The organism is Nonomuraea sp. NPDC050404 (assembly GCF_040655495.1).
Taxonomy (GTDB): Bacteria; Actinomycetota; Actinomycetes; order Streptosporangiales; family Streptosporangiaceae; genus Nonomuraea.
Window position 1 is genome coordinate 399,250 of record NZ_JBFAKB010000001.1, and the last position, 56,786, is coordinate 456,035.

The 56,786-nt window shown below is 70.8% G+C and carries 53 protein-coding genes (2 of these 53 only partly in view); 21 read left to right on the forward strand and 32 right to left on the reverse strand.

Annotated features, from left to right (window positions below; all coding sequences use genetic code 11):
- Positions 1 to 597, reverse strand: partial view of a helix-turn-helix domain-containing protein gene (locus tag AB0I81_RS01760; protein ID WP_360648173.1) — the start only. The gene continues 3,504 nt to the left of window position 1, outside the view; 597 of the gene's 4,101 nt are visible here — the first part of the coding sequence; it begins with the start codon at positions 595 to 597; the stop codon falls past the left edge of the window.
- A 144-nt stretch (positions 598 to 741) separates the two neighbouring features.
- Here AB0I81_RS01760 and AB0I81_RS01765 point away from each other — a divergent pair, with 144 nt between their 5' ends.
- From AB0I81_RS01765 to AB0I81_RS01780, 4 genes are all read left to right on the forward strand, one after another.
- A complete protein-coding gene (locus tag AB0I81_RS01765; protein ID WP_360648176.1) occupies positions 742 to 1,416 on the forward strand; it encodes a tetratricopeptide repeat protein in 675 nt (224 codons plus the stop codon).
- A 50-nt stretch (positions 1,417 to 1,466) separates the two neighbouring features.
- Positions 1,467 to 2,453, forward strand: a complete 987-nt coding sequence (locus AB0I81_RS01770) for an alpha/beta hydrolase family protein (RefSeq protein ID WP_360648179.1) — start codon at positions 1,467 to 1,469, stop codon at positions 2,451 to 2,453.
- Between the two features lie 225 nt (positions 2,454 to 2,678).
- Entirely contained in the window at positions 2,679 to 3,614 is a 936-nt protein-coding gene (locus AB0I81_RS01775; RefSeq protein ID WP_360648182.1) for a LysR family transcriptional regulator, read from the forward strand.
- Between the two features lie 145 nt (positions 3,615 to 3,759).
- On the forward strand, positions 3,760 to 4,965 hold the full coding sequence (locus tag AB0I81_RS01780; RefSeq protein ID WP_360648184.1) for a hypothetical protein: 1,206 nt from the start codon (positions 3,760 to 3,762) through the stop codon (positions 4,963 to 4,965).
- 40 nt (positions 4,966 to 5,005) lie between these two features.
- Here the strand turns inward: AB0I81_RS01780 and AB0I81_RS01785 are convergent, their stop codons facing one another.
- Positions 5,006 to 5,803, reverse strand: a complete 798-nt coding sequence (locus AB0I81_RS01785) for a class I SAM-dependent methyltransferase (RefSeq protein WP_360648187.1) — start codon at positions 5,801 to 5,803, stop codon at positions 5,006 to 5,008.
- A 113-nt stretch (positions 5,804 to 5,916) separates the two neighbouring features.
- Complete coding sequence (locus tag AB0I81_RS01790; protein ID WP_360648190.1) at positions 5,917 to 6,645, reverse strand: carbonic anhydrase; 729 nt, start codon at positions 6,643 to 6,645, stop codon at positions 5,917 to 5,919.
- 248 nt (positions 6,646 to 6,893) lie between these two features.
- On the opposite strand from AB0I81_RS01790, the gene AB0I81_RS01795 reads away from it, so the two are divergent.
- Complete coding sequence (locus AB0I81_RS01795) at positions 6,894 to 8,339, forward strand: basic amino acid/polyamine antiporter (RefSeq protein ID WP_360648193.1); 1,446 nt, start codon at positions 6,894 to 6,896, stop codon at positions 8,337 to 8,339.
- 24 nt (positions 8,340 to 8,363) lie between these two features.
- Complete coding sequence (locus AB0I81_RS01800) at positions 8,364 to 9,623, forward strand: arginine deiminase (RefSeq protein ID WP_360648196.1); 1,260 nt, start codon at positions 8,364 to 8,366, stop codon at positions 9,621 to 9,623.
- Positions 9,624 to 9,687: 64 nt separating this feature from the next.
- On the opposite strand, the gene AB0I81_RS01805 is transcribed toward AB0I81_RS01800, so the two are convergent.
- The 7 genes from AB0I81_RS01805 to AB0I81_RS01835 form a co-directional block, all read right to left on the reverse strand.
- Complete coding sequence (locus tag AB0I81_RS01805) at positions 9,688 to 10,251, reverse strand: GNAT family N-acetyltransferase (protein ID WP_360648199.1); 564 nt, start codon at positions 10,249 to 10,251, stop codon at positions 9,688 to 9,690.
- A gap of 106 nt (positions 10,252 to 10,357) precedes the next feature.
- Entirely contained in the window at positions 10,358 to 11,623 is a 1,266-nt protein-coding gene (locus AB0I81_RS01810; RefSeq protein ID WP_360648202.1) for an amidohydrolase family protein, read from the reverse strand.
- A gap of 188 nt (positions 11,624 to 11,811) precedes the next feature.
- On the reverse strand, positions 11,812 to 12,912 hold the full coding sequence (locus AB0I81_RS01815) for a thiopeptide maturation pyridine synthase (protein WP_360648205.1): 1,101 nt from the start codon (positions 12,910 to 12,912) through the stop codon (positions 11,812 to 11,814).
- A 13-nt stretch (positions 12,913 to 12,925) separates the two neighbouring features.
- Positions 12,926 to 13,885 carry a lantibiotic dehydratase C-terminal domain-containing protein gene (locus AB0I81_RS01820; protein ID WP_360648208.1) on the reverse strand — a complete coding sequence of 320 codons (960 nt, stop codon included), beginning with the start codon at positions 13,883 to 13,885 and terminating at the stop codon, positions 12,926 to 12,928.
- Positions 13,878 to 16,466: a hypothetical protein gene (locus tag AB0I81_RS01825; RefSeq protein WP_360648211.1), complete on the reverse strand. Its 2,589-nt coding sequence runs from the start codon at positions 16,464 to 16,466 to the stop codon at positions 13,878 to 13,880. Before AB0I81_RS01825 ends, AB0I81_RS01820 begins: the two co-directional genes overlap by 8 nt.
- An 84-nt stretch (positions 16,467 to 16,550) precedes the next feature.
- On the reverse strand, positions 16,551 to 16,715 hold the full coding sequence (locus AB0I81_RS01830) for a hypothetical protein (protein ID WP_360648214.1): 165 nt from the start codon (positions 16,713 to 16,715) through the stop codon (positions 16,551 to 16,553).
- Positions 16,716 to 17,009: 294 nt separating this feature from the next.
- Complete coding sequence (locus tag AB0I81_RS01835; protein WP_360648217.1) at positions 17,010 to 17,972, reverse strand: hypothetical protein; 963 nt, start codon at positions 17,970 to 17,972, stop codon at positions 17,010 to 17,012.
- 185 nt (positions 17,973 to 18,157) lie between these two features.
- Between AB0I81_RS01835 and AB0I81_RS01840 the strand changes: the two genes are divergently transcribed.
- Genes AB0I81_RS01840 through AB0I81_RS01860 form a run of 5 tightly spaced genes read left to right on the forward strand, consistent with a single transcriptional unit; the run spans position 18,158 to position 23,883 of the window.
- Positions 18,158 to 19,177, forward strand: coding sequence for a LacI family DNA-binding transcriptional regulator (locus AB0I81_RS01840; RefSeq protein ID WP_360648219.1), 1,020 nt, complete (start codon positions 18,158 to 18,160; stop codon positions 19,175 to 19,177).
- Between the two features lie 15 nt (positions 19,178 to 19,192).
- Positions 19,193 to 20,800: an FAD-dependent oxidoreductase gene (locus tag AB0I81_RS01845; RefSeq protein WP_360648222.1), complete on the forward strand. Its 1,608-nt coding sequence runs from the start codon at positions 19,193 to 19,195 to the stop codon at positions 20,798 to 20,800.
- Between the two features lie 53 nt (positions 20,801 to 20,853).
- Positions 20,854 to 22,131: a sugar ABC transporter substrate-binding protein gene (locus tag AB0I81_RS01850; protein ID WP_360648225.1), complete on the forward strand. Its 1,278-nt coding sequence runs from the start codon at positions 20,854 to 20,856 to the stop codon at positions 22,129 to 22,131.
- On the forward strand, positions 22,128 to 23,063 hold the full coding sequence (locus AB0I81_RS01855; protein WP_360648228.1) for a sugar ABC transporter permease: 936 nt from the start codon (positions 22,128 to 22,130) through the stop codon (positions 23,061 to 23,063). Before AB0I81_RS01850 ends, AB0I81_RS01855 begins: the two co-directional genes overlap by 4 nt.
- Positions 23,053 to 23,883, forward strand: coding sequence for a carbohydrate ABC transporter permease (locus tag AB0I81_RS01860; RefSeq protein ID WP_360648231.1), 831 nt, complete (start codon positions 23,053 to 23,055; stop codon positions 23,881 to 23,883). The genes AB0I81_RS01855 and AB0I81_RS01860 overlap by 11 nt, the downstream gene beginning before the upstream one ends.
- Before the next feature lie 41 nt (positions 23,884 to 23,924).
- Here AB0I81_RS01860 and AB0I81_RS01865 read toward each other — a convergent pair whose 3' ends face one another.
- Genes AB0I81_RS01865 through AB0I81_RS01880 form a run of 4 tightly spaced genes read right to left on the reverse strand, consistent with a single transcriptional unit; the run spans position 23,925 to position 25,776 of the window.
- Entirely contained in the window at positions 23,925 to 24,953 is a 1,029-nt protein-coding gene (locus AB0I81_RS01865; protein WP_360648234.1) for a GNAT family N-acetyltransferase, read from the reverse strand.
- A complete protein-coding gene (locus AB0I81_RS01870) occupies positions 24,866 to 25,273 on the reverse strand; it encodes an LLM class flavin-dependent oxidoreductase (RefSeq protein ID WP_360650155.1) in 408 nt (135 codons plus the stop codon). Before AB0I81_RS01870 ends, AB0I81_RS01865 begins: the two co-directional genes overlap by 88 nt.
- A 45-nt stretch (positions 25,274 to 25,318) precedes the next feature.
- Positions 25,319 to 25,600 (reverse strand): DsbA family protein, encoded by a 282-nt coding sequence (locus tag AB0I81_RS01875; protein ID WP_360648237.1) that lies wholly within the window; start codon positions 25,598 to 25,600, stop codon positions 25,319 to 25,321.
- Positions 25,597 to 25,776 carry a hypothetical protein gene (locus AB0I81_RS01880; RefSeq protein ID WP_360648240.1) on the reverse strand — a complete coding sequence of 60 codons (180 nt, stop codon included), beginning with the start codon at positions 25,774 to 25,776 and terminating at the stop codon, positions 25,597 to 25,599. Before AB0I81_RS01880 ends, AB0I81_RS01875 begins: the two co-directional genes overlap by 4 nt.
- 41 nt (positions 25,777 to 25,817) lie before the next feature.
- On the opposite strand from AB0I81_RS01880, the gene AB0I81_RS01885 reads away from it, so the two are divergent.
- Positions 25,818 to 26,981, forward strand: coding sequence for an ROK family transcriptional regulator (locus tag AB0I81_RS01885; protein ID WP_360648243.1), 1,164 nt, complete (start codon positions 25,818 to 25,820; stop codon positions 26,979 to 26,981).
- The gene (locus AB0I81_RS01890; RefSeq protein WP_360648246.1) at positions 26,982 to 28,724 is read left to right on the forward strand and encodes a glycoside hydrolase family 36 protein; all 1,743 of its coding nucleotides are present in this window, start codon (positions 26,982 to 26,984) and stop codon (positions 28,722 to 28,724) included.
- A gap of 2 nt (positions 28,725 to 28,726) precedes the next feature.
- Here the strand turns inward: AB0I81_RS01890 and AB0I81_RS01895 are convergent, their stop codons facing one another.
- The 3 genes from AB0I81_RS01895 to AB0I81_RS01905 are packed head-to-tail and all read right to left on the reverse strand — an operon-like array spanning position 28,727 to position 32,417.
- Complete coding sequence (locus tag AB0I81_RS01895) at positions 28,727 to 29,914, reverse strand: hypothetical protein (RefSeq protein ID WP_360648248.1); 1,188 nt, start codon at positions 29,912 to 29,914, stop codon at positions 28,727 to 28,729.
- Positions 29,911 to 30,678, reverse strand: coding sequence for a hypothetical protein (locus AB0I81_RS01900; RefSeq protein ID WP_360648251.1), 768 nt, complete (start codon positions 30,676 to 30,678; stop codon positions 29,911 to 29,913). The genes AB0I81_RS01895 and AB0I81_RS01900 overlap by 4 nt, the downstream gene beginning before the upstream one ends.
- Positions 30,675 to 32,417, reverse strand: a complete 1,743-nt coding sequence (locus tag AB0I81_RS01905) for a glycoside hydrolase family 97 catalytic domain-containing protein (RefSeq protein ID WP_360648255.1) — start codon at positions 32,415 to 32,417, stop codon at positions 30,675 to 30,677. Before AB0I81_RS01905 ends, AB0I81_RS01900 begins: the two co-directional genes overlap by 4 nt.
- A gap of 264 nt (positions 32,418 to 32,681) precedes the next feature.
- Between AB0I81_RS01905 and AB0I81_RS01910 the strand changes: the two genes are divergently transcribed.
- From AB0I81_RS01910 to AB0I81_RS01920, 3 genes are read left to right on the forward strand one after another with little or no spacing between them, the layout of a single operon-like run.
- Entirely contained in the window at positions 32,682 to 34,109 is a 1,428-nt protein-coding gene (locus tag AB0I81_RS01910; RefSeq protein ID WP_360648258.1) for a sugar ABC transporter substrate-binding protein, read from the forward strand.
- Positions 34,106 to 34,996 (forward strand): sugar ABC transporter permease, encoded by an 891-nt coding sequence (locus AB0I81_RS01915; RefSeq protein WP_360648261.1) that lies wholly within the window; start codon positions 34,106 to 34,108, stop codon positions 34,994 to 34,996. The genes AB0I81_RS01910 and AB0I81_RS01915 overlap by 4 nt, the downstream gene beginning before the upstream one ends.
- 8 nt (positions 34,997 to 35,004) lie before the next feature.
- Complete coding sequence (locus AB0I81_RS01920; protein ID WP_360648264.1) at positions 35,005 to 35,907, forward strand: carbohydrate ABC transporter permease; 903 nt, start codon at positions 35,005 to 35,007, stop codon at positions 35,905 to 35,907.
- Between the two features lie 39 nt (positions 35,908 to 35,946).
- Here AB0I81_RS01920 and AB0I81_RS01925 read toward each other — a convergent pair whose 3' ends face one another.
- From AB0I81_RS01925 to mmsA, 3 genes are all read right to left on the reverse strand, one after another.
- The gene (locus AB0I81_RS01925) at positions 35,947 to 37,068 is read right to left on the reverse strand and encodes a sugar-binding protein (protein WP_360648267.1); all 1,122 of its coding nucleotides are present in this window, start codon (positions 37,066 to 37,068) and stop codon (positions 35,947 to 35,949) included.
- A gap of 72 nt (positions 37,069 to 37,140) precedes the next feature.
- The gene (mmsB, locus tag AB0I81_RS01930) at positions 37,141 to 38,439 is read right to left on the reverse strand and encodes a multiple monosaccharide ABC transporter permease (RefSeq protein ID WP_360648270.1); all 1,299 of its coding nucleotides are present in this window, start codon (positions 38,437 to 38,439) and stop codon (positions 37,141 to 37,143) included.
- A complete protein-coding gene (gene mmsA / locus AB0I81_RS01935) occupies positions 38,436 to 39,956 on the reverse strand; it encodes a multiple monosaccharide ABC transporter ATP-binding protein (protein WP_360648272.1) in 1,521 nt (506 codons plus the stop codon). Before mmsA ends, mmsB begins: the two co-directional genes overlap by 4 nt.
- Positions 39,957 to 40,295: 339 nt before the next feature.
- On the opposite strand from mmsA, the gene AB0I81_RS01940 reads away from it, so the two are divergent.
- From AB0I81_RS01940 to AB0I81_RS01950, 3 genes are all read left to right on the forward strand, one after another.
- Positions 40,296 to 41,495: an ROK family transcriptional regulator gene (locus AB0I81_RS01940; RefSeq protein WP_360648275.1), complete on the forward strand. Its 1,200-nt coding sequence runs from the start codon at positions 40,296 to 40,298 to the stop codon at positions 41,493 to 41,495.
- 18 nt (positions 41,496 to 41,513) lie between these two features.
- Positions 41,514 to 42,413 (forward strand): ROK family protein, encoded by a 900-nt coding sequence (locus AB0I81_RS01945; RefSeq protein ID WP_360648278.1) that lies wholly within the window; start codon positions 41,514 to 41,516, stop codon positions 42,411 to 42,413.
- Between the two features lie 100 nt (positions 42,414 to 42,513).
- A complete protein-coding gene (locus AB0I81_RS01950; RefSeq protein ID WP_360648282.1) occupies positions 42,514 to 43,485 on the forward strand; it encodes an SDR family NAD(P)-dependent oxidoreductase in 972 nt (323 codons plus the stop codon).
- 96 nt (positions 43,486 to 43,581) lie between these two features.
- Here AB0I81_RS01950 and AB0I81_RS01955 read toward each other — a convergent pair whose 3' ends face one another.
- The 12 genes from AB0I81_RS01955 to AB0I81_RS02010 form a co-directional block, all read right to left on the reverse strand.
- Positions 43,582 to 44,943: a glycoside hydrolase family 43 protein gene (locus AB0I81_RS01955; protein ID WP_360648285.1), complete on the reverse strand. Its 1,362-nt coding sequence runs from the start codon at positions 44,941 to 44,943 to the stop codon at positions 43,582 to 43,584.
- 170 nt (positions 44,944 to 45,113) lie between these two features.
- Entirely contained in the window at positions 45,114 to 45,932 is an 819-nt protein-coding gene (locus AB0I81_RS01960; protein ID WP_360648288.1) for a metalloregulator ArsR/SmtB family transcription factor, read from the reverse strand.
- Between the two features lie 80 nt (positions 45,933 to 46,012).
- Entirely contained in the window at positions 46,013 to 46,366 is a 354-nt protein-coding gene (locus tag AB0I81_RS01965) for a hypothetical protein (protein ID WP_360648291.1), read from the reverse strand.
- Between the two features lie 2 nt (positions 46,367 to 46,368).
- Entirely contained in the window at positions 46,369 to 46,629 is a 261-nt protein-coding gene (locus tag AB0I81_RS01970) for a hypothetical protein (RefSeq protein WP_360648294.1), read from the reverse strand.
- Positions 46,626 to 46,889, reverse strand: a complete 264-nt coding sequence (locus AB0I81_RS01975) for a hypothetical protein (protein ID WP_360648297.1) — start codon at positions 46,887 to 46,889, stop codon at positions 46,626 to 46,628. Before AB0I81_RS01975 ends, AB0I81_RS01970 begins: the two co-directional genes overlap by 4 nt.
- A gap of 16 nt (positions 46,890 to 46,905) precedes the next feature.
- A complete protein-coding gene (legP, locus tag AB0I81_RS01980; protein WP_360648300.1) occupies positions 46,906 to 47,988 on the reverse strand; it encodes a Dot/Icm T4SS effector Zinc-dependent metalloprotease LegP in 1,083 nt (360 codons plus the stop codon).
- Positions 47,989 to 48,207: 219 nt separating this feature from the next.
- The gene (locus AB0I81_RS01985; protein WP_360648303.1) at positions 48,208 to 49,008 is read right to left on the reverse strand and encodes a carbohydrate ABC transporter permease; all 801 of its coding nucleotides are present in this window, start codon (positions 49,006 to 49,008) and stop codon (positions 48,208 to 48,210) included.
- A 10-nt stretch (positions 49,009 to 49,018) separates the two neighbouring features.
- The gene (locus AB0I81_RS01990) at positions 49,019 to 49,969 is read right to left on the reverse strand and encodes a sugar ABC transporter permease (protein ID WP_360648306.1); all 951 of its coding nucleotides are present in this window, start codon (positions 49,967 to 49,969) and stop codon (positions 49,019 to 49,021) included.
- Positions 49,966 to 50,826: a metallophosphoesterase gene (locus AB0I81_RS01995; protein WP_360648309.1), complete on the reverse strand. Its 861-nt coding sequence runs from the start codon at positions 50,824 to 50,826 to the stop codon at positions 49,966 to 49,968. The genes AB0I81_RS01990 and AB0I81_RS01995 overlap by 4 nt, the downstream gene beginning before the upstream one ends.
- Entirely contained in the window at positions 50,826 to 52,202 is a 1,377-nt protein-coding gene (locus AB0I81_RS02000) for an extracellular solute-binding protein (RefSeq protein ID WP_360648311.1), read from the reverse strand. The genes AB0I81_RS01995 and AB0I81_RS02000 overlap by 1 nt, the downstream gene beginning before the upstream one ends.
- A 57-nt stretch (positions 52,203 to 52,259) precedes the next feature.
- A complete protein-coding gene (locus AB0I81_RS02005; RefSeq protein ID WP_360648314.1) occupies positions 52,260 to 53,366 on the reverse strand; it encodes an ABC transporter ATP-binding protein in 1,107 nt (368 codons plus the stop codon).
- A gap of 211 nt (positions 53,367 to 53,577) precedes the next feature.
- Positions 53,578 to 54,366 carry an IclR family transcriptional regulator gene (locus tag AB0I81_RS02010; protein ID WP_360648317.1) on the reverse strand — a complete coding sequence of 263 codons (789 nt, stop codon included), beginning with the start codon at positions 54,364 to 54,366 and terminating at the stop codon, positions 53,578 to 53,580.
- Between the two features lie 247 nt (positions 54,367 to 54,613).
- Between AB0I81_RS02010 and AB0I81_RS02015 the strand changes: the two genes are divergently transcribed.
- Positions 54,614 to 56,239, forward strand: coding sequence for a nitrilase-related carbon-nitrogen hydrolase (locus AB0I81_RS02015; protein WP_360648320.1), 1,626 nt, complete (start codon positions 54,614 to 54,616; stop codon positions 56,237 to 56,239).
- Positions 56,236 to 56,786 carry the 5' portion of an oxidoreductase gene (locus AB0I81_RS02020; RefSeq protein ID WP_360648322.1) on the forward strand. The gene runs 250 nt beyond the window's last position, so only the first 551 of its 801 coding nucleotides appear in the window; the start codon lies at positions 56,236 to 56,238; its stop codon lies beyond the right edge, outside the window. Before AB0I81_RS02015 ends, AB0I81_RS02020 begins: the two co-directional genes overlap by 4 nt.

Consider the following 56,786-nt stretch of genomic DNA (forward strand, 5'->3'; position numbering starts at 1 on the left):
CGGGTCCCCGCAGAGCGTGAACACCTCCTCGAACTGGTCGACCACGATCAGCGTGCCGTCGGGGAGCAGGCCGCCGGCGTGCCTCATCGGGTGCTCGCCCGGAGTGATGACCCGGGCCCGTCCTTCCGCGGGTACGAGCCCCGCCCGCAACAACGACGACTTGCCGCTGCCGGAAGGGCCGAACACCGCGGCGAAACGATGACGTTCAAGCAACTCTCGCAGTTCGCCGACGAGCCGGTCCCGTCCGAAGAAACGCCCGTGGTCGTGCGTGTCGTAGGAGGCCAGGCCGGGGTACGGCTCGGTGGCGGCGTCCTGCTCCGCCATCTCGCGGGCCAGTTCCTGAGCGGCCCGCCGCCAGCGGCGCTCCCATTCCGAGACGTCCGCGCCGCACGCCTCCGCGAAGGCGCGGACGACGGGCAGTGAAGCCAGCCGCTCCCCCGCCGCCGCCTGCGACAGCGTGGTCACCGAATAACCGGCGCGCCCGGCCATCGCCCGGTAGGTGAGGCCGCCCGCCTCCTGGCGCAGTTTGCGTAACTCGAAGGCGAAACGTTGTACGGGTCCCGCTGCCGGGTCCACCGGGCTTTCACGACGGCCCACCACCGTTGCAGGACTCCGTTCGGTGAAGAAACATTGTTCGCCCCCTGGCCGGGGATGCCGAACAATCCTGTCTTCGCCAACCTGGTGCCGACAAGGGCGGCCGGGCACACCCGCCGCCACCTGGCGCCGATGGGGGGGTGAGCCGTGGCGAAGGTTCCACATGACAGCGAGCGGGCCCGATCTCTCATGGAACGGGTGCATCTCGGGGAGTGGGACCGCGCGCTCGACGCCCTGAGCGCCGAACGGGAGGCGATCGCCATCTACCGGCGGCTGACCGCGGCCACCCCCGGCCTCTACCTGGCCGAGTTAGCCACCTGCCTGACCAGTCTCGGCGTGACGCTCTCCGAGCTCGGCCGGCCCGGCGAGGCGTTGCACGCCGAGCAGGAAGCCGTCGCCATCCACCGCTCCCTGGCCGCCGCCTCACCCGAGCCCCACCTGCCCGACCTCGCCGACGCTCTCATCAACCTCGGGACGACCCTGGCGGCGCTGGACCGGCCGGACGAAGCCCTGAGCGCCGAACGGGAGGCGATCGCCATCTACCGGCGGCTGGCGGCGGCCATGCCCGACCCCTACCTGGCCGATTTCGCCGAGGTGCTCGCCGATCTCGGCGTGACCCTGACCGAACGCGGGCTGCCCGCCGAAGCGCTGCCCCTGGTGGTGGAGGCGGTCACCATCCGCCGCGACCTGGCCGCGGCCTCCCCCGAGCGGCACCGCGCCGGTCTGGCCCGCTCGCTGGGCGGCCTCGACGCCGTCCTGTCGGCACTCGGCCGCGACGAGACTGCCCGCCACCCCCGACCCGCTGCCGGCGAGGGCCCGTGAGCAGGCACGCGGGCTCTTGAACCGTAATCCGTACGGAGCGAGGATAGATCATGTCGATCCCTGTTACCCGCCTGCTGGCGGCGCTGACCCTGCTGCTGGCCTTCGCCACCCCGGCCCAGGCCGGCTCGTCCGCACCACGGACCGCCTCATCGGTCACCGAGACGGTGATCGAGACAGTGATCGAGACAGTGATCGAGGAGCGGATCCTCGACCTCACGATCACCTCGGACCTGATCAACGTCCCCGGCAAGGTGCGATTACTCCTGCCGGATGGTTACCGCAAGACCTCGACGCGCCGTTGGCCGGTGCTCTGGCTGCTGCACGGCGGCGGGGGCGCCTACACCGACTGGGCCGTGCGCGGCCGCGTTCGCGAGATCGTCGGCGACCGCGAAGTCCTGGTGGTCATGCCCGACAGCGGCCCCTGCTCGGGCTACATGGACTGGAAGGACCCGGGCATCGCGCCGCGCAAGTGGGAGTCCTTCCACATGGGCGTGCTCTACGACCTGCTGAAGAACGCGTACCGCGCCGACGACCTGCAGGCCATCGCGGGCCTGTCGATGGGCGGCGGCGGAGCCATCGGGTACGCCGCGCGCTTCCCCGGCAGGTTCAGGGCCGCCGCCTCCTTCAGCGGAGCGCTCGACAACGACTATCCGGGACGGCCCGGCCTGCCCTCGATGACCGCGATCCAGAGCGGCGCGCTGGCGTGCGGCGTCACCGTCGAGCAGATCTACGGCCCGGTCGGCGGCGAGCACTGGAACCGGTACAACCCCAAACACTCCATCCAGGCGCTGCGCGGGACCCGGCTCTACATCGCCACCGGCGACGGCCAGGCGGGCACGGACCCGTCAGGGACGGGCAACCCACTGCTGGTGGACGTGGTGGAGCAGTCCGTGTACGGCATGGCCGCGCAGTTCACCAGCAAGCTGGGCGAGCTGGGCATCCCGGTCCGGGTGAACTTCAAGCCCTTCCACCGTCACGACTGGCCCAACTGGCAGGGTGAGCTCGAACGCTCGATCGACTTCCTGCTCGCCCCCTGACCTCCCGCCGTTGTACGCATGGAAACCGCGAATCCCGCTTGTCCGCGTGACAGGCGGGACCGCTTGTTTCCGGCACTCTGAATGAGCGCGCCGTGGGTGGACTTCACGACGCCGAAGAACAACCGTCCGTTGATTGGAGAAATCAGAGCGTGCGGCGTGAAGCCGGTCGGACAACCGGCGGGCCGGATCCGTACAACCGATGGTTGTGCCCTAGGGTCGGCCGGTATGGATCTCGCTGCTGTACGCACGTTCGTCGCCGTCGTGGACACCGGCCAGTTCCAGGACGCCGCCGCGGAGCTGTCGATCACCCAGCAGGCCGTCTCCAAGCGCATCGCCGGGCTGGAGAAGCACCTCGCCGTGCGGCTGTTCACCCGTACGGCGCGCGGCACCCGGCTCACCATCGACGGGCAGGCGTTCCTGCCGCACGCGCGCGAGTTGCTGCGCGTCGCCGAGCGCGCGGTCGCGTCCGTGGTCCCCGGCAGACGTCCGCTGCGCGTCGACATGATCGCCTCCCGCAGCGCGGCCTCGGGCCTGATGCGCGGCTTCCACCGCGCGCACCCCGAGATCGAGCTGGACGTGGTGATGCTGTTCGACATCGAGACGGCCGTCGCCGCCGTCCGGTCCGGTGCGATCGACGCCACCTTCCGCGCCGTCGCCGTGCCCGGCCGGCCGCTGCCCGAGGACATCGAGTCCGTCCGGGTGCTCGACGAGCCGCTCCAGCTCCTCACCGGGCCCGCCCACGCGCTGGCCGCCGCCCGGTCGGTGACCGTGGCGCAGCTCGCCGGGCACCGGATCTGGATGCCGGGCATCGTCCCCGGCACCGAGTGGGCCGCCTACTACGACGACCTCGTCGCCGAGTTCGGCCTCACCATCGAGGCGACCGGCCCCAACTTCGGCTCCGACGCGCTGCTCGACACCATCGCCGACACCCCGGCGCTGGCCACCTTCATGAGCGAGCACACCCGCCTGGTCTGGCCCGCCGGCCACGGCTTGCGCCGCATCCCGGTGACCGACCCGACGCCCGTCTACCCACACTCGCTCCTGTGGCACCGCGACAACCCCCACCCGGCGCTGGCCACCCTCCGCGCGTACCTCTCCGCCACCGCGACCAGCCCGGACGCCACCGTGACCTGGGCGCCGAGCTGGGTGGTCGCACGCTGAACGCGGCCGCGCCCGCGATGACCGGCGTCGTGGTCCCGCCCGCGGGTCAACGGCGGGCGGCGGTGGTCAACGCCACCGTCTGGCTGGTCATCGAACGACGTCTTAACCAGGGAGCACGGACTTTCCGATGCGATAGGAGAGCATCGTGCGATCACCTTCGAAACTGCGCCGGGTGGTGGCCTGCCTGGCAACCGGCGCGGTCGTCGCGGGCGCGCTCACCACGGGTACGGCCGCCGCGGCGGCCTCCGGCCCGTTCGGCCCCTTCGACCCGGGTTCCGGGTTCCTGCCGGGCGGCGGCGGCTCGGGCGGCTTCCCCATTCCCAACCCCATTCCCCTGCCCAATCCCATCCCCCTTCCGATCCCCTTGCCCAACCCCGGCAGGGACCTTCCGGGCATTCCGCCGGGTCTGCCGGACTTGGGCAATTCTCAGAATGGCGGGAGCAGGGTTCCTCAGCAGAACCCGGGCGGCACCAACCCGCAGCCCCGTCCGCCGAACCCGGCCCCGCCGGCCAACATGACCCTCCAGGACTGGCTCGAACAGGAGTTGAAGCGGGCCGGGGGCATCGTGACGACGGCCGCGGCGGAACGCCTGGCCGGCCTGATCAGAGGAGGCGGGAACGGCCAGGCCCGGCCCCGCGCCGGGCAACCCCAGTCCCAGCCCCAGTCCCCGTCCCGCCCCGGCCAGCCGCAGTCCCAGCCTCAGTCACAGTCCCGCCCCGGGCAGCCCCGTTCCGGACAGCCGCAGGCCCAGGAGCAGCCGGACCAGCCGTCAGCCCTGGGCTCGCGGGACAACGACTCCAGGAGCCGGAACGATTCCAGGGGCCGCAACGACCGCTGGGATTCGGACAACCGCGCGGATCGCGGCTGCAAGGACCGTAAGAGCCGGACCAACCGCGACTGCCGATACCGCGAGGACCGCTGGGACCGCAACGACTGGTGGCGGCGTGACCTGGGGCCCTGGGCGGCTCCCCAGGAGCAGATCTGCAACACCCGCGCCTACGTCAGGCTCCTGCGGGCGTCGGACAGGAAGGGCAAGCTCACCGGCGCGAGCGCCTTCATCGGCGTCGAGAAGGCCGACGAGACGCTCACCGTCAGCGGCGGCGAGTTCCTGGCCGCCTTCGGCGACAAGCTGCGGCCCCGCAGCCAGATCACCTACCTCTTCCTGTCCGAGGAGGGCGCGCGGTTCTTCAGCCCTCAGCCCCTGGCCGCCGCGAACACCGTACTGAACGACACCAACCGGTACGCCCCGACGTTCCTGACCCCGGGGATCAAGTACCGCGTGATCGCCCAGTACTACAACACCTGCGATGAGCTGATCACCGACTTCCTCGGCCGGGTGAGGCTCGGCTGACCCTGGCGGCGGCGCCCGGCCCGCCCCGGCGGCCGCCGCGTCAGAGGCGCCGGCCAACGGTGAGGACGACCGACCAGTGCCGGGTGAGCCGTCCGTCGGGGCGTGCGGCGAGGCGGCGGCGCACCTCCCGGTAGAGGTGCTCGCGCCTGGCCGGCTCCATGGCGATGTGACCGGAGAACGAGTCCAGCAGCGCGAGGTATTCGTCGGCGGTGTAGCGCAGGGCCCACACGTAGAGCTTCGTCCCGGCCACCGTGAAAAGCCCGGAATCCTCGAACTCGGCGGCGATGGGGTCGGGCGTGTCCTCGGGCAGCGGCGGCGGCCACGAGCTGCCGTCGCCTTCGCCGATCTCGTCATAGACCCGCTGGATGTCGGTGAAGAACGGGTCGAAGCCCGCGGGGAAGGCGTGGTCGGCGTTCCACACGGCCAGGTGGCCGCCCTGCGGGAGCAGCCGGGCCGCCTTCGCGTACTTGGCCGCCGGATCCACCCACTTCCAGGCGGTGGCCGCATAGACGAGGTCGAAGCGTGCCTCTGCCGGCGGCTCCCACTCCTCGAAAGGCGACGTGATCACGGACGTTCCAGGGAAGTCGGCGAGGCGGTGCCGGGCCTGCGCCGCCAGGGCCGCGCCGAGTTCGACGGCGGTGATCCGGAAGCCCATCCGCGCCAGGGGCAGCGTGGCCTTCCCCGGGCCGCAGCCGACTTCGAGCAGGTGCGCGGGTGGGCTGATCCCGGTGATCGCGAGCAGGTCGGAGTACAGCTCGGCCGGATAGTCGGGGCGGGCGTCCTGATAGAAGGAGGCCGCCGCGTCGAAGGTGGCCCGCAGCGGGAGATCACGAGGCATGATCCGATTGTGACGGTCGCCATCCCACGACGGAAACCGGTCGGTCGTCTCGGCGGCACCATGAACGGGTCGCGGCCGGTGGTCCGCCGCTGCCGCCCGGCGAATGGCCGTGCTCAGGCGGGTGCGCCGTTGAGTATCTCGACCTCGCCGGTGTCCAGCGAGTAGTACGCGCTGACCACGGCCAGCCTCCCCTTGGCCACCAGCGGCGCGAGGTCCCGGTTGCCGCGCAGGGCGTCGGCGGTCAGCTTCACCTGGGCCTTGGCCATCGTCTCCGCACGGTCGGCGTGGCCTTCCCGTACGGCCTGTTCGTAGGCCGGCCGCAGCGCCTCCGTGATCGCCTGGAGGTTGCCCGGCAGCGACTCGCCCGCCGCCAGGGCCCTGTACGCGGCGGCGACCGCACCGCACCGCTGGTGACCGAGGACGACGATCAGCGGGGTGCCGCTGGTCATCGGCCCGTACTCGACGGAGCCGGTGATCACGGGCCCCACGGCCGTCCCGCCGCTGCGCATCACGTACAGATCCCCCAGGCCGGTGTCGAAGACCAGCTCGGGCGGCACGCGGGAGTCGATGCAGGCCAGCACCGCCCCGTAGGGCCGCTGGCCGGCGGCCAGGAGTTGCCGGCGGGTGGGGTCGCGGTCCGGATGGCGCAGCGCGTTGGCCGTCCAGCGCCCGTTGCCCTCCATCAGCCGGGTGTAGGCGGCCTTCGGCGTGGTGGGTGACGCTTTCGCGGGCCTCGCTTCGCGTGGCTCGCCCGACGAGGCGCCGGCCAGGGAGGCGACCGTCAGGGACGCGGTTGCGGCGAGCAGCGTTCGCCGCCCGGGGCCGTCGGCTCGAATGCTCATGTGTCTCCAAGTGGTCGTGCCGACACGGCGAATGAGCCGCCCGGGGCCGGGCCCATGATTGCGGAACGTTAGGTTAACGTAACATTAAGTGATCGGCCAACTCCCGCCCGGACCGCGTCCGCTCCGCCCCCGCGAGCATGACCTCGCGGAAGTAACTTGACCCGCCGCGGACACTCCCGTCACGAATGACCGGGTACGTCGCCTGGCATGCGACAGGACGGCGGGACAGCAGCGGAGCCGGGCGTGCGATGACCCAGACCAGCACGCACGCCGAGACCGCGCGCACGATGTCGCTGCCGACCCTGACCGCGATGGTGATCGGGTCGATGGTCGGCGCCGGCGTGTTCTCCCTGCCGAGGAACTTCGCCCAGGCCACCGGCGTGTACGGCGCGGTCGTCGCCTGGCTGATCGCCGGCGCGGGCATGCTGATGCTGGCCCTGGTGTTCCAGACGCTGGCGGTGCGCAAGCCGTACCTGGACGCCGGGGTGTACGCCTACGCCAAGGCCGGGTTCGGGGACTACCTCGGCTTCTTCTCCGCCTTCGGCTACTGGGCCAGCGCCTGCGTGGGCAATGTGTCGTACTGGGTGCTGATCGCCTCCACGCTCGGCGCGGTCGTGCCCGCGCTCGGCGAGGGCGCCACGATCGTGGCGGTGTGCGTGTCGGCCGTCGGGGTGTGGGCCTTCCACTTCATGATCCTGCGCGGCGTGCGGGAGGCGGCCACGATCAACAAGATCGTCACGGTCGCCAAGCTGGTGCCGATCCTGCTGTTCGTCGTGATCCTGGCCGTGACGCTGCGCGCCGGGGTGTTCGGCGCGAACCTGTGGGGCGGTGCGGGCCACACGGCCGGGTCGCTGTTCGACCAGGTCAGGTCCACCATGCTGGTGACGGTTTTCGTGTTCCTGGGGGTGGAGGGGGCCAGCGTCTACTCCCGTTACGCGCGCAGGCGCGCCGACGTCGGCCGGGCCACCGTGCTGGGCTTCCTGGCGGTGCTGGCGCTGTTCGCCTCGGTGACCCTGCTGTCGTACGGGGCGCTGCCCAAGGACCGGGTGGCCGGGCTGCGGCAGCCGTCCATGGGCGGGGTGCTGGAGTCGGTGGTGGGCACATGGGGGGCGGTGCTCATCGGCGCCGGGCTGATCGTGTCGGTGCTGGGCGCGTACCTGGCCTGGACGCTGATGGCGGCAGAGGTGCTGTTCGTGGCCGCCAAGGACCGCGACATGCCGGCCTTCCTGGCCCGCGAGAACCGGCGCGGCACCCCGGAGGCGGCCCTGACCCTGACCAGCCTGCTGATCACCGTGATCCTGATCACCACGCTGTTCTCCGACGACGCCTTCACCTTCACCCTGGAGCTGACCAGCTCGTTGTCGCTGATCCCGTACCTGCTGGCGGCCGGGTACGCGCTCCGGCTGGCCCTGTCCGGCGAGACCTACGAGACCAGGCCGCACGGCCGGAACCGGGACCTGACGATCGCGGCCCTGGCCACCCTCTACACCCTCTTCATGATCGTCGCGGCGGGGCTGAAGCTCCTGCTGCTGTCGTGCGTGATCTACGCCCCCGGCACGGTCCTGTTCGTCGTCACCCGGCGCGAACTCGGCAGGCGCGCCTTCACCCCGCCCGAACTGGCCCTGTTCGCCGTGGTCGTCATCGGGGCCGTCACCGGCATCGCGGGCCTGGTCGCCGGCTGGCTCACCATCTAGCCGCGACGGAAAGGAAGAAGGCACATGACCGAGATGCCGTACGGCGTGCATTCGGAGGTGGGCAGGCTGCGCAAGGTCATCGTGCACCGCCCCGATCTCAGCCTGCGCAGGCTCACCCCGTCCAACAACGACTACCTGCTGTTCGACGACATCCTGTGGGTGGAGCACGCGCAGCGCGAGCACGACGCCTTCGTCCAGGTGATGCGCGAGCGCGGCGTCGAGGTGTACTACCACTCCGAACTGCTGGCCCAGGCCCTGGACAGCGGCCCCGAGGCCAAGCGGCAGGCCATCGAGCAGGCCGTCACCCACCTGACCGTGGGCCCCGCCCTGGTCGACACCGTACGGGAGACCCTGGCCGGGTGGAGCGGCGAGAGGCTGGCCCGCCACCTGATCGGCGGGCTCACCAAGGAGGAGTTCGGGCCGGCCGGCCTGGATCGCGGCTCGCTCGTGGCCGCCGCCCGCCATCCGCGCGAGTTCATCCTGCCGCCGCTGCCCAACTCCCTCTACCAGCGCGACCCGGCCGCGTGGTTGTACGGCGGCCTGTCGCTGAACCCGATGTACTACCACGCCCGCCTGCTGGAGACGATGAACCAGTCCACCGTCTACCACCACCATCCGATGTTCGCCGACGCCGGCCTCACCTACTGGTATCCCTACGCCGGTCAGGACGAGCGCTTCAACGAGGAGTCGTTCGGCAACGCCGCCATGGAGGGCGGCGACATGATGCCCATCGGCCACGCCACGGTGGCCATCGGCATCAGCGAGCGCACCAACCCGCGCACCATCGAGCACCTGGCCCTGTCGTTGTTCGCCGCCGGGGCCGCCGAGCGCGTCATCGCCATCGAGGTGCCCAAGGCCCGCTCGTACATGCACCTGGACACCGTGTTCACCTTCCTGGACGCCGACAAGGCCAGCGCGTACCCGCCGTTCCTCGACGCGGCCACCGCCTACAGCCTGCGCCCCGGCGACCGGAGCGGCACCCTGGACGTGCGCACCGACCCGAGCCTGCTCGCGGCGCTGACCGACGCCCTGCGCCTTGGCGGCCTGGACATCGTGCCGACCGGCGGCGACGACTACCAGCGGGCGCGCGAGCAGTGGGACTCCGGCAACAACTTCTTCGCGCTGTCCCCCGGCGTGGTCGTCGGCTACCACAAGAACCAGTTCACCAACCGCAAGCTGCGCGAGCACGGCGTGGAGGTCATCGAGATCGAGGGGTTCGAGCTGGGCAAGGGCCGGGGCGGCACCCACTGCATGACCTGCCCCATCCAGCGCGACCCCGTCTGAACGCGCCCGGTCACGCCTTCGGTGGGGCACACGTCCCGGTGAGGACAACCGCCGGCCGTTCACGTCACAATTCGCGCGCCCGCCATTCGTCTTCGAGCATCGCGTAGACGACCTCGTCCGCCCATTCGCCCTTCAGCAGCTGGCTGTGGATCAGCTCGGCCTCGCGGCGCATCCCGAGCCTCTGCAACACGCGCGCGGAGGCGGTGTTGCGCGCGTTGAGACGCCCGACGATGCGGTGCAGCCCGAGCTCCTCGAAGCCCAGGCGCAGCATCTCCTCGCTCGCCTCCGTCGCGTATCCCTTCCCGCCGTGGCCGGGGTGGAAGATGTAGCCGATCTCGCCCTGGCGATGTTCCCGGCTCCGCCAGAAGAGCACCACCTCGCCGATCACCTCGCCGGTCGCGCGCAGCACCACGGCCAGGCCCAGGTTGTCGCCCTCGGCCTCCAGCGCCGCCGACCGGATGCGATCCTGCAACGCCTGCCGCACCTGGCCCTGGTCGCGAGTGTCGAACAGCAGGTAGCGGGTCACCTCGGGCCGGGACTGGAGGTCGTACAGGGCGTCGAAGTCGTTCTCCGTGAAGGGCCGGAGCAGCAAGCGGGCAGTTTCGAGGGGGAAGTCAGGCCGCAACATCGGACGATCTTACCGAGCGAGTCGCGGAAAGCCGGGCGCTCGGTGTCTACTCGTCCGGGGCGTCCGGTCCACCAGGTGGCTCTTCTTCCCCCCCGGGTGCCGGTGTCTACTCCTCCGGAGGTGTCCGGTCCACCAGGTGGCCGTTCTTCCAGATGGCCTTGATGGCGCGCAGGTCGGTGATGTCGGTGGTGGGGTCGCCGTCCACCAGCACCAGGTCGGCGCGCAGGCCGGGGGCGATGCGGCCCCGGTCGGTGAGGCCGAAGGCGCGGGCGGGCGCCGAGGTCGCGGCGGCCAGGGCCGCGGGCGGGCCGAGCCCGGCCCTGACCAGGTGGGCGACCTCGGCCAGCATGCTGACGCCGTTGGCGTTGGCCCGGATGGGCGTGTCGGTGCCGGCCAGCACCGGCACGCCGGCCGCGTGCAGCAGGCCGACGTTGGCCGAGCCGATCCCCAGGAAGTCGGGCCTGCCCGGCCGGTCCTGCGGCTCCTGCCGGAGCAGGTACTGCTGCGTCGGGCTGAGCCAGGGCGTGACCCTGCCGTCGGCCAGGAGCTCTTTCGCGCCGATCCCCCAGTCCACGACCGAGAGCGTCGGTACGACGAACGCGCCGGCCCGGCGGATCCCGGCGATCTCGGCGGCCCCGGCCACGGTGTCCCAGAAGGCGTGCACGAGACCGTCGGCGCCGGCGCGTACGGCACTCAGCGCGAGGCCGAGCTTCTCGGCGTGCACCACGGCGCGGCGGCGGTGCCGGTGAGCGGCCGCGATCGTCCGCCGGACCTGGCCGGGCGTCAGCGTGGGCAGCGCGGGCCTGGGCGGCGGCCCGCCGTTCTCCAGGATCACCTTCACGTAGTCGGAGCCCTCGGCGATCCGGTCGGCGACGAACCTCTCGATGTCGGTGCCGGACTCCACCCGGGGGAAGTCCCATTCGGGCCGGAGCGGGTGGCCGCCGGGAACGGTGACGCCGACCCCGGCCGACCACAGGTCCGCCTGGCGGGTCGCGGCGGTCGAACGGCGCTGCCGGCGGGCCTCGGGCAGGAGGGACGGGTCGTTGAACATGTCCAGCTCGGTAGTGACGCCGAAGCGCAGCGCGTCGGCCCGGCTGCCCTCGAAGGAGTGCACATGGCAGTCGATCAGGCCGGGCAGCAGGGTCCGGCCGCCGCCGTCGTACACCTGGTGGCGTGCGGACGACGGCACCTCACCGACGGCGGCGATCCGCCCGTCCTGCATGAGCACGGAGCCGCGGCCCCGCACCCGCTCCCCGTCGAAGATCCGCACGTCGCGGATGACCACCGGCGCCGGAACGCCGGCCCCGACGGAAGCGATGGCCGCGACACCGGCCAGGGACAGCACATGACGGCGTGAGGCTCCGCGATTCATGATCCCGAGCTTATGCAGGGCGGGGCGCCGCGTGACAGCGACCTTCGTAGCCGATCGGGGCTACCAAAGTCGGCTCAGGCCCGTACGAGGGTGAGGTCGTCGTCCGTTCCCCGACGAGCCCGCCGAGCTCAGTGTCGCGCATCGACGCCTCCCTTCACCGCGACCCCCGCGACGCCCTCCGTGGCGGGCTAGGCCGAGACCTGTGTCTCCCGTGCCCAGGCCAGGGCCCTGTCCACGGGGGACACGCCGTACTCCTCCTCCACCGCGCAGGCGAGCAGGTGGCAGAACAGGTAGCGCTGGAGCGGGGCCAGACCGAGCCTGGCCAGGTGGGCGTAGAGCATGTTGATGGCGAGCCGGTGACCGAGGAACCACTGCGAGCCGAGCACCTCGCTCTTGTAGCGGCCGGTGGCCAGCAGGATCTCATGGAAGTCGATCTTGTGGAGCTGCCGCATCTCGGGCTCGGGCGCGGCGGCTTCCAGGTCGATCTCGCCGCTCGCGAGGAGCGGGGCCGCGATCGCCTTCCTGCGCTCGATGTAGGCGAGCCAGTCGCGCACGTGCGCCGGCGCCCGCCCGTCGTCCACCTCGGCGACCCGGCGGCGTACCAGCGCGCGGAGTGGCCCGGCGTGCTGGCGGTACTTGGCCTCGAAGCCGGCCCGGACGCCGTCGCGGTCCTCGCAGTAGGAGCAGAAGGCGTCCGCGTGCGAGCGGTAGGACATGTACCCGCGCGAGATCGGCGGGACGCTCGTGTGCGCGAACGCGATCATCAGGTCCAGGCTGAGCTGGAACAGTGTGAGCTCGCCGCGGCGGATGGCGGCCAGCGTGTCGAAGGCCATCCGGGTGCTCTCGGCGTGGAAGGAGTTGAGCAGGTCCATGAGCCGGCGGTTGCCGAGGACATGCAGCCGCTCCTCGTACGGTTCGGTCTGGAGGGTGTTGTCCGGATACCAGGGGCGCAGCGGGCCGTGGTCGCTCTCCCTGACGGCCAGCTTGTGGTGCGCCTGCTCCAGGGCCGCCGCGTCCAGGGAGGCGCTGGAGGGATGTTCGCGCAGGTAGCCCTCCAGGCGTTCGGTGGCCAGCGGCAGGACCTCCTGCTCCCAGGCGTCCGTGCCCGCGCGCAGGTTGAGCCGCAGGTGCGGGCCGCGTCGCCAGTGCCGGACGAAGTACGGCTCCCGTACGCGCCCGCCGAGCTCGGCCAGGAGCGGACGTACGGCGTCGAGGATGAGCCCGTCCTTGTCGTCCTGGTAGTAGCGCACCTGGATGCTGTGCCAGGGAAGTTCGGTGATGCCGCGCATGAGGTGCTCCCTTTCACGCCGTCAGTTCGATGAGGGTGGTGCCGATCAGGTAGCGCAGGTGCGCCTCCTCCGGCCCGGTGAGACCGAGCCGGTTGCACAGCAGGTGCACGCAGCGCACGAGCAGGATCAGGACGTCGCCGTGCGCCCGGGAGGCGCCGGGCGGGTGGAAGGAGGAGTCGGCCGGCTCGGGATGGAAGCGCCCGGCCGCCCGGCAGGTCAGGACGCGCTCGTGCAGGGCGACCATCGAGCGCCACCACGCGCCCACCGGGTCGCGCGGCTCGGGGCGTTCCAGGCCGGTCGCGATGCGCAGGCAGCGCAGGACCTGGGCGTTCGACGCCGGGCGCTGCCCGTCGAGGAGCCCGGCCCGCCCCGCGCGGGTCGCCGGCGGGTCCCACCGGTCCCGGCTCGTTTCGAGGGCGCGGCCGAGGCGGGCGGGGTCCGGTTCCCAGAGCGCCAGGGCGAGCATCAGCGCGGCGGCGGCGAAGCCGAGCCTGCGCCCGCGTTCCTCCCCGCGTTCGAGCAGGGCCAGCGCGATACGGCTGGAGTCGCCGAAGTGCCGCTCGGCGGCGCCGGTGACCTCGGGCCCGCCGAACACGCGGTGCTCGGGCCGGTACGCGACGGCCTCCACCACGTCGTGGCCGCGCAGCCGCCGGTCGTAACCGGAGAGGTCCTCGGCCGCCGCGAAGCTCTCGGCGGCGGCGGCGTACCGCGCCGGATCCCACGGCACCCGCGACGGGTGGGCGCTCAGATGCCGCTCCAGCGCGGCCCTGGCGCGCTGCTCGACCTCCCCGGCGCGGGCGGCGGGCAGCAGGCGCAGCCGCAGGTGCGGGCCGCCCTCCCAGTAGCGCAGGAAGAACCAGCGGGCGAGCAGGCCGTCGGCGTCGAGCGAGCGCACCAGCCCGCCGACCGCCTGCGCGATCAGACGGTCGGTGCCGCCCCGGTGGAAGGCGTGCAGCGAGATCCACTCAGCCATCGCGCAGCTCCACCACGTACTCCATGACGTGCCGGCCGCCGTCGAACGCGGCGGCCGCGGGCAGGTCGGGAAGGCACTCCTGGAACACCACGCAGGCCCCGCAGTCGTCGAGCTGACGGTCGAGCAACGCGACCAGCGCGGGGTCGGCCAGGTCCAGATAGGTCGGCTTGGCCAGCCGGGCGGTGCGCCACGGGTCCTCGCCCCACGTCCCCGGGTCCAGGGAGAACACGAAGCAGCGCGGCGGGATGCCGTGCGCGGCGAACCAGCGTGCCAGGTCGAGCAGATGACCGGCCTCCGAGGCGCCGGGGGCGCGCCGGGGAACCGATCGCGCCGCCGCGTACCAGGCGGCGCGGGCCACGACCACGTGGCCCACCGTCACCCGGGGCGCGCGGGTGACGGCCTCGGACGTGCGCCGTGGCGGCTCGGCGAAGAGCGCCCAGGTGGGCACGGCGACGCTGGGCTGGTCGCCGAACAGGTGGAACAGCAGCCGCGCCGTGCGCGGCAGGAAGGGGGCGGCGATCATCCCGGTGTGCCGGGGTCTGACCCGGCCGCCGTCGGCGGCGCGTACCAGCTCCAGCAGCCCGGTCGCGGGATCGGGGCGGACGGCCAGGTCCCGCAGCGCGAGGCGGTACGCGGCCGGGCGGTTCGACAACACGCCCGGGTAGTCGATCTCGTACGCGGTCGTGTCCGCCCGCAGGTTCACGTTGTGACCGAAAAATCCCGCTATTTCAGCCGGAATCCCACCGGCCTCGGCCCGTTCCCGTTGCGCGTCCTCGACGGGCAGGCCCGCGACGTCCAGCAGCCGGCGGACCCGGCCGCGCGCCGCGCCGTGCCCCGCCGCCACACTGTTGAGCACCAGCCGCACGGGCCCGTCGTCGTTCAGGGGCTGGACGTAGCAGGCCAGCGATCGTACGGGCGTCGCGGCCCGCGGCAACATGGCCGGATCCAGCCTGATCGACCCGTCGGGCGAGACCGGCCACGCCCGCACCATGGCCAGGACGTCCTCCCGGTACCGCCGCAGTTCCCGCACCTCGGCGACCGCGCCAGGCCCCGTCGCCCTGCCCCGGTACAGCAGGGCGTGCAACTCGTCGGCGGGACTCCCCTCCGCGCGATCCTCCAGCAGGTGCGCGAGGGTCCGGTGGAAGCGGCCGAACGGCACCTGCGCGCCCGTGCCGAACGCGTCGCGGAAGACGTGCGCCGCGAGCAGCCGGATCTCGGTGTCGCGCTGGAAGAGGCCGAGGAACTCGCGGATCACGTGCAGGTCGCCGATGGCGGCGCGCCAGGCCCGCCTGCCCAGGTAGGTCGTGGGCGAGCTGAAGACCGCGTTGTCGTGGAACAGGTTCTTGCCGGGCAGCCGGGGCATGCCGGGGTGCGGCACGGGACGGTGCAGCTGGTCCAGAGCCGCGCGCACCTGCCGGTGCACGCCGAGCCTGGCGGCCAGGCCGGACACGCCGGGATAGCGGGCCAGGGCCCGTTCGATCTCGGCCAGCACCGCGCCGGCCGGGTGCGTGGCCAGCTTCTCCGCCAGCTCGCGCAGGTGGGAGCGCGACTGGTCGGCGGACGGCGGATGCACCTCGATCAGGTCGAGATCCGCCAACCGGGCCAGGAGCGCGCCGGCCCGCGCCGGGTCGCCGGCCACGAGCCGGCCCACGTCGGCCAGGCTGTGGGGCTCGCCGCCGTTCAGTTCCCGCAGGAGCACAAGGACGGGCTCGGCGGCGCGTACGCTCCTGTACTCGTCCTCGGTGCGGCTCAGATACCACAGGCGGTCCCCGTCCTGCGTCAGGCTCGCGTTGGGCTGGACGGAGAACAGGTCCCTCAGGCCGCCGTCCGCCTCGGCCAGGTCGCCGAGCAGCCGGCGCAGCAACCACAGGTTGGGTTCGACTGCGGTACGCCACGTCCAGCGCCCCTGCCGGACGACCGGCTCGGGGCCAGGGCCCCAGTACCCGAGGCCGGTCATCGTGAAGGTGGAGTGCGGGCTGGTCTTGGCCACCACGCGCGCCAGATAGCGGCTCAGGCGCAGTTCGACCTGCCGCGTGGGGGCGGTGCCCGGAGGTGAGTCCAGCCACTGCCGCAGCGCCGCCGACAGTGCCGGGCTCGCCTGGACCAGTCCGTGGGCGAAGGCGTCGGTCGCGGCCCACCGGCGCAGGTTCTCGCGCCTGACCCGGCGTTCCTCCGCCAGCAGGGCGGGCAACTCCGCCAGCAGCCGGTCGCACCGGCGCGACCGGTCCAGCCATGCCCGCAGGCGCCCGTCGAGTTCGGCGCCCAGCAGACCGGCCGGCCGCGCCGCCACGGGCCGGGGCCGGGCGTTGTACAACGCCCTGCGCAGCGCGACCAGCCGGCACTTCACCTCTCCTGGTCCGGCGGCGCCGATGAGGGGTTCAAGGGCGAGCGCGAGATCGCGGCCCTCGGCCGTGACCGCGTCCTGCTCCTCGATGATCGTCTGGACCGCGTGCCAGGTTCCGGCGCATCTCAGCTCGTCGAGGGCCGTCACGGGCAGAGCCGCGATCCTGACCACCACGGCGTCGTCCACGGAAGGGGTGGCGGGGGAGAAGGGTGAGCACGACTGCTGGAGGACCACCATGAGGTTCGCCCCTGGTCTTCAGATGCCAGAAATCGGGCTGAGTGCCGGAGCCGTACCGCGCGCCGGCACTCAGACGGTGGCTGCCTAAACGAGCCAGCTCTTTCCTGAGGTGCATCCCGAGGCGCCGATCTCGGTGTTGCCCAGGCCCATGGCGACGGCCTCGACGAGCACTTCAGAGGCGGGGAGCGCCACGGTCATGACGTCCAGAGAGCTCAGGTCCAGATCGAGGGGGGTTTCGCGGACTGCCATCTCTCCTCCAGTTTCCGATGGGGACGCCGCGGGGTGATTCCCGCGGCACTTGTCCATGACGGCAGTGTGTGTCCGCGTCGGGTGGTCCGGCTTGCGTCAGATGACTGCACCGCCGACTGAATTCGGCGGCACCCGCAAGTGATCGTCAAGCGTTTTCCAACCGCGGTGTCCTAAGTTCCGGACATGCCTGGTATCGGTTGGTTCGAACTCGTCTTCATGTTCCTCATCCCTCTGGCAGTGCTCTGGGTCGTCATCTACACCGCCGTACGCGCGGCGATCCGCCACAGCAGGTGATCAGACCGCGCGGGCGATGCAGATGCGCGCCTTGAGCCGCGGGCCTGCCTCGTAGAACATGTACTCCACACCGTTCTGGGTACCGAACGACGGCGCCGCCACCCTGCCGTTGTCCGAGGCGATCGGGGAGTGGAAGACGCCGAGGTGCGTCTCCCTGTCGAACGCGTCGCCCACCTCGGTGATCCGCATCCGGCCGTCGTTGCCGTGATAGGCCACGTACGTGGTCCCGTTGCGCTTGACGAGGGTGGCGCCGGAAATGTCGGTCACGCCGTCGGGTTCGGGGTTCACCAGCGGGGTCGCGCTGAACTGCCAGCCGTCCCAGCCGTTGGGCGACCAGCCGTAGAAGATGCGGCGGCCGTTGCGGACCCCCATGAAGATCATCACGTACTTGTTGTTCCGGCCGGGCAGCCGGTGCTCGAAGACCCGCGCGTAGGAGGTCTCCGAGGTGCCGGGCACCAGGCGGGTGCTCAGGATCGGGGTCTCGTCGGTGAAGCGGACGCCGTCGGCGGAGCGGGCCACGCGCGTGGTGAAGTTCTCGCCGTGGAAGTAGCAGAAGAACTGCCGGGTGGCGGCGTCCCAGGTCACGTGGGGTGAGGACACGTGCGAGACCGTGGTGGTCGGCAGGCGGTTGTCGATGATGGGGTTGGCCGAGTAGTCGTCGAAGGGGCCCTCCAGGGAGTCGGCGAAGGCCACGCAGATGCCGCCCGGGTTCTCGTGCGGGGCGTAGTAGAGGTAGTAGCGCGCCCTGGGGTTGGCGAGCTTGTCGTACATGCCTCTGATGCAGGGGAAGATGAACTCCCCCGTGGGGTTGTGGCTGAGCGGTTTGGCCAGCGCGTCGCGTACGTACCGGTAGGTCGGCATTCCGGCAGGACCCGCGGCCGCGCTCGCGGCCGGTCCGGGACCCAAACCCGCGGCCATGCCCGCCGCCGCGCCCAGTAACACGGTCCGACGTCGAATGTTCATGTTCGACTCCTTCACGCTGCGTCGTGGTGCGATCTCACACGCTCACCCCAGGTGGATCGCCACGTCAAGGTGCTAATGCGAATTACCTAGGGAAGATGCACTCTTGACAGGTCGGGGCAGTCGGCCGAAGATAAGGCCCACCAAACCGCTAATGCGCATTATCAGATCGTTGGAGGAAACGGACGGTGACTGGTCCGGGCCGGCGGCTCACGCAACAGGACATCGCCAGGATGGCCGGCGTGAGCCAGACGACGGTGTCCCTCGTGCTCAACAAGCGCGGCGACGCCGAGGTGCGGATCGCCCCGGAGACCCGCGAAAGGGTCCTGCGGGTGATCAGGGAGACCGGCTACGTGGCCGATCCCGCCGCGCGGCGGCTCGCCGACGGCCGCAACCGCATCCTCGGCGTGTTCACCTACGAGGCGGTCTTCCCCGCCGAGAGCGGCGACTTCTATCACCCCTTCCTGGTCGGCATCGAGGAGTGCGCCGAGGAGATCGGCTGCGACCTGCTGCTGTTCACCAGTGCGAGGGCGGCCTCCGGGGCGCGGCGGCAGATCTTCAACGAGGAGAGCCGCGTGCGGCTGGCCGACGGTTGCCTGCTGCTCGGCCGCACGGTCGACAGCGACGACCTGGCCCGGCTGTTGTCGGAGGGAATCCCGTTCGTCTCCGTCGGCCGCCGCGAGGACGCGGGCGGGCCGGTGCCGTACGTCGGAGCCGACTACCGGCCGGCGGTGAGCGCGCTGGTCGAACGGGCGGTGGCGCTCGGCCACCGGCGCCTGGCCTACGTCGGGGCGGGCACGGGCGGCGAGTCCAGGACCGACCGCCTGCGCGGGTTCCGCGAGGGCGTGGCGGCCTTCGGCGCCGACGGCCGGCACCTGCCGCCGGAGGCGTCCCTGGACGACCTGGTCATGGCCGGGGTGACGGCGGTCTTCGTCGAGGAGTACGCCGACTGCGTCGCCCTGGCCAGGGCGGCCGGCGAGTGCGGCATGGAGATCCCCCGTGACCTGTCCATCCTCACCCTGGGCGCGTTCACCCGGCCCGTCCAGGTCGACACCGATTTCACGGGGTTCCGCATCCCCAGGCGCGAGATGGGCCGCAGAGCCGTACAACTGCTGGCCGGAGTGCTGGAGAGCGGCGGGACCCCGCAGGAACTGCTCCCCTGCGAGCTGATCGCCGGCGGCACGCTCGCTCCGGCACCCGGAATGTGAAAGGAGATCCCCCACGTGTTGGAAATCTCGGCTGACGCCGCCGTCGTCGGCGGCGGGCTGGGTGGCGTCGCCGCCGCGCTGGCCCTGCTGCGGGCCGGCCGCACGGTCGTGCTCACGGAGGAGTTCGACTGGCTCGGCGGCCAGCTCACCAGCCAGGCCGTGCCGCCCGACGAGCCCTCCTGGGTGGAGCGGTTCGGCGTCACGGCGAGTTACCGGGCCCTGCGCGAGGGCATCCGGCGCTACTACCGCGACCACTACCCGCTCACCGAGCGGGCGCGGGCGCAGCGGGAGTTCAACCCGGGAGCCGGTCACGTGAGCCGCCTGTGCCACGAGCCCAGGGTCGCGGTGGCGGTGATCGAGGCGATGCTCGCCCCCTACCGGGGTTCGGGCCGGTTGACGGTGCTGCAGCCGTACCGGCCGGTGGGCGCGGAGGTGGACGGCGACCGCGTCACCTCGGTACGGGTGGCGCACCGCGACGACGACGCCGAGCAGATCGTGCTGCGGGCGCCGTACGTGCTGGACGCCACCGAGACCGGCGAGCTGCTGCCCCTGACCGGCACCGAGTACGTCACCGGCTTCGAGTCGCAGTCCGAGACCGGCGAGCCGAGCGCGCCCGCCGAGGCGCAGCCGATGAACATGCAGGCCGTCTCCGTCTGCTTCGCGATCGACCACGTGGACGGGGACCACACGATCGACCGGCCCGCCTCCTACGACTTCTGGCGCGCCTACGAGCCGCCCTTCTGGGGCGACAGGCTGCTGTCGTGGCGGTGCCCGAACCCGCGCACCTTGGCGATCATGGAACGTTCCTTCACGCCCAACCCCGACGACGACCCCCAGCTCGTCGAGGCCGACCAGCGCGTCAACCCGGGCGACGCCAACCTGTGGACCTTCCGCAGGATCGCCGCGCGGCGCAACTTCACGCCGGGCGCGTACGCCAGCGACATCACCCTCGTCAACTGGCCGATGATCGACTACCTGGAGGGCCCGGTCATCGACGTGCCGGACGCCGACCGGCACCTGGCGGCGGCCCGCGAGTTGTCGCGCTCGGTCCTGTACTGGTTGCAGACCGAGGCGCCGCGCGCCGACGGCGGCACCGGCTACCCGGGGCTGCGGCTGCGCGGCGACGTCACCGGCAGCGCCGACGGCCTGGCGCAGGCGCCCTACATCCGCGAGTCCCGCCGCATCCGGGCCCTGTACACCGTCCCCGAGCAGGACCTGTCCCTCGCGGTGCGCGGCGACAAGGGGGCAGTCTCCTACGCCGACTCGGTCGGCATCGGCATGTACCGCATCGACCTGCATCCCTCGACCGGCGGCGACAACTACATCGACGTGGGCTGCTCGCCGTTCGAGATCCCGCTGGGCGCCCTCGTACCGCAGCGCATGAGCAACCTGCTGCCCGCGGGCAAGAACATCGGCACCACGCACATCACCAACGGCGCCTACCGGCTGCACCCGGTGGAGTGGAACGCGGGCGAGGCCGCGGGCGCGCTGGCCGCGTTCTGCCTGGACCGGGCCACCACCCCGCACGCCGTCAGAGAGCGGGAGAGCCTCCTGGCGGACTTCCAGCAGCGCCTGACCCGCGATGGCGTCGAGCTGCGCTGGCCCGACGTTTCCGGCTACTGAGCCGGCTACAGACCCATGACCGTTCGGGGGAAGCCACCCAAGGAGATCACCCCATGAAGCCGACCGGGAAGCTGACCGCCCTCACGGTGGCCGCGTCGCTCGCCGTCACCGCGTGCGGCGGTGGCCAGGCCCCCGCCCAGCAGGGCCCCGCGCAACTGCGCATGACGATCTGGACCTCCAACGAGGCCCATCTGAAACTGTTCAACGAGATCGCCGCCGAATACAAGAAGAGCCATCCGGACGTCGGCGCCATCACCTTCGACCCGATCCCCTTCGAGAACTACACCACCACCCTCACCACGCAGATCGCCGGCGGCAACGCCCCCGACCTGGCCTGGGTGCTGGAGAGCTCGGCTCCCGACTTCGTCTCCTCCGGCGCGCTGACGCCGCTGAAGCCGACCCTGGCCAAGACCTCCGGCTACGAGCTCACCGACCTGGCGCCCGCCGCGACGAAACTGTGGGAGAAGGACGGCGAGTTGTTCGCCTACCCGTTCTCCACCTCGCCCTTCGGCGTCTTCGTCAACGACGACGTGGTCAAGGAGGCCGGGCAGAAGACACCGCGCGAGCTCATCAAGGCGGGCGAGTGGACCTGGGAGAAGGCCGCGGCCATCGGCGCCGCCGCCGCGAAGAAGGGCAAGGCGGGCCTGATCGTCCGGGACTTCGACTACAAGAACTGGGACAACCTCGCCTCCGTCTGGCGCGGCTGGGGCGCGAAGGCGTGGAGCGAGGACGGTAAGACGTGCGGCTTCAACAGCCCCGAGATGCTGCAGGCCATGACCTTCCTGCACAAGTCGGTCTTCGTGGACAAGGCGCTGCCCGGCCCCGGCACGACCGTCGACTTCTTCGCCGGTGACGCGGCGATGACCATCACCCAGATCTCCCGCGCCTCCCTGCTGGAGGAGGCGAAGTTCGGCTGGGACCTGGTGCCGCTGCCCGCCGGGCCCAAGGGCGAGTACGCGGTGATCGGCCAGGCCGGGCTGGGCGTGCTGAAGAAGTCCCCCAACGCCGCCAAGGCCACGGACTTCCTGGCCTTCTTCACCAACCCGGCCAACTCCGCCAAGCTCGCCGCGTACTTCCCGCCGCCCCGTACCTCGCAGCTCACCACCGAGACGCTGGCCAAGTCCAACCCGCTGCTCAAGCCGGAGCAGCTTGAGGAAGTGGTGATCGACGGCATCGCCAAGGCCACCGTCAAGCCCAGCCACATCGGGCAGGCCGAGCTGTCGCAGACCATCCGGGCGGCACTCGACCCGCTGTGGAAGGCCGACGCGAACGTCAAGGCGGTGCTGGACGGGGTCTGCGCGAAGATCCAGCCGATGATCGGCGCGTCGTGACCCTCACCCGGACCAGGGAGACGGCGGCGCATCGGGCCGTCGTCTCCCCCTACTGGACGATCCGCCGCCGCGACAACCTCGTCGGCTACCTGTTCGTGGCACCCCAGCTCGTCGGCAGCGCGCTGTTCGTGCTGCTGCCGCTGGGCCTGGTGCTCTGGTACAGCCTGCACGAGTGGAACGTGCTGGCCGGGACCTTCGAGTTCACCGGCGGCGACAACTACGCCAAACTGCTGAGCGACCCGAACCTGGGCGAGGTGCTGAGCGGCACCGCCGTGTTCTCGGTCGGCCTGGTCGTGCTCAACCTGAGCCTGGCGCTGCTGCTGGCCGTCCTGCTCAACCAGCGCCTGCGCGGCACCACGTTCTTCAGGACGTTGTTCTTCTCCCCCGTCGTGGTCTCGCTGGTGGCCTGGACGATCGTGTGGCGCTTCCTGCTCCAGGCGGACGGCGGCGTCAACGGCCTGCTCGGCACCGCCGGCCTGGACGGCCCCAACTGGCTGCGCGGCGAGGCCACCGCGATGGTGTCGGTGATCGTGGTGCAGGTGATCAAGAACGTCGGCCTCAACATGGTGTTGTTCCTGGCCGCGCTCCAGGGCGTGCCGCACCAGCTCTACGAAGCCGCCCAGCTCGACGGCGCGGGCGCCTGGCGCCGGTTCACCCGCATCACCGTGCCCCTGATCAGCCCGACCATCCTGCTCACGTCCATCATCACCGTCGTCGGCTCGCTCCAGGTGTTCGCCCAGATCGCCGTGCTCACCCAGGGCGGTCCCGGCATCTCCACGACCGTGCTCGTCTACTACCTCTACCAGCAGGCCTTCCAGTTCCATCACTTCGGCTACGGCGCGACCCTGTCGATCCTGCTGTTCGCGATCGTGGCGGCGCTCACCCTCCTGCAGTGGCGCATGCGTAGGAAGTGGGTCTTCCATGAGTCATAAACTCAAGCTCACCCTGTACGGCCTGCTCTGCGTGTTGTGCGTGCCCTTCGTCTTCCCGACCTGGTGGATGGTCACCTCGTCGTTCAAACCGATCGGTGACATCTTCGCCTTCCCGCCCGCGCTGCTGCCCGCCTCCTGGGACGCCTCGGCCTACCGGCAGGTCTTCGAGCTGCAACCGTTCGCCACCCAGTACTTCAACAGCCTCTACATCGCCCTGCTGGTCACCGCCGGGACCATGGCGGTCGCGGCGATGGCCGGATACGCCTTCGCCCGCATCCGCTTCCCCGGGCAGAACGTGCTCTTCGTCATCGTGCTGGTCGGGCTGCTGATCCCCAGCGAGGTGACGATCGTGCCGCTGTTCCAGATGTTCCACGGGCTCGGCCTCACCGACACGCACTGGCCGCTCATCGTGGTGCCGATCCTCGGCGCGCCCAGTGTGATGGCGACCTTCATCATGCGCCAGTTCTTCATCAGCCTGCCGGGGGAGCTGGAGGAGGCCGCCCGGGTCGATGGCCTCGGCCGCTTCGGCACCTTCTCCAGGGTGGCGCTCCCGCTGGCCCGGCCGGCTCTCGGCGCGGTCGCCATCTTCACCTTCCTGCACTCGTGGAACCTCTACCTGGAGCCGATCGTGTTCCTCTCCTCGCCGGAGAAGTTCACGTTGCCGCAGGCGCTGACCCAGTTCGTGGACGCCTACGGCGGGCCCATGTGGAACATCCAGCTCGCCGCGGCCTCGATGACGGCGCTGCCGATCCTCATCGTGTTCGTGGTGGCCCAGCGGCAGTTCATCGAGGGGCTGGCGCACACGGGCCTGAAAGGGTGAGCGATCGAGTGGCCTGAACGGCGCCCGGATCCCGGGACCGTTCAGGCGGGCCGGGCCCAGTCGCGGTTCTCGCGCACGACGGTGAAACCGGCCGATCGGTAGAGGGCGACCGCGGCCTCGTTCGCGGCCGGTGTCACGACGGCCACCGCGCTCGCACCCCGCCGGACGAGAGCCGCGCACGCGCCCAGCACGGCGTCGCGCCCGTAGCCGCGCCCGCGATGGTCCGGATGGGTGCCGACCGGTTCGAGCAGCCCGCACCGGCCCACGCCCGCGAACCATCCGGCCGCGTTGGCCGCGGGCTCACCCTCGGGCGTGCGTACGAGCACCCCCACGGCCATCCCGCCCGCCGGCGACCGCTTCATCGTGTGCCAGCGCTCGACGGAGAACGTGGATCCCTCGAACGCGGAGCGCTGCACCGTCGCCCAGTCGGCCGCGCCGGCCTCATCGACCGGCTCGGCGCGGCTCGGCGCCGGGCGCGGGGTCCACGACAGGACCAGCCACGGCTTGTCCGGCTCGATCTCCCAGCCGGGCACGGGCAGGCCGTCGGACCAGTCGTTGCCGGGGACGAGCAACTCCTCGGCGTCGGCCGCGATCGCCCCGAGGTCGGCGCCGGGCGCGGCGGTCACGCGCAGCACCGGGCCGTCGAGGAAGCCGGCCGCCACCGGCGTCCCGTCGTGCGTCCAGAGGTGAACGGCCGCGTCCTCGAACCGCAGATACCACCCCACGTCTCCCGGATGGAGGCCGCCGCCCGGGGAATCGGCCGGCGTCCACGCGCACAACGCGCGCAGCGCCGGGCCGGTTTCCGCAGGTGTCAGGCGGTGCCGGGCCAGTGAGATCATGGCCGGCAGGCTATCCGGCGCGCCACGCCGCCACAAAGGATTTAACCGGCCGTCGAACCACCTGACGCTTTCGCCGGCGAAGGCGTAGTACGGGGCGATGGCGTCGGTGAGGGACTGCCGCGCGTTCGGTCCCAGCGCGTACATCACCGAGGCGACCAGCCGCGGCTCCCCTTGCCTGCCCGCGTCCGCCCACGCCTTCCGCAGGCCGGGCGCGAACTCCTGGACGCCCACCACCGTCGCGTCGCCGGCGATCCAGCCGGCGCCGCGGGTGACGACGCGCCGGATCGCGGCCTCGGAGTGGCCGCCGAACAGCAGCGGCGGCCCGCCGGGGGTGGCCGGGCGTGGTTGGTGCGCAGCGGCGCCAGCAGCACGCTGGTGAGCAGCCGGATGCGGGAAGTGGCCCCGGCCGCGGCGGCCAGTGTGATCAGCGGCTCCAGTGTCGTCCAGACCAGCCGGTCGCTGACGCTGAGGGTGCTGAAGCCCCGGCGTTCCGCCCGGCGCGCCCACTCGACCAGCGCCCTGCCGTCCGTCCAGGGCGCGTGCCCGGGCATGCCGATGCCGATGTCCACGTGATGTCTTCTTCTTCCTTGTGGTGGTCAGTGCGTCGATACGGCGATCAGGCGCCGCAGTTCTTCGGGGGGCTGGATGGCCGAGACGGGCGGGGCGCCGTCCAGCACCAGCATGGGCACGCCGCTCACGCCGCGTTCCCGCGCGCCGTGCTCGTCGGCCCGTACCCGGTCGGCGTAGGCGTCGCCGTCCAGCACCGCGCGTACGTCGGCGGCGTCCAGACCGGCCTCGGCGCCGAGGCGTTCGAGCACCCCCGGGTCGCTGACGTTGAGCCCTTCGCACAGGTAGCCGCGCAGCAGGCGCTCCATCACTTCATCGGCCCGGCCGCGGTCGGCGCCCAGGTGGCGCAGCCGGTGGGCGTCGAAGGTGCTGACCGGGCGGCCCGACGCAGGTCGATGTCCAGCCCTTCCGCCCGCGCCAGCGAGTGGATGAGCTCGACCCGGGCGGCGGCGCGCTCGCCGTCGTGGCGGCGGGTGGCACGCTCCAATTCTATTCTTGAGGAAGTTAATTAGTGCTAGCATGGCCGCCATGCACCCTCGGCTCTCCACCCGCGCGGAGGCGACCGTCTTCACCATGGTCCTCATCCAGGGGCCCGTCTCCCGGGTGGAGATCGCCAGGCGCAGCGGCCTGTCCTCGGCCGCCGTCACCAAGGCGGCCCGCCCGTTCATCGAGGCAGGCTATCTGGAGGAGCTAGAAAGCACCGAGCGCCGGCTCTCGGGCGCGGGACGCCCGGCCAGCCCGCTGGCGATCAGGCCGGACCGGGAGTTCTTCACCGGCGTGAAGATCACCGATGACGAGCTCATCGGCGTGGTCACCGACCTGCGGGCCCAGCCGCTCACCTCGATGCGCCGGCGCCTGGCCACGACCACCGCCGAAGGCATCGTCGAGGAGCTGAAGGCCCTGGTCGGCGAGCTGCTCGCGGCCGATCCCCGCTACCGCGCCCGCTGCCACTCGCTGGGCCTGGCCGTGTCGGGCGACGTGGACCGCGTGACGGGGGTGGTGCGTTACTCCCCTTTCCTGGGCTGGCGGCAGGTGCCGCTCGGGCGGCTGGCCGCCGGGGCGACGGGGCTCAACGTCACGGTCGAGAACGACGTCAAGTCGCTCACCGTGGCCGAGCAGTGGTTCGGTGAAGGGGTCGGGGCGTCGTCGTTCGCGCTGGTCACGCTCGGCACGGGGATCGGCTGCGGGCTGGTGGTGAACGACCGGGTGGTGGCCGGCTCGCACGGCGTGGCCGGGGAGATCGGGCACATCCCGGTCGGCGGCGAGGAGCCGGAGTGCCACTGCGGCGGGCGCGGATGCGCCGAGGCCATCGCCGGCACGGCGCCCATCCTCGCGGCGGTACGCGCCGCCACCGGCGACGCCTCGTTGTCCATCGACGCCGCGATAGAGGCCGCCCACGCGGGCAACACGTCAGCGCGGGAGGTGTTCGCGCGGGCCGGGCACGCGATCGGGCTGGCCATGGCGGCGATGGCCAACCTGTTCGGGCCCGAGCGCATCATCGTGACCGGTGACGTGCAGGGGCTGGCGGCGTACGACCTGTTCGAGGAGCAGATCAACCGCTCCTTCGCCAGCCAGGCGTTCGGGGCGGCGACCGACTGCCGGCTGCTGCTGCGACCGCGCACGTTCGAGCAATGGGCGCGCGGCGCCGCCGCGGTCGCCATCCAGCACCTGTTCACCCTCCAGGGGCGCTGAATGACCACGGCCCCCGCCATCTGGCAGCCCCACGACGAGGTTCCCGAGCGCGAATTGCGGTTCGAGGCGGCGGGGCTCGCGTTCACCGCCACTTCGCCGGCCGCGCTGACCTGGACGGCCCGCGAGCCGGCGCCGGGCGTGCTGGAGTTGCGGGTGACCCCCGACCGGCCCGCGGTCGTGCGGGTCGCGTGGCAGGTGCCGTGCGTGGGCGCGACCGTGCTCTGGGCCGCCGACGGCGGTGAGCCGACCGGGCTGCCGCCGTTCTGGCGCCGCCCGCGCACGGCCACGCTGGCGAAGAACGCTCCCGCCGGATGCCTGGTGGGGGTGGGTGACGTGGCGTTGTGCACGTACGCGGTGGGCGAGGTGGCCCGGCCCGTACGCACCCGCACCGGCGTGGTCGAGGAGACCGGCGCGTTCGGGTTCTGGGTGGAGCACGACAGCGATCGGGACACCGGCCTGCTGCTGCGGCTCGACCTCGGCCGGGACCACTTCGCGGCGTCGCTGGCCGGGGCGGCGGCCTGGTGGGCCGACCTGCACGGCACGGGCCGGCCGGTCCCGCGCCGGGCCCGCATGCCGGCCTACTCGACCTGGTACGCGATGCAGCAGCACGTGGACGCCGCGAGCGTGGAACGGCAGGCCGCCCCGGCGGCCGCGCTGGGCTGCGAAACGATCATCGTGGACGACGGCTGGCACTGCGACGACCGCAGCCGCGGCTACGGCTACGTCGGCGAGTGGGAGCCCTCCCCCACCTCATTCCCGGACATGAGCGAACATGTCGCCCGGGTGCGCGCCGAAGGGCTCGGCTACCTGCTGTGGTACGCGCTGCCCTTCGTCGGGCGGCACACCGCGTTGTGGGAGCGGTTGCGGTCGTACACGCTGGGTTACAAGGAGCACATGAACGCGGCCGTCGTCGATCCCCGCTACCCCTTCGTCCGCGAGCTGATCGCCGGCCACCTGGCCAGGGCGGTCACCGAATGGGGCATGGACGGGCTCAAGATCGACTTCATCGACCAGTTCGCCGTCGAGGACCCGCCGGAGCCGGGGCCCGAGGCCGACTGCGCCACGGTCGGCGAGGGCGTGCGGCGGTTGCTGGCCGGGCTGCCGCCGGAGTGCATGGTGGAGTTGCGGCAGCCGTACGTGAGCCCGGGGTTGTGGCCGTACGCGACGATGATCCGCGCCAGTGACTGCCCGCTCAGCCCGGCGCAGAACCGCCGGCGCACCGTGGACCTGCGGCTGATCGCCGGGCCGATGGCGGTGCACGCCGACATGCTCATGTGGCATCCCGACGAGACGCCGCAGGGCGTCGCGACGCAGCTCATCAACGTGTTGTTCGCGGTGCCGCAGATCTCGGTGGACCTGACCGCGCTGACGCCGGAGCAGGAGGAGGCGCTGCGGTTCTGGCTGGGGTTCTTCCGGGAGCACGCGGACGTCCTGCAGCTCGGCACCTTCACCCCGGAACGTCCCGACCTGGGCTACCCGCAGGTGACGGCGGGCGGCCAGGGGACGGTGATCACCGCCAGGTACGCGCCGATTCCGGTGCGGGTGCCCTCATCCGGCACGTTCTGGCTGGCCAACGCCGACGCCTCGACGGACGTCCTGCTCAGGTCCGGCGCCCCTGGCCCGGCCCGCGCGAAGGTGTACGACTGCCGGGGCCGCCTGCTCGGCGACGACCGGCTCGACCTGTCCCCCGGCCTGGTGGAGGCCACCATCCCCGAGGGTGGCCTCCTGCGCATCGACCGCTGACCCTACTCGATCACGATCTTGTCGAGTTCGGGGCCGCGGGCGGTCAGGCCGTGGAAGCGGATCCTGTTCACCCCGGCCACCAGGTCCACGGGGACGGTGGCGGTGGTGACCGTGTCCTTGGTCCCGGTCATGGCCACCTTGATCGAGTCGCCGCCGTTGACGCTGACGGAGAACTCCTGCCGGCCGTCCACCAGCGCGTGCACGGTCAACTGCCGGGTGCCGGTGGTCTCCGACAACACGCCCCTGATCACGGTGTAGTCGTAGATGTTGCCGCCGATGAGGATCACCTTGCGCCCGCCGGAGCAGACGGCGCAGTACGCGGGCTCGGCCGCGCCCTCCCAGACGTTCCCGGCCCGCTCCGCCTCGTACGCGCCGGGACCGCGATCCGGCGGCGGCAGCACGACCGGCGGCGTGACGGGCCCGAACTGCTCCGCCTTCAGGTTCCTGATGAGCAGGTACGTCTCCTGCAGCCCGGCGCTCTTGATGCTGCGGTAGATGCCCCACTTGGGCCGGTTGTACTGCTCCCCGGTCCACCACAGGTCGATGCCGTCGGCCCTGGCGTCCACGACGGTGCGCCGCCCGTCCCGCAACACCCACCGCATGGAACCCTCATCGCCCGAGGTGAGCTCGATGGTCGTGGTGAGCCACCGGTTCTGCAGGGGTTCGAGGTCGGCGGTGGCGAAGTCGTGGGACTTGTTGTCCGCCAGCGTCCAGTAGCGGGCCGCGATCTTCGGCACGCCGCCCACGATCGGCAGCGAGAGCTGCGCGATCGGCGTGCCGATGTCGGAGTTCTTGAGCTGCCAGAGGTGGGTGAAGTTCGTGGTCGCGTCCAGGGTGTCCGGGATGTACATCTGGTAGGTGATCCGCCACGTCTCACCCTTGCGCATCTCCAGCGGCCGGCCGTCGGCGGCGCGCATGCCGCGTACCTCGTTGCGCATGCGGTCGGAGCCGTCGCGGTCGGCCAGGTGGGCGTCGAAGCGCCAGGCGCCGCCCTCGGCGCGGACGTGCGGCAGGCCCTCGGGGTGCGAGCCGCGCCGGTCGTCCTCCAGCGCCTCGAAAGCGCCGACGCCGTCGCGCCACGGGCTCGGGCTCCAGCGCGTCTCCCAGCGCGGCCCCGCTTGCGAGGCCGCCGCCGGCGGGACGCCCACGGCCAGGAGCAGGGCGGTGAGTGTTGCGAGGAGCCCTCTCACGAGGTGAGCTGCTCTGCTCTGAGGTTCCGGATCAGCAGATACGTGTTCTGCAGGCCGGAGCTGTTGATGCTGCGGTAGATGCCCCACTTGGGCCGCAGGTACTCGTCGTCGCCGCGCCACAGGTCGGTCCCGTCCAGACGCTTGTTCACGAGCGTGGTGGAGCCGCTCTTGAGCGTCCAGCGCAGGTAACCGTTGTCGGCCGCCTTGAACTCGAACGTCGTGTCCACCCACGTGCCCTGGATGGGCGCGAGGTCGGTGCTGCCGACCTCGCGGGTCTGCGCGGCCTCGTCCCAGTGCCGTACGTTGATCTTCTGGGTGCCGCCGGAGACCGGCAGCGACATCGTGTACAGGGGCGCGCCCGAGCCGGGTGTCTTCATCTGCGCGATGTGCGAGAAGCTGGTCGTGGAGTCGAGGGTGGACGGGATGTACATCTGGTAGCTGATCCGCCAGGTCTGGTTCTGCAGGATCTTCAGGTAGGAGCTGGAGCCGGTCCGCATGCCCTTGGTCTCGTTGCGCTGCCGGTCGTCGCCGTCGCGGTCCTGGGTGTGCATGTCGAACCGGTAGGCGTCGCCGGAGACCTTGATGTGCGTGACGCCGGGGTGGGAGTCGGCGCGGTCGTCCTCGATGCCCTCGAACGCCTCGGCCACGGTGTCGTCCGCGGGGTCCGGGCTCCAGCGCAGGGTCCACGCGGCGGCCTGCGCGGACGCGGGGACGGGCAGGAGAAGCAGCGGCAGGGCGGCTAAGACACCGGTGAGCTTCTTCATCGGGATCTCCTCAGGTGGAGGGTGAACCCGCCGTCGGGGGGTACGGCGAGGTCGAGCTTGTCCCCGGCGCTGACGGTGGCCGTCTCGAAGGCGATCCGGTCGCCGGGGGCGTCGCGGTAGACGCCGGCCGTCCACTCCCCCTCGCCGAGGAAGCCGAGCGGCACGGTGAGCGTGCGGGCCTCGCCCGACACGCCGGCGCCGACGTACCATTCGGCGCCGTTCCTCCTGGCCAGCAGGATGTGGTCGGCGGGGTCGCCGGACAGCAGCCGGGTCTCGTCCCAGGCGGCCGGCACGGTGGAGAGCAGCCGCAGCACCTCGGGCCTGGACTCGTACTCCTCGATGGAGTCGGCGAAGTGCTGCACGCCCGACTCGAACAACACCGACAGGGCCAGCTCGAAACCGGCGGTGATCGTGCGCACGCCGGTGAACGTGCACGGCGTGAAGTCCATCGGCCCCTGCACGTTGCGGGTGAAGGCGAGCGTCAGGTAGTGGGTGGCCGGGTAGAGCGGCTGCTTGCCCGGCTTGGGCTTGATCCATTCGGCGCCCTTGACGGCCTCGGCGCTCATGAACTGCGGCCAGGTGCGCTCGGTGCCGCGCGGGATCGTGCCGCCGTGGAAGACGACCATGAGCCGGAGCCGGGCGGTGGCGGCGAGGATGGCGTCGAACCAGCGCATGCGGTCCTGGCCGTCCGACTCGGTGAAGTCGATCTTGACGCCGACCGCGCCCCATTCCTTCCAGAGCGCCAGCTTCTCGCGGTGCTCCAGCTCGGTGTCCAGGTGTTGCCAGTGCGACCAGAGGAAGACGCCGACGCCCCTTTCGCGGGCGTAGGCGATCATCTCTGGCATCCAGTCCTTGTGCCAGCCGGCGTCGGCCAGCACGTACGGCCAGCCGTGCGCGGCGGCGAAGTCCACCCAGCGCTTCTGGGCGGCCAGGTCCCGCGTGGAGGGCCCGTCGGACCACCACGACCAGGCGGCGGCGCCGGGCCGGATCCACGAGGTGTCCTCGACCCGCGACGGGGCCGCGAGGCTGGTGACCAGGTCGCTCTCAACGATGGCGGCCAGGTCGCCGGCCACGACCGTGCGCCACGGGGTGACGAGCGGGGTGGCCGCGGTCACGTACGGGTCGGGCAGGTCGAGCCGGAAGGCCCGGCCGTCGAAGCGCAGGCGGGATCCGGCGTAGCCGGCGTCCAGGTTCGACTCGGTGATCAGCAGCCAGGTCTCGCCGACCTGGAAGAGCGACGGGTAGCCGTACAGGGCAGGCTCGGCGCCGGCGACCGTGGTGTGCCGGTGGATCTCCTCGTAGTCGCAGCGCCCGTTCTCGTACGGCAGCAGCACGGCACGGGCCCCGGCCGGCACGACGTACTCGGACAGTTCCTCCACGACGGTGACGGGGCCGGTCCACGGGATGACGTACCGATGGGCCAGGCCGCCGCCGCCGAGCCGGATCTGCAGGTCGAGCCGGTGATCGCCCCTGGTGAAGGACAGGGTCCACTCGGCCGCCGTGTACCGGTGCTCGCGGCGCTTGCCGGTCACCGTGCGATAGGTCTCCTCGATCCGCCGGTCCGACATCCCGGCCGATCTCAGCCCTGCGCTCAGGTCCGCGTGGGCGGTGCGCACGCCCAGCCGGGACGGCTCCAGCACCACGCGCCCGGCGTGGCGCAGCTCCAGCGATAGCTCGCCCGACGGTGAGAGGTCGATGACGGCTTTCAGGTCCCCATCGGTGAGCGTCCACTTCGGCAAGAGCCCTCCAAGGATCACATTGATAGGAGGAGTCGTTTACGTCGCTTCACCCGGCGCCCGCACCGGCCAGAAGCCTCCCACTTCTCCTCACAGTGCGCCAAACACTAGGTTGAGAGCCATTTGAATTCAATTCTTGACGAAGTTAAGTAGTACGTCTACGGTACGGCCATGCCTCAGGGGATCGCGGAACGACCGCGTCGGCCCGGCCAATCATCCGATCTCTACCTTTCATGAGCATCGCTTCTCCCGGTGAAAGGCCCGCCCATGGACATCAACCGCCGCCACCTGCTGGCCCTGGCGCTGGCCGCCGCCGCCACGCCCGCCCTGTCCGCCTGCGGAGACGACCGGCAACGCAAGCAGGCCGCCGCCCCTGTGCGGTCGGGGGCCCAGGTCATCGACCCGGACCGGCCGGGCAGCGCCGCCTGGCCGTACGAGCAGGCCGAGCAGCTCAACAACTCGCTGACCTGGCCGAAGACGGACGTGCCCGACCCCGCGTCCAAGGTCGTGATCACCGTGGCGATGACCACGGACACCGTGACCGAGGTGCGCAACGCCCAGTTCGACTTCTTCTTCAAGAAGCGGCACCCGAACATCGAGGTGCGGCGCGAGTCCTCACCGTTCGACCAGTTCCTGACCAAGTACATGGCGCAGGCCGCCGGCGGCACGCTGCCCGACGTGCTCTACAACCACTACTCCTGGACCCAGAACCTCATCGGCAACCAGGTGCTCCACCCGCTCGACGACTACATCGGTAGGACGCCCGGGTTCGACCTGGACGACATCCCGCAGCGCGGGCTCGGCTACTTCAAGCGTGACGGCAGGCTGTACGGGCTGCCCACCGACATGGCCCCCAAGCTGCTCTTCTACAACAAGGACCTGTTCGACAAGGCCGGGCTCGACCACCCCGACGAGAGCTGGACGTTCGACCGGCTCTTCGAGACCGCCAGGAAGCTGACCAGCGGCTCCGGCGTGCAGAAGGTGTACGGCTTCTCCCCCATGGCGCAGCCGGGACCCGACCTGGGCACGGTGTTCCTGATGCCGTTCGGCGGCCGGTTCCTGGACGCCGCCGAGTCGAAGGTGATGATCAACGAGCCGGCCGCGCGCAAGGCCATGGGCCTGTGGCTGGACCTGCTGACCAAGGACAAGGCGGTGCCGAGCCTGGCCGAGTTGCAACTGCTGGAGAAGGTGGACCCGTTCAAGACCGGCCACGCCGCCATGATGATCAACGGCGCGTGGCTGATGCTGGAGTTGTCCAAGCAGAAGGCGTTCGCCTGGGGCGCCACGCACGTGCCCAAGGGGCCGGCGGGCCGCTTCAGCCCGGCGGTCGGCAGCGCGCTGGTCATGCCCGCCTCCGCCGCCAACAAGGACGCGGCCTGGATCTACATGCACGAGTTCCTGTCGTCGTCCGGCTACAAGTTCCGCCAGATCACCTCGCCCGCCCGCCAGTCCGCCTGGGACTACACCGCCGAGGCCAACGGCATCCCGGCCGAGACCGCCAAACTGGTCAAGGAGATCCTGGCCGGGTACGCCTCCGACGAGGGCGTGCTGCGGCTGCCGGCGAACAAGAAGGTCGTCGACACCGCCAAGCCCATCTGGGAGCGGGCCATGCTCGGCAAGACGAGCGTGGACGACGCGCTCGCCGAGATCGCCGCCAAGGTCACCCCGGTCCTGGCCGGGAACAGGGTCGCATGACCGCCGTCAGCCCGCTGGCGCGCCGCGAGGCCCGGCGTTTCCACCTGTTCGTCTCGCCTTGGCTGATCGGGTTCGTGCTGTTCAGCGCGGGCCCGATCGTGGCCGCCGTGGTGCTGAGCTTCATGAGCTGGAACCTGCTGCGCGCGCCGGAGTGGATCGGGTTCGACAACTACCGCCGCATGTTCGCCGACCCCGAGTTCTGGGAGTCGATCGGCAACACCGTCGAGTACGGCGCCGGCTCGGTCGCGCTGGGCGTGACGTTCACGTTCCTGCTGGCGCTGCTGCTCAACCAGCCGCTGCGCTTCCAGGGCCTGTTCCGCACCGTGATGTACCTGCCGTCGGTGGTGTCCGGCCTGGCCACGGCGCTGCTCTGGCTGAACATCCTGCACCCCGACTACGGCCTGATCAACAAGCTGCTCGCCTCGATCGGCCTCCAGGGCCCCGGCTGGCTGGCCTCCCAGGAATGGGCCATCCCCGGGCTCGTGCTCATGAGCGTCTGGGGCGCGGGCAACACGATCGTCATCCACCTGGCCGGCCTCCAGGGCATCCCGAAGACGTTGTACGAGGCCGCCGAGATCGACGGCGCCGGCTGGTGGCGCCGGTTCTGGAGCGTCACGGTGCCGATGATGTCGCCGGTCATCTTCTTCAACGTGGTGACGGGCTTCATCGCGGCCCTGCAGAGCTACGTGCTCATCCTGGTCATGACGGACGGCGGCCCCGGCAACGCCACCATGGTCCTGGGGCTCTACATCTACCGGCACGCCTTCGTCTACTTCGACATGGGGTACGCGGCCACGCTGTCATGGGCCATGTTCGTGCTGGTCATCGCCGTCACGGCGATTCAGTTCAGCCTGGCGCGCCGCTGGGTGCACTACGAGTTCAAATGAGGGAGCCGATGCTCGTCGAGACCGCCGGGAAACCGGCACCCGTCAGGCCGCGGCAGACGCTCAGCTCCGAGCAGGCCGAGCGGGTCCGGCGGATCCGGCGCTCAGGGGCGTACGTGCTGCTGGGGATCAGCTCGGCGGTGTTCCTGCTGCCGTTCCTGTGGATGGTGACCACCTCGCTGAAGTCGGACCAGGAGAACCTGGCCTTCCCGCCGGACTGGCTGCCCGGCTCCTTCCACTTCGACAACTACGTCAAGGGCTGGACCGGTTCGCTGCCGTTCACCAGGTTCCTGCTGAACACGATCGTGATCACGGCGTTGTCGATGGCGGGGAACCTGCTCTCGTGCGTGTTGCCCGCCTACGCCTTCGCGCGCATGCGGGCGCGGGCGGCCGGGGTCATGTTCGCGGCGCTGCTGGCGACCATGATGATCCCGCGCGAGATCACGCTCGTGCCGAAGTTCGTGTTGTTCTCCGAGCTCGGCTGGGTGGACACGTACCTGCCGCTCGTCGTGCCGGAGTTCTTCGGGGTGGCCCTGTTCATCTTCCTGCTGCGGCAGTTCTTCACCACGATTCCGCAGGAACTCATCGACGCCGCCCGCATCGACGGCGCCTCAGAGTTGCGCATCCTGTGGAGCGTCATGTTGCCGCTGGCCAAACCGGCCATCGCGGCGATCTGCCTGTTCTCCTTCGTCGGCAACTGGAACCAGTATCTGGAGAACTCCATCTACCTGCGCTCGATGGAGAAGATCACGCTCGCGCAGGGGCTCGGCATGTTCAACGGCCAGTACGTCACCCAGTACAACCAGATGATGGCCGTCGCCCTCATGTCGATGGTGCCCATCCTCGTCGTGTTCTTCCTGGCGCAGAAGACCTTCATCAGAGGTGTCACGCTCACCGGCATCGCGGGCCGGTGAGCGTGACGTGTCAGCGCCGGGGTCAGTGCGGGTCACGGCTCACTTGGTGAGGGGCGCCAGCTTCGGGTCGTTGGCGTAGGCCTCGGCCGCGTTCTCCTTGGTGACGATCACCGGCGGCAGCAGGTACGCCGGGACGACCTTGACGCCGTTGTCGTAGGACTTGGTGTCGTTGATCTCGGGCGTGCCGCCGCTCTGCAGCGACTTGACCATGTTCACCGTCTCGGTGACCAGCTTGCGGGTGTCCTTGTTGATCGTCGAGTACTGCTCGCCGGCCACGATCGACTTGACCGACTCGACCTCGGAGTCCTGCCCGGTCACGACCGGGACCGGCTTGCCGGCGCCCTTCACCGAGGTGATGACCGCGCGGGCGAGGGTGTCGTTCGGGGACAGGACGCCGTCGAGCGTCTTGCTGCCGTTGTAGGTCGAGGTCAGCAGCGAGTCCATGCGCTGCTGCGCGTTCTCGGCCTTCCAGCCCTGGATCGCGGTCTGCTTGATGTCGGTCTGGCCCGAGCCGACGACGACGTCACCCTTGTCGATGGCCGGCTTGAGCACCTCCATGGCGCCATTGAAGAAGACGCCGGAGTTGTTGTCGTCGGGCGAGCCGGAGAACAGCTCGACCGTCCACGGCCCCTTCTCCTTCTTCGCCTTCATGCCGTCGAGCAGGGCCTGCCCCTGGAGCTGGCCGACCTTGAAGTTGTCGAAGGCGATGTAGTAGTCCACGTCCGGCGTGTTGGTGATGAGCCGGTCGTAGGCGATGACCGTCGCGCCGGCCTCCTTGGCCTGCTTGACCTGGGTGGCGAGCTGCGCGGCGTCGGTCGCGCCGATGACGATGACCTTCGCGCCCTTGGTGACCATGGCGGAGATCTGCGCCTGCTGGTCGGCGACGGTGGTGGACGCGCCGGCGTACTGCACGTCGGAGGTGAAGCCGGCCTCCTTGAGGCCGGTGGTGAACAGGTCGCCCGCCAGCACCCAGTTCTCCGAGGTCTTCGACGGCAGCGCGACGCCGATGAGGGCGTTGGCCGGGAAGCCCTTGGCGGCGGTGGTGCTGTCACCGGTGCCGGCGCTGGTGGCGCCCTCGCGCTCGGTGGCACATGCGGCGCTCAACGTGAGCAGCGCCATGGCGCCGGCCATCGCGATGCTCCTGGTAAGGAATGTGCGCATGGTGATATGAGCCCTTCTTACGGTGGTGTGGGGGGTGGTCGGAGCTCCCGGGTCCGGCGTCGTCATCGGCGGTCAGCCGGAGACGGACGCCTTGTCGGAATCGGAGCTCGGACTTGATCGGCCCGCCGGTGCGGCCGGAGCCTCCCGGCGGAAGGGGCGCGTCAGTGACCCGATGATCGAGAAGCGCCCCTGGCTCTTGTTGTAGACGTCGAACGCGACGGCCAGCAGCAGGACCAGTCCCTTGATGATCTGGACCATGTCGGAGCCGACGCCTTCGAGTTGCAGGCCGTTGTTGAGCAGGGCCATCACCAGGCCGCCGACGATCGACCCGCTGATGGTGCCCAGGCCGCCGGAGACCGCCGCGCCGCCGATGAAGACGGCCGCGATGGCGTCGAGCTCCCAGCTCAGGCCGTCCTGGGGCCCGGAGGCCGAGGACCGCGCCACGAAGATCATGCCGGCCAGCGCGGCCAGCACGGACATGTTCATCATGACCAGGAAGTTGACCCGCCTGAGCTTCACGCCGGACAACTCCGCCGCCCGCGCGTTGCCACCGACCGCGTAGATGTGCCGGCCGCCGATGGTGTTGCGGGTGTAGTACGAGTACGCGAGCACCAGGGCGATCAGGATGATGCCGGAGATCGGCAGGCTGGTGCCGACGCGGCCGCCGGCGAAGCGCAGGGTCGCGAAGATGATCACGCCCAGCATCACGGCCAGGCGCAGCACCGAGATCCACATCGGCGCGACGTCGGCGTGCATCTCCCGCCGCGTCTGCCGGGAGCGCCACTCGCGCCAGGCGACGGCCAGGCAGGCGGCCAGGCCGAGCAGCAGCGTCAGGTTGTTGTAGCCGGTGTCCGGCCCCACCTCGGGCAGGAAGCCGGCGCCGATCGTACGGAAGCCCTCGGAGACCGGGACGGTGTCGGCGTTGCCGATGTACTGGTTCCCGCCGCGGAACAACAACATGCCGGCCAGCGTCACGATGAACGCCGGCACCCCGACGTAGGCCACCCAGAAGCCCTGCCAGGCGCCGATCAGCACGCCGACGAGCAGGCCGAGCACGATGCCCAGCGGCCACGGGATCGAGTACTCCTGCATCATCTTGGCGACCACGATGCCGGTGAAGGCGGCCACCGAGCCGACCGACAGGTCGATGTGCCCGGCGACGATCACCATCAGCATGCCGATGGCCAGGATCAGGATGTAGGAGTACTGGCTGACCACCGCGATGAGGTTGCCGGAGGTCAGGGTCAGGCCGTCGGTCCAGATCTGGAAGAGCACCACGATCGCCACGAGCGTGAAGATCATGCCGAACTGGCGGGCGTTGGAGGTCGTGCCTCCGAAGAGGTTCTTCTGCAGGTCTTTGATTCGGCTCATGGGGTCGGCATCTTCTTCGTAGAGGTCATCTGCTTCATGAGGAGTTCGGGACTGGCGTCCTGGCGGGCCACGTCGCCGGTGATGGTGCCTTCGAACACCGTGTAGACGCGGTCGCACAGGCCGATGAGCTCGGGCAGCTCCGAGGAGATGACGATGACCCCCTTGCCCTGGTCGGCGAGCCGCTGGATGATCCCGTAGATCTCGTACTTGGCGCCCACGTCGATGCCGCGGGTCGGCTCGTCCAGGATCAGCAGGTCCGGGTCGGTGAACATCCACTTCGCCAGCACGACCTTCTGCTGGTTGCCGCCGGACAGCTTCGTGACGCCCTCGTCCACGCTGGGCGTCTTGATCCGCAGGCTCTGCCGGTACTCCTCGGCGACCTGGTGCTCGCGTACCTGGTCGACGACGCCGCGCTTGGTGATCTTCGTCAGCTTGGCGGCCACCATCGAGGTCTTGATGTCGTCGAGCAGGTTGAGGCCGATCGTCTTCCTGTCCTCGCTCACGTAGGCCAGGCCGTGCCGGATGGCGTCGGCCACCGACCTGAGGCTGATCTCCCGGCCGTCCTTGAAGACCTGTCCCGACAGGTACACGCCGTAGGAGCGCCCGAACAGGCTCATCGCGAGCTCGGTACGCCCCGCGCCCATGAGCCCGGCGAAGCCGACGATCTCCCCGCGCCGCACGTTGAAGCTGGAGCCCTTGCACACCAGCCGCTCGGCCGAGTTGGGATGGCGCACCGTCCAGTCGCGCACCTCGAAGAACACCTCGCCGATGTCGGGCGTGTGCTCGGGGAAACGGCTGTTCAGCTCGCGGCCGACCATGCCGCGCACGATGCGGTCCTCGTTGACGCCGTCGGCCCGGACGTCGAGGGTCTCGATGGTACGGCCGTCGCGCAGGATCGTGATGGAGTCGGCGACCGCCTCGATCTCGTTCAGCTTGTGGGAGATGATGATCGAGGTGATGCCGCGCTCGCGGAAGCCGCGCAGCAGGTCGAGCAGGTGCCGGGAGTCGGCCTCGTTGAGGGCCGCGGTCGGCTCGTCGAGGATGAGCAGCTTGACGTCCTTCGCGAACGCCTTGGCGATTTCGACGAGTTGCTGCTTGCCGACGCCGATGTCCTTGATCAGGGTGTCCGGGTCCTCCTGGAGCCCGACCTGTGCCATCAGCTCGACCGCCCTGCGCTGGGCCGCCTTCCAGTCGATGCCGCCGCGCCTGCGCGGCTCGTTGCCGAGGAAGATGTTCTCGGTGATCGACATGCCGGGCACCAGGGCCAGCTCCTGGTGGATGATCACGATGCCGGCCCGCTCGCTGGCCCGGATATCGGGGAAACGGACCTCTTCGCCCTGGTAGACGATGTCGCCGGTGTAGGTGCCGTGCGGATGTACGCCGCTGAGCACCTTCATGAGCGTGGACTTGCCCGCGCCGTTCTCACCGCAGATCGCGTGGATCTCGCCCGCCCGGACCAGGAGGTTGACATCGGCGAGCGCCGTCACCCCGGGGAAGGTCTTGGTGATCGATCGCATCTCGAGCAGGGTCGAGGACTGGGTCATGACCGGGGCCGCGCCCTTCTGGCACCGCGCCGGCCACGCGGATCCGGTCCTCGGGGGATGCGGGAGGTCCTGGACATCAACTTGCCTCCGATGGCCTGGTCGACCCACTCGCAGGCACAGCATCGTGCGCCGGGACTGCGGGGGGTTGTTTGTGTCCGGCGTGTTACAGCTATGGAGAGGGACTCTAAATCCATTTGTTTTACTAAGTCAACGCCCTGGTGCAGAATGTGCGAGGCGACGAGCAGAGAGGACCCTCGCGTGCGGCAAGCAGGTACGAATCTCCCCAAAGTGGGGCGGTATAACCGTGCGGTCGTGCTGGACCAGATCCAACTCTGCGACGGCATCAGCCGGGTGGAGATCGCGCAGCGTACCGGCCTGACCCCGCAGAGCGTCTCGGGCATCGTGCGCCGCCTCCTCGACGAGGGCATCGTGCGGGAGGACCACGCCAACCGGGTCTCCAGCGGCGGCAAGCCCCGTACCGCGCTGCGGATCAACGCCGGCGCGGGCAGCGCGGTCGGGCTGCACTTCGACCCGGTCGAGCTCACCTGCACCGTGGTCGACCTGCTCGGCCGCCCGCTCGTCGTCAGGCGGCGCCCCACCCCGCCCGGCACCGACCCCTCGCACGTCGTCACGGCCATGACCGAACTGGTCGCCGAGGTGCTCGCGGAGGCGGACGTCCCGCGCGCCCAGGTGCTCGGTCTCGGCCTGGCCACCCCCGGCCCGATCGACCAGCATCTGGGCATGGTCGTGGCTCCTCCCCAGCTCGCGCACTGGACCCGGGTGCCGTTGAAGCAGATGCTGGGCGACCGCACCGGGCTGCCGGTGACGCTCGACAACGACGCCACCGCGGCCGCGGTCGGCGAACGCTGGTCCGGGGCGGGCAGGGGGGTGGCGAACTTCGCCTACTTCTTCTTCGGTACGGGCATCGGCGGCGGGCTCGTACTCAACCACCAGGTCTACCGGGGCGGTTCGCTGAACGCCGGCGAGTTCGGCCACGCCAGCGTGCTGCCCGACGGCCCCGAGTGTTACTGCGGAAACCGGGGCTGCCTGGAACTGCTCGCCAACCCCTCCGCGATCGTCACCGCCGCCCACCACCGCCTCGCCGGCCACAGCGGCGGCGACGGGGGCAACAGTGTGCTGCGGGAGCCGTTCGAGCGTGATCCGCGTCTGGTGGATCACGCCGCGATCCGGGTCGCGGCGGGCGCCGGCGACCCTCTCGCGGCGGCCGTCATCGACGAGGCGGCCGAACGCGTCGCCTCGATGGCGGTCAGCGTCGCCAACCTCGTCGATGTGGACCTCATCGTGCTCGGCGGTCACGGCATCGAGCACGTCGAGAAGCGCTACGCCGACGCCGTCGCCGCCGCGCTGGCCACCAGGCCGCTGTCGCGCCACATCCGGGTCGTGGACGTCGCGCCCTCCCCGCTCGGCGCGGACGCCGCCGTCGTGGGCAGCGCCGCGCTCGTCCTGCACGCCACGTACTCGCCACAACTGTCAGCGCTACTCGCCGACTGATCAGAACAGGACGGTTAATTGGACCAGAAGACCGTGCTCGCCGTGGACGTCGGTGGCACCAAGATCGCTGCTGGGCTGGTCGGGGCCGACGGCCGGGCCGGCAGGCACGCCGAGACCCCGACCCCGGCGACCGAGCCCCTGCTCGTCCGGGCGATGCGGGACCTGCTGACCTCGGTGCTGGCAGGCACGCCGATCAGCGCGGTCGGGCTGGCCTCGGCGGGGCCCCTCGACATGCCCCGCGGCACGGTCAGCCCCGTGAACATCCCCGCCTGGCGCGACTTCCCGCTGGTGGAGCTGGCGAGCGAGATCGTGCCAGGCGTTCCGGTCACCCTGGTGGGCGACGGCATCGCGGCGGCGGTGGGCGAGCACTGGCTCGGCGCCGGCCGCGGGGCCACCTCGATGCTCGGGATCGTCGTCTCGACCGGCATCGGCGGCGGGCTGGTGCTCAACGGCACGCCGTACCCCGGGCCGAGCGGCAACGCCGGCCACATCGGTCATGCGGTGGTCGATCCCGGCGGGCCCACCTGCTCGTGCGGGGGCGCCGGCTGCGTCGAGGCGTACGCGAGTGGTCCCTCTATGGTCCGCTGGGCCCAGGAACAGGGCTGGACCGGCGCCGACGCCCGAGCCCTTGCCGATGACGCCGCTCGGAACCACCCGATCGCACTGGCCGCCTTCGACCGGGGCACCCAGGCCCTCGCCCAGGGCATCGTCGCGACGGCCGCGGTGTGCGACCTCGACCGGGTCGTGATCGGCGGCGGCGTCTCGGCGGCCGGCCAGACCCTCTTCGGGCCGCTGCGAGACCACGTCAAGCGGCTGGCCACCCTCGGCTTCGTGCAGCGGCTCACCGTCGAGCCGTTCGCCCTCGGACGGCAGGCCGGCCTCCTCGGGGCCGCCCGCACCGCCCTGCTCGCCTCGTAGACCTCGAAGTCCAGGCGGGAAACCCGCCCTGGGCGCGGTAAACGCGTTGAGGGGCGGCTCGCCGGCGTGCGAAGGTGGTCTCCGGCGAAGGGACGCATCGATGAGGTCGTTCACGGGGAAGCTGGCCGTCGTCACCGGCGGCGGTTCGGGGATGGGCCGCGAGCTGGTCGTCCAGCTGGCGGCCTACGGCTGTTCGGTCGCCGTCTGCGACGTGGACGAGGCCGGCCTGGCCGGCACCGCCGAGCGCGCCCGCGAAACCGCGCCCGGCGACGTGCTCATCACCACCCACCGCTGCGACGTGTCGGATGCGGCCCAGGTGGCGGCGTTCAGGGACGAGGTCGCCGAGCGGCACCGGGCCGGTCACATCAACCTGCTGTTCAACAACGCGGGCATCGGCGGCGGCAACAGCTTCGTCAACAGCCCCCAGGACGAGTGGGAGCGCACGTTCAACGTCTGCTGGGGCGGGGTGTACAACTGCTCGCGCGCCTTCATGCCGCTGCTGCTCGCGAGCGACGAGGGTTGCCTGGTCAACACCAGCAGTGTCAACGGCTTCTGGGCGGCCGGCCCCGGCGTGCCGGTCACCGCCTACAGCGCCGCCAAGTTCGCCATCAAGGGCTTCTCCGAGGCGATGCTGACGGACCTGCGGCTCAACGCGCCACACGTGCGGGTCGCGCTGGTGATGCCGGGTCACGTCGGCACCGACATCGTGAACAACTCCCGGCGGGCCCATGGCCGCAACGGGCCGGACGACATCACCGACCGGGAGGTCGAGGAGAGCCGCGCGCTCATCGCCGCCGGCACCGGCGCTCCCGCGGACCAGTTGGGCGACGCGGAGGTCCGTGCGCTGATCATGTCGATGGGCGACGGCTTCAGGGACAACGCGCCGCTGTCGGCCGCCGACGCCGCGACCGTCATCCTCGACGGCGTCCGTGCCGGCACCTGGCGCATCCTGGTCGGCGAGGACGCCCACGCCTTCGACGCCGCGATGCGCGCCGACCCGCTGGACCTGTACACGCCGGGCAGCCCCACCCTCGCCTCGATCCTCGATACCGTCCGCATCATCGCCCAGTGACCTGACCGGCCCCGGGGCGACCAGTTCCGAAAAGCGTCCACGACCCGGGCAGCCGCGCCGCCCTGGCCGTGGACGTGTTGCCGCGGGATCAATCGGTCACGGGGTGAGGCGGAAGGTGGCGTCGGAGCGTTCGGTCGCGGTGCTGACCAGGTCCACGCGCAGCACGTAGTTGGAGTGGCGCAGGTAGCGGTCGGGGGCGTTGTGGGAGCGGAAGGACGACCAGGCCGAGTCCGCCAGCCCGGCGACCCGGTGGAAGGTCGCGTCGGCGCGGAAGGCGGCGGTGTTGTCGTTCGCGTCCAGCCGTACCTCGTAGTTGTAGTGCCGCAGGTAGCGGCCGGGGAAGTTGACCGACTCGAACGACACCCCGGCCGAGTCGGCCAGGCCGGGCACCATCCGCCACATTTGGTCCTGGTAGGGGTCGAACGGGTAGGCGTCGATGCGGGCGGCGTAGTTCGCGTGCCTGACGTAGCGGTCGGGGAAGTTGGAGGACTTCAGCCGGGTCCAGTTCGGCGAACCCCACCGGGAGACCAGGCCGCTGTACTCGGCGGCGGTGATCCCCGCGATCGAGCCGTGCTTGGCGTTCAGCGGCGGTGTGTAGGTGCGCTGGTTCAGCGCGGTCCAGGAATTGCCGCCGACGTTCGTGGACGACCAGGCGTAGTAGTCGTTGTTGACCGGGCTGAAGGAGTCGCCCCACAACCACCAGCCGTTGCCGCTGTTGTTCTTGATCAGCAGCGGTGCCTCCATGGCGTTGCCCTGGCGCAGGCCGCTGGTGTAGGTGGTGTAGCTGTTCGCGGCGCCGGTGGAGGAGCGGGCGCCGTACAGCAGCCCGTTGGACAGGTTCTTGTAGTACAGGTAGAAGGTCGAGCCGTCCACCACGATGTCGCCGTCCAGCACCGGGAAGCCGGGGCTGAAGTACACCTGGTTGGTGCTGACCGTGCGGAAGTCCGAGGTGTAGTTGACCATGAACACGTCGGTGGAGCCGTTGTTGGCCGAGTAGACGATGCCGTACTGGCCGCGCGAGGCGTCCCAGAACGCGGTCGGCGCCCACGTGTGGGTGTTCAGCGTGTGCATCCTGATCCGGCGGTAGCCGGTGAGGCTGCGCAGGTCGGTGGAGTCCCACACGTGCAGGTACTGGCTGTTCTGGCTGAAGTCGGTGCCTTTGAGGTCGGTGGCAAGGATCACGAACGTGCCGTCCTGCTTGCGCAGGATGAACGGGTCGCGCAGGCCCGTCGTCCCGGCCGTCGGGGTGGCCACCGGGTTGTTCTGGTTCAGCGGGGTCCAGTTCAGGCCGTCCTGGCTGACCGCCAGGTGCAGGCCGTAGTCGGCGCCGTTCATGTTGGGCGACTCGGTGAAGTACGCGAACACATAGGCGGTGTTCGCGGCCGAGGCCGGGGAGGCGTTGATGCCGAGCACCGCGCATAAGGCGGCCAGGAGGACGAGTGCTCTTCTGCGTGACATCGCGGGGACAGCCCTTCTGCCGGATGATCTCTTGTTAGCGTTAACATTCTGTCGACGAACTTGCCGTTGACAGCTGAGCATGGAGAGATGTGCATGAGTGTTAACGCGAACAGCGCACTCGTCAAGGGCCGCCCCGAGGGCCGGGTGTGCGCCCGGCCCCCGTCGGCAGGTCAGCTCTGCCAGGCTTCGGCGGGCACCGGCGGCAGGGTGTCGCCGGTCTCCAGCAGCGTCTTGAGGTCGGAGAGCAGGTGCGGCCAGCCGGTGCTGACCATCTCGTGCATCGTGCTGCCGGCCGGGAATTCGTCGTGGATCACGGTGAGCTTGACGGTCTCGCCGAACGGCTGGATGTCGAAGGTGACCCTCGACCGCTTCTCGGCGGCGAGCTTGGCGCGCGTCTCCTCCGCCACGCCCATGGCGGCTCCCCATTCGGGCGTCGGCGTGTGCCAGGCGTAGGAGAGCCGGCGGTGCGGCTCGGCCTCCAAAACCACCTGGGCGGGGTCTTCGGTACGGCTCCCGCCCTCGTTCCACACCATGGCCGACCCCGGCCGCCAGTCGGTCTCGAACGTGACGCCCCAGTACCGGCTGGTGAACGCCGGATCGGTGAGCGCCTGCCACAGCCGCTCGGGGGTGGTCTTGATGAAGGTGGTGTACACGAAGGTGGGAGTGGTGGGCTCGCTCATCGGTACTGACTCCAATGCCTGTTTGAGGTCGGCGAGCGCCACGGCCCGCCGCCGGTCGTACTGGTTGATCCAGCGGTCGGCGATCGCGAGGATCGGCGCCGCGTTGAGGTAGTGCAGCTTCTCCCGGCCACGGCGCACCGTGGTCACCAGATTCGCCTCCTCCAGCACCGCGAGGTGCTTGCTGACGGACTGGCGGGTCATGTCCAGGCCCGCGCACAGCTCCCCCAGCCGCTGTCCGTTGCGGAGGTTGAGGCTGTCGAGAAGCCGGCGGCGGCTCGGATCGGCCAGCGCCTTGAAGACTTCGTCCATGCCGGGGCGACTCCAAAGAAAATGCAACCTTCTGGCTGCATAAAAGCTTAGGCAGCCATAAGGTTGCATGTCAATTCGGGTCAGCCCCGGACGGGTGTGAGCCGGAGGGAGAGCGGCTCCTGCGACGGCGGCTCGGCCCGGGTGGTCAGGGCGTCGCCGATCTCGACCTCACCGCTGCCCGACCTGTCCAGGTGCGCGGTGACGATGACGGTCTGGCGGGGGTCCCATTCCGGGCTCGGCAGGGTGAACGGGATGCGCCGCTCGGCGCTCGCGTCGTACGAGACCGAGGGCAGCGTCAGCTCCGCCAGCGGGGTCGCCGGCGCGTCGGCCTCGGTCACGTCCAGGACGCGGATGCGTAGCGTCGCGTCCTGGAACGAGCCGAGCACGGGGGTCAGGACGACCTCACCCTGCAGATCGGGCACGGGATCGGGCACCGTCAGGAGTTCAGCACCGCGTAGCGGGCCTCGATGTCGACCGGGCCGCCGGTGAGGTTGCGGATCTCGATGAAGTACTTCAGGAACGCCGCCGCCTGGCGGTCGACCTGCACGCGCCACTCGATCTGCGCGTCGCCGTCCACCATCGGCCACGTCGGGGCCACCAGCCAGGCCACCCGCCAGGCCTCCGGCCAGCTGTGGGTGAACCAGCGGCGGGTCGAGTTGGCGGGCACCTGTCCCTGGAACTGCACACCTAGGATCATGTCCGAACCTCGCTGTCGTCACGGTCTTGGGGAGCTTCCGGCGCGCCGCCCGCGTCCTGGACCTGCGTGTCGTAGACGATCTCCCCCGCGGCGAGGTCGCCTACCTGTCGCGGGGCGGCCCCGCCGTCGATGGTGGGGGCGGTCATGGCCGGTACGGGGGCCTGCGGGCCGTCGAGCTGCGCGGGCGCGGGCCCGGCGTCGATGGCGTCGGCCCATTCGGTGCCCGGCTTGCCGGTCTCGGCATTCTCGGTGGGGATCACGAAACGGGCTCCTCTCTCAGGTGGCGTTGAGGCTCCAGCCGAGCACGTCGTAACGCGCCTCGATCTCGATCTGACCGGAGGTCAGGTTGGTGATGGCCAGGAAGTACTTCAGCAGCCCGCCGGACTGCCGGGTGACCTGGACGTTCCACGAGACCTGCGCGGGGCCGTCCACGATCGGGGCCCTGGGGGCGACGGTCCAGATGACGTACCACTGCGCCGGCCAGCTGTGGGTGAACCAGCGGCTGGTGGCGAACGCCTCGACCTTGCCGGTGAACTGCGTGCCGGAGAAGCGGGCCGCCGGTTCGAGGTTCTGGTACATCGCGCGCACGGCCCGGCAGTCGCCGGGGCTCAGCCCCTGCCGCTGGCCGATCTCGACGTTCTGCAGCGGCACGATCGTGTCCTGCCCGTTGCTGGAGAACGCCCAGCGCGGATAGTGCATGATCGAGTGGTAGTCGTACGGGCCGACGTCGTCGCCGTCGGTGATGTGCTGGTTGAAGTTGTGCGCGTTCGCCTGCTGGATGTTCTGCCAGTGGATGGTGACGAACCGGTCCCGGTCCTCGCGGCTCTGCTCGTGCCACAGGCCCGACGCGTGGCCGATCTCGTGAATGGTGGAACCGGTGTCGCAGCCGGCGGCCAGCGTGATGTTCTGCCTGCCGGTGATCCGGCCGACCGCCGAGCTGCAGCCGCCGCCCGGCTGGAACATCACGAAGTTGGGGAACTGCGCCTGGTTGGCGGGGGTGCGGCGGATGAAGCGGATCCTCGTGTTGCGTTCCCAGTGCGCGATGGCGTCGGTGACCCGGGCCTGGTTCGGCAGGTTCGCGTCGATGTCGTACGGCACCTGGCCGCCCGGCCAGCGGAACTGCGTACCGGGGATGATGATCCCGGCCTGCTCCTCGGCCACCGTGGTGTCCGGCACGTCGCCCGCGCTGATCAGGACGAGCTCGATGTCCCCCTCGAAGAGGGGACGCCCGTCGACCACGGTGTACTGGACGGCCTTCGGGCCTTTCGTGGCCAGTTGCACCAGCCCCGTCTCCACCGTGGGACCGACCTGGAATTGACCGAACCCCATCGTTTGCTGTGCGCCGCTGTTTTCTGGCATACGGCCTCCTGTCAATGGGTGCGGTGCCCACAGAACATGGGAAAGCTAAGCCAGGCTGTACTGGAATGGCCGCGGAATGCTTGATCCTTTCTGCATTCCCCCGTTGCAGCCCTGACCTGCCCCGTTAGCATCTACCCGGGCCTGTGAACGGTCAAGGGTTTTGCGCGGCGTCACATTATGATTTTTTTCCGGGAAATCAGGGGGCCGCAATTCATGAGATTACTTCAGGCCGGACCGTACGAACGCGTTGACGATGTGCCGCTGCAACACCAGGTAGAGCGCGAACACCGGCAGGCAGGCCAGCCCCGCCGTGGCCATCAGCGGCCCCCAGTCGTTGCCCTCGGTGCCCATGAAGCTGCGCAGGCCGAGCTGGATCACCGAGTTGGAGCGCTGCAGCACCATCGCGGGCCAGAAGTACTCGTTCCACGCGGTGATGAACAGCAGGATGCCGAGGGCCGCCAGCACGGGGCGGAGCGAGGGCACCACCACCGTCCACAGCGCCGACCAGGACGAGCGGCCGTCCATGCGGGCCGCGTCGAGCAGGTCCTTGGGGAAGCTCATCAGATGCTCGCGCAGCAGCAGCACGCCCAGCGCCGAGCACAGGTTCGGCACGATCACCCCGGCCAGCGTCTCCAGCAGCCCGAGCCGGGCCAGCAGCGCGTAGTTCGGCAACATGGTGGCCTGGAAGGGCACCAGCCACGTGCCCACGAACGCCAGGTACAGCAGCCGCTGGAACGGGAAGCGCCAGCCGGCGAAGGCGTAGGCGGCCAGCAACCCGACCAGCAGTTGCCCGGCCGCGGTCAGCAAGGCCACGGTCGCGGTGTTGGCCAGCATGCCGAGCACGTCGTTCTTGGCCAGCGCGTCGGTGTAGCTGTCGATGGACAGCGGCCAGGGCAGCGGCGACAGGTCGTAGACGTCGCCGGGGGCGCGCAACGACGTCGCGTACAGCCAGTAGATCGGGAACAGGCAGGCCAGGCTGAGCAGCGCCAGCACGGCGTGCCCCGCGATGCGTCGGGTCACGTGCTTCCGTTCAGTCGTCGTGGTGGCTGAGCCGGTCGGACAGGCCGGCCAGCAGGGCCGCGACCAGCATGAAGCCGAGGAAGAAGATCATTCCTGCGGCGGCGGCCAGCCCCGCGTCGTGGCTGCGGAAGCCGTACTCCCACAGCAGGTAGTAGATGTTCGTGGTCGAGCCGGCCGGGCCGCCCGAGGTCAGCGTGTCCACCAGCGGGAACGTCCACTGGGCGGACAGCAGTACCGTCATCAGCGCCAGGAACGCCAGCGTCGGCGAGAGCAGCGGCAGCGTCACCCAGCGGGTGATCTGGCCGTCGGACGCGCCGTCCATCTGCGCGGCGGCCGTGTAGTCCGGGTTGATCCCGGTCAGTCCCGCCGCCACCACCAGCACCGCGAACCCGACCACGTGCCAGCCGGTGATCACGACGATCGCCCACTGCGCGGTGCCGGTGCTGTTCAGCCAGTTGACGTCGGTGCCGAGCACGGCGTTGACGGCGCCCGCGCCCGGGTCGAGCAGCCACTGCCAGACCGCCGCGCCGGCCACCGGCGCGACCAGCATCGGCGCGAACACCAATCCCCGGTACACCTGCTCCATCCGGCCCCGCACCCGGCGCGCCAGCAGCGCCACGACGACCGGGGTCAGCACCGTGAACGGCAACATCCCGACGATCACCGCGAACGTGCGCCCGACCGCCTCGCCCAGCTCGGGGGTGGTCAGCAGGCGTTCGTAGTTCGCCAGGCCGACCTGTTCGATGGGCGAGGTGGGGACGAGGTTCCAGGAGTGGAAGGACAGGTTGAGCGTCTGGGTCAGCGGCCGGTACGTCCAGATGATCAGCAGCGCCAGCCCCGGGGCGAGGTACAGGTACGGGGCCAGGCGCGGCAGCCGGTCACGCAACGACGGACGCGCCGCCGCCACCGCCACCCGCGGCGGCCCCGCCCCGAGGGCACGGGAGGACTTCTCCGCCGTCACCACTTGGCCACCGCCTCGCGGATCAGGCGCACCCTGGCCTCCCTGTCGGTGTCGTACACCTGGGCGGCGTGTGACAGCGGCACCGCCGTGGCGACGACCTGCGTGCCGAACACGTCGATCCGGCTGAAGGCGGCGTCGGCGTGGGCGCCCAGCCGGCCGTGCGGGGGCGTGCCGGCGACGCCGTACGCGAGCGCGGGCCCCACCCACACCGGCACTCCCCCGATGGAGCCGCAACCGGCGTGGTGCGCGTGGCCGGTCACCACGAGCCGCACGTCCCGGCCCTCCAGCACGGGCGCCAGCCGCTCGGCCTCACGCATCCGCAGCAGGTGGACAGTGGGCACGGGGGAAGGGACGGGCGGGTGGTGGAAGGCCAGCAGGCTGCCGAGCGGCGCGGGCTCGGCCAGCACCTCGCCCAGCCCGCCGAGCTGCTCGTCCGACAGGTAGCCGTCGTGCCGTCCCGGCTCGGTGCTGTCCAGCACGATCACGCGCAGCCCGCCGATCTGGTGCACGCCGTCGCACGCGGCTCCGTCCAGCAGTTCCGCGCGGAAGGCGGGGCGGGTGTCGTGGTTGCCCATGGCGTACAGGACCTGGGCGCCGAGCCGCTCGGCCACCGGCTCGACCAGGTGGCGCAGGCGGCGGTAGGCGGCCGGCGAGCCGTCGTCGGTGAGGTCGCCGGTGAGCAGGAAGGCCGACACCGGCTGCCCGGACTCCTCCACCATGGCCAGCGCGCGCGTCAGGTTCGCGGCGGTGTCCACCAGCCCGTGCATCAGTTCGCCCTCGGGCAGCAGGTGGGTGTCGGAGAGCTGGATGAGGGTGAGGTCCGGCGTCATCGGCGGCTTGGCGGGCTGTGCGGTCATCAGCGGCCGCCCAGCAGCTTGGAGACCTTGTCCTGCTCCGCGCGGAGCGTGGTGTCCACGTCGGCGCCCTGGAAGACGGCGTTCTCCACGGCCGACATCATGCCGTCGCGCACCTGAAGGTAGGAGGTGCCGGGGACGGACACCCAGGGTTCCAGGCGGGTGAGCTGCTCCAGGTTCGGTTCGAGGTAGGGATTCTGCCCGGCCCACGTCTTGAGCCCGGCGGCGTCCTCGACCAGGCCCGTGCGCAGCGGCAGGTAACCGATCTTGGTGGCGATCGTGGTGTAGGCCCGCTCACCGGTCAGGTACGTGATCAGCTCCCAGGCGGCCCGCCGCTTGGCCGGGTCGGCGGCGAACACGAACAGCGCCGCGCCCGAGTTCGTCGGCACCGCCGGCTTGCCCTCGAATCCGGGCATGGCCGCGGCCCCGAGCTTCCACTTGTCCTGCGAGCCCTTGACGAACGTGCCCTGCAGCGCGCTCGACTCCAGGATCATGCCGAGGTCGCCGCGCGCGAACGCCTCGACGGCCTGCTGCTGGGTGAGGTTCGGCATCGCGCCGGACTTGACCATGCCCTGCATCGTGCGCACCACGCCGGCGGCGGCGGGCTCGGCGAACGTGAGCTTCGTGCGATCCTCGGACAGGACCCGGCCGCCGTTGGAGCGTACCAGCGCCTGGAAACACCAGTCCTTGGCCGACTTGGTCAGGCAGTCCACGTAGGCGCCGCCCTTGCCGGTCTTCTCCTTGATCGCCTTGGCCGCCCGCTCGACGTCGGCCCAGGTCTTGGGTGGCGCGGCGGGGTCGAGGCCGGCGGCCTCGAACAGGTCGCCGTTGAGGTAGAGCATCGGGGTGGACAACACGAACGGCACCCCGTACGTCTTGCCGTTCCAGTCGCCGAGCGTGCGAACCCGGTCGGCGTACGGGTGCGCGGCCCCGTCGAAGTTCGCCTGCACCACCTCCTTGCCGACCAGGTCGTCCAGGGGGACGGCCTTGAGCTGGTTGACGGTGAAGTCCAGGTCGCTGAAGCCGAGTTGCGCCACGTCGGGCGGGGTGCCGACGGCCATCTGGCTCTGCAGGCTGGAGATCGTGTCGGTGGCCGGGTTCGCGCTGTTGCCCTGCGGCTTCTGCGCGGTGACCTTGATGTTCGGGTGCTCCTTCTGGAAGGCGCCGATGAGCTCGTTGAAGGTGTCGGTCCACGCGCCGGCCTGGCCGAAGTTGTAGCTCTCGAACACGATCGACACCTGCTGCCCGGCGGCCAGCGACGGCGCCTTGCCGACCTGCGCGGCCGGGCCGGTCGCGGCGGGCGCGACGTCGGGGCCGCACGCGGCCAGGAGCGGCGTGACGGCGAGTGCCGCGCACGCCAATGACAGGGACCTTCTCATCGAAGCGCTCTCTTTCTTACGCGAATTCCTACGCGAATTCCTACGCGGTGGGGTGTTTCAGACGGTGACGGAGGCGGGGCGCCAGGCCAGGCGCCTGCCGTCGGCCGGGTCGAACAGGTGCAGCCGCTCCGTGCGGACCGCCAGGTGCGCGTCCTGCCCGGCGGCCAGGCCGAGGGGCCGCGGCCCGCGCACGCAGAACCGGTTCTCGCCCGCCTGGCAGTGGGCGATCTCCTCGCCGCCGAGGTTCTCGACGGCGGTCACGGTGCCCCGCAGAGCCGCCGTCTCGGGGGTGGTCACGGTCAGGTGCTCGGGGCGGATGCCGAGCAGCACCTCCTGCCCCGGCCGCACCTCGGCGGCGACGTCCAGCGGCACGTCCACGCCGCCGGCCCGGACCGACAGCCCGCCGCCGTTATCGGGGGCGGTCTGGACGGTCGCTTCGATGACGTTCATCGAGGGGGAACCGAGGAAGCGGGCCACGAACACCGAGGCGGGCTCGTCGTACACCTCGGACGGGGTGCCGACCTGCTCCACGCGGCCCTCGTTCAGCAGGGCGATCCTGGTGGCCATGGTCATGGCCTCGACCTGGTCGTGGGTGACGTACAGGACGGTCGCGCCCAGGTCCCGGTGCAGCGCGGTGATCTCGGCGCGGGTGCTGGAGCGGAGCTTGGCGTCGAGGTTCGACAGCGGCTCGTCCATCAGGAACGCTCCAGGGTCGCGCACCAGGGCCCGGCCGAGCGCGACCCGCTGCCGCTGCCCGCCCGACAGTTCCTTGGGCCGGCGCTCCAGCAGCCCGCCCAGGTCGAGCGTCTTGGCCACGGCGTTCACCTTCTCCCGCATGGCCTCCTTGGACAGGCCGCGCGCACGCAGCGGGAAGGCGATGTTGCGGGCCACGGTGAGGTGCGGGTAGAGGGCGTAGCTCTGGAAGACCATCGCCAGGTCGCGGCGCTGCGGCGGGGTGTGGGTGATGTCGGCCTCACCCAGCAGGACCCGGCCCTCGCTGGGCGGCAGCAGCCCGGCGATCATGCGCAGCAGTGTGGACTTGCCGCAGCCGCTCGGGCCGAGCAGCACGAGGAACTCACCGTCCGCCACGTCCAGCCACACGTCGTCCACGGCCACGACCTGACCGAACCGCCGGCTCAGCCCCTCCACACGAATACGACTCACCGTCTGCGCACCTTTCCTTGCGACCGTCGGCGCGAGTGCATCAGCGGTCCGTGTACGCGGGGTTAACGCCCGGCCACCGGATATTCCGGGAAAGACGCCGTGACCTGCGGCGATGGGGGTTCCGGAGGGTTACGGCGATCGGAGTTGCCAATCAGGCGAGAGTTTTCCGCGCCACCCGGACCCGGGCTCCTGGCCAGGAACGTTTCGGCGGCTACGGGCGGTGGCCGAGGCGGGCGGACAGGCGGGCGGCGGCTTCGAGCAGTGGCTGGGCCGCCTCCTGAAGGTGCGGCTTGAAGCGGGCGCCCGGCCCCGTGACGCTCACGGCCGCGATCACCAGGCCGTCGTGGTCGAAGATCGGCGCGGCGGCGGAGACCGCGCCCTCCTGTCGCTCGCCCAGCGAGGTGGCATATCCCCGGCGCCTGATCGCGGCCAGCTCGGCGCGCAGCTTGTCCGGGTCGGTGATGGTCCTGGCGGTGAGGGCCCGGAGTTTGTGCCTGACCATGTAGCCCTCGATCTCCTCCTCCCGCAGGAACGCGAGGATCGCCTTGGAGGCGCTGCCCGCGTGCAACGGGTAGGGGATGCCGAGCGAGACCTCCATGCGCAGCTCCTGGGCGGGCACGACCTGGTCGACGTACAGGCGGGTGTCGCCGCGCCGTACGGACAGGGTGGCGGTCTCCTCCGTGCGCGCCGACAACCCGCGCAGCTCGGGGCCGGCCATGGCGCGCAGGTCGGTGCGGGCCAGGTAGGCGCGGCCGAGCGCGATGGCGGCGTGACCGAGCGAGTAGCGCCTGGTGACGGGGTCGAGCGCGATGAGCTCGCGGCTGCGCAGCGCCGTGAGGATGCGGTGGACGGCCGCCTTCGTCAGGTCGAGCTCCGTGGCGATCTCGGTCACGCCCAGGTCCGCGCGGGTGCTGCGGCCGAACAACAGCAGGACGTCCATCGCCCGCTCCACTGAGGCGATCGACCTGCTCTGGCTCTCGATCTCGGCTTGCGCGTTCACCAGCCCATCCTATTTTCGTGCGGGAAACACCGTCACGCTGAACACCGTCACGCTGAACACCATCACGCTGAACACCATCACGCTGGAGACCGCGCAGCCGCCGCCCCGGCACAAGGACGAGGTGTTCCGGCAGTGGCGGCGTGGCGGACCGGCCCCTTGAGCCGTGCGGGCGGCCCTGGACATGCGCCTGTGGTTCGCGGATCCTACCTTGGAAACGGAGTTTCTTCAGTTGTAACGGGAGGCCGGGTTGGTACGCGTCGCCGCGGTCCAGTACGAGGCCGGCACGGACCCCGGGGCCAACCTCGCCACCGGCCTGCGCATGATCGACGCGGCCGCGGCGCAGGGCGCGGAACTGATCGTGCTACCCGAATTCTGCAACCACCTGTCCTGGTACGAAAGCCGCGAACACGCCCGCGCGCGAGCCTGCCGCCCCGGCGACGCCTTCCTGAGCGCCATCGCCGAACGGGCCGCACGGCACCGCGCCCACATCAAGATCGGCGTCTCCCTGGCCCGCCGGGACGGGCGCACGACCGGCGCGTCCCTGCTCTACGGTCCCGGCGGGAGCCTGCTCGGCGAGGCGGACAAGCAGGTGCTGATGGGCGCGGAGAACGACCACCTCGACCCGGGCGACCGCGCGGGGCCCGTGGTGGCGACGGCGGCGGGCCGGCTCGGGATGTACGCGTGCATGGAGGGCGTGATCTGCGAGGTCGCCCGCTGCCTGGTGTTACGCGGGGCGCAGGTGCTGCTCAACAGCCTCAACTCCTTCGCCGTGGACGAGGCGGCCCTGCACGTCCCGGTCCGCGCCGCCGAGAACAAGGTGTGGGTCGTCGCGGCCAACAAGGTCGGCCCGCTGATCCCGGCCGACCGGCTGGCGGAGGTGAGCGCCAGGCTCGGGGTGCCGGCCGAGTGGCTGCACGGGGCGGGTGAGAGCCAGATCGTCGCCCCCGACGGGTCGGTGGTGGCGCGCGGGCCGCGTACCGGCGAGGCCGTGGTCGTGGCGGACATCGACCCGGCCGCCGCCGACGCCGTGCGGGCCCGCCATCTCGCCACCCGCCGCCCCGACCGCTACGGCCCGATCGCCGATCCGCCCCGCGACCGCACGGCCCCGGCGGGCGCGCCGCGGCTCGCGGTCGCCGTGGTGCGCGGCGAGGCCGATCTCGTACGCCGGGCCGCCGCCGGAGGGGCCCGGCTGATCGTCCTGCCCGAGGGCTCGCCGGTCACCCCGGAGCAGGCCGCACGGGCCCTGACGGGAACGGCGGCACACGCCGTAACCGGCACGGGCCTCCTCATCGGCGCCGACGGCCCGCTCGCACCCACACGCGACGGCCACGGCAGCACGGTCACACCGGCCCGCGACGGCCACAGCCGCGCGATCACACCGGCCCGCGACGGCCGCGGCAGCGCGAGTGGCGGCCCGTGCGACGTTCATGTGCTGCCGTGGGGGCGGCTGGCGGTCATCGTGGGTGCGGCGTCGCGGCATCCGGAGGAGTTCAGGCTCGCGGCGCTGGCCGAAGCCGACGTCGTGGCCGTGCCGTTCACCCCGCGCGAGCCGTGGGAGCTGCGGCTCGGCCTGCCGGAGCGCGCGGCGGAGAACCGCCTCAACATCGTCGCCGCCGGGCAGGACGGCCCGGACGGGCTGGCGGGCGCGATCCTCGCCCTCCCCGCCGACTTCACCCTGTGGACCGCGTGGCGGGGCCCGTTCACGGGACACATCAGCCATCCCGCGGTCACCCACGTCAAGAACGACGACCTGCTGGTCCAGGGCACCCTCTCCCCCGCCCAGAGTGTCAACCGCCTCGTCTCCAGGGGCACCGACCTGGTCGCGGGACGGCCGTGGCGGCTGGCCGGGGCACTGCTGGAAGGACGACCGTGAAGGACACGCCGCAGCACGTGGAGCAGCTGCTCGACCAGTCGCCCACGACCGACGTCACCGAGACGTTCGAGGAGTTCAAAGACCTGCTCGGGGAGCTCAAGGCCAAGATCGACGCCAGGTTCGAGCTGACCCGCGACCCGGCCTCGCCCGGCGAGTACGGCACGCACCCCGACGGCCCCGGCGGCCGGCTGGACGCCTACGCCGGGCCGGAGATCGACTGGCTGGTGCACTCCTGGCTGGGCCATCCGGCGGCGAGCTTCGCCAATCTGCACCTCACCGCCTGGCTCGGCCCCCGGATCAGGGTGCCGCACCTCGGCATCGCGCTGCTCGTGTGGCCGGAGGGCTGGTTCTACCAGGACTTCATCCCGAGGACGAGCCTCACGCGGGACAGCGGCCACTTCGACCGCTACTACGCCCCGCTCGACGCGGCCTGGCTGGCGTTCAAGGAGGACAACCCGGAGTTCGTCTGGTTCACCAGCAGGTCCGCCTTCATCCGGGCCAGCCTGTCGCCGAACGCCTACTGCTACTCCTTCCCCCGCGCCCGCCG

Bases quoted from the DNA above. Each gene is read 5' to 3' on its own strand.
- AB0I81_RS01885 (WP_360648243.1), top strand. From the start codon at position 25,818: ATGCACCCTCGGCTCTCCACCCGCGCGGAGGCGACCGTCTTCACCATG.
- AB0I81_RS01825 (WP_360648211.1), bottom strand. From the start codon at position 16,466: ATGGTGGTCCTCCAGCAGTCGTGCTCACCCTTCTCCCCCGCCACCCCT.
- AB0I81_RS01910 (WP_360648258.1), top strand. From the start codon at position 32,682: ATGGACATCAACCGCCGCCACCTGCTGGCCCTGGCGCTGGCCGCCGCC.
- AB0I81_RS01815 (WP_360648205.1), bottom strand. From the start codon at position 12,912: ATGCGCGGCATCACCGAACTTCCCTGGCACAGCATCCAGGTGCGCTAC.
- AB0I81_RS01775 (WP_360648182.1), top strand. From the start codon at position 2,679: ATGGATCTCGCTGCTGTACGCACGTTCGTCGCCGTCGTGGACACCGGC.
- AB0I81_RS01785 (WP_360648187.1), bottom strand. From the start codon at position 5,803: ATGCCTCGTGATCTCCCGCTGCGGGCCACCTTCGACGCGGCGGCCTCC.
- AB0I81_RS02000 (WP_360648311.1), bottom strand. From the start codon at position 52,202: ATGAGAAGGTCCCTGTCATTGGCGTGCGCGGCACTCGCCGTCACGCCG.
- AB0I81_RS01860 (WP_360648231.1), top strand. From the start codon at position 23,053: ATGAGTCATAAACTCAAGCTCACCCTGTACGGCCTGCTCTGCGTGTTG.
- AB0I81_RS01870 (WP_360650155.1), bottom strand. From the start codon at position 25,273: ATGCCCGGGCACGCGCCCTGGACGGACGGCAGGGCGCTGGTCGAGTGG.
- AB0I81_RS01805 (WP_360648199.1), bottom strand. From the start codon at position 10,251: ATGTTGCGGCCTGACTTCCCCCTCGAAACTGCCCGCTTGCTGCTCCGG.
- AB0I81_RS01810 (WP_360648202.1), bottom strand. From the start codon at position 11,623: ATGAATCGCGGAGCCTCACGCCGTCATGTGCTGTCCCTGGCCGGTGTC.
- AB0I81_RS01890 (WP_360648246.1), top strand. From the start codon at position 26,982: ATGACCACGGCCCCCGCCATCTGGCAGCCCCACGACGAGGTTCCCGAG.
- AB0I81_RS01790 (WP_360648190.1), bottom strand. From the start codon at position 6,645: ATGAGCATTCGAGCCGACGGCCCCGGGCGGCGAACGCTGCTCGCCGCA.
- AB0I81_RS01835 (WP_360648217.1), bottom strand. From the start codon at position 17,972: ATGAACATTCGACGTCGGACCGTGTTACTGGGCGCGGCGGCGGGCATG.
- AB0I81_RS01850 (WP_360648225.1), top strand. From the start codon at position 20,854: ATGAAGCCGACCGGGAAGCTGACCGCCCTCACGGTGGCCGCGTCGCTC.
- AB0I81_RS01830 (WP_360648214.1), bottom strand. From the start codon at position 16,715: ATGGCAGTCCGCGAAACCCCCCTCGATCTGGACCTGAGCTCTCTGGAC.
- AB0I81_RS01920 (WP_360648264.1), top strand. From the start codon at position 35,005: ATGCTCGTCGAGACCGCCGGGAAACCGGCACCCGTCAGGCCGCGGCAG.
- AB0I81_RS01900 (WP_360648251.1), bottom strand. From the start codon at position 30,678: ATGAAGAAGCTCACCGGTGTCTTAGCCGCCCTGCCGCTGCTTCTCCTG.
- AB0I81_RS01955 (WP_360648285.1), bottom strand. From the start codon at position 44,943: ATGTCACGCAGAAGAGCACTCGTCCTCCTGGCCGCCTTATGCGCGGTG.
- AB0I81_RS01970 (WP_360648294.1), bottom strand. From the start codon at position 46,629: ATGATCCTAGGTGTGCAGTTCCAGGGACAGGTGCCCGCCAACTCGACC.
- AB0I81_RS01795 (WP_360648193.1), top strand. From the start codon at position 6,894: ATGACCCAGACCAGCACGCACGCCGAGACCGCGCGCACGATGTCGCTG.
- AB0I81_RS01925 (WP_360648267.1), bottom strand. From the start codon at position 37,068: ATGCGCACATTCCTTACCAGGAGCATCGCGATGGCCGGCGCCATGGCG.
- mmsB (WP_360648270.1), bottom strand. From the start codon at position 38,439: ATGAGCCGAATCAAAGACCTGCAGAAGAACCTCTTCGGAGGCACGACC.
- AB0I81_RS01995 (WP_360648309.1), bottom strand. From the start codon at position 50,826: ATGACCGCACAGCCCGCCAAGCCGCCGATGACGCCGGACCTCACCCTC.
- mmsA (WP_360648272.1), bottom strand. From the start codon at position 39,956: ATGCGATCGATCACCAAGACCTTCCCCGGGGTGACGGCGCTCGCCGAT.
- AB0I81_RS01820 (WP_360648208.1), bottom strand. From the start codon at position 13,885: ATGGCTGAGTGGATCTCGCTGCACGCCTTCCACCGGGGCGGCACCGAC.
- AB0I81_RS01950 (WP_360648282.1), top strand. From the start codon at position 42,514: ATGAGGTCGTTCACGGGGAAGCTGGCCGTCGTCACCGGCGGCGGTTCG.
- AB0I81_RS01770 (WP_360648179.1), top strand. From the start codon at position 1,467: ATGTCGATCCCTGTTACCCGCCTGCTGGCGGCGCTGACCCTGCTGCTG.
- AB0I81_RS01915 (WP_360648261.1), top strand. From the start codon at position 34,106: ATGACCGCCGTCAGCCCGCTGGCGCGCCGCGAGGCCCGGCGTTTCCAC.
- AB0I81_RS01800 (WP_360648196.1), top strand. From the start codon at position 8,364: ATGACCGAGATGCCGTACGGCGTGCATTCGGAGGTGGGCAGGCTGCGC.
- AB0I81_RS01960 (WP_360648288.1), bottom strand. From the start codon at position 45,932: ATGGACGAAGTCTTCAAGGCGCTGGCCGATCCGAGCCGCCGCCGGCTT.
- legP (WP_360648300.1), bottom strand. From the start codon at position 47,988: ATGCCAGAAAACAGCGGCGCACAGCAAACGATGGGGTTCGGTCAATTC.